Raw genomic sequence first — 56857 nt, 5'->3', positions numbered from 1 at the left:
TACCTCGTGCCATCTTGCTCTCCTCATTCCAGTGTGTCTCTTAGTCACTGGTACAAAGCAAGCCGGGCAGACCAAGACCTTATGCACAAATTATTCATGAAACTGTCTTGATACCTCCTACGTCTCTGCCAGTAGGAATCCTCGACGGCTCGTTGTTCGCAGATTTTCGAGTTCCGGACGTATACGATTGCCGCATCACTCAGGGGTAATAGAGTCGGCTGAGATGAAATCGAGAGACCAGATTTCAGACAGCTTCCGAGTGAAGACCGGGAACAAGCTGCGCGCAGGCGGAGGCATTCTCCTGCTGGCATGTGTTGCGCTGGCGCCAATAGTGCTTTCGCAGGCGCTCGCAGCCCCTGTGTCGACTCACGATCAGCCAAAGCCCAGTGCCTACGCGGGAGACGTAGCCTGTGCCCAGTGTCATCGCAAGCAAGCTGTAACTTACGCGTTCACCCCGCACGCTCGCGACTCCGCTCCTGCATCGGCTGGGCACATCCTCGGCAGCTTTCTTCCTGGGCGCGATCTTCTGCATACCTCGGACCACAACCTTGTCATCAAGATGACCTCCAGCCCCGACGGTTTCTACCAGAACGCCGTGAATCTCTCGGATCCGCAGAACCATCTCAGTGAGCGTTTTGACATAGCCATCGGCTCAGGCCGTCACGGGCAGTCTTACCTTTATTGGAATGACGACCAGCTCTATGAACTGCCGGCCTCTTACTGGGCGCCGGATCATTCATGGATCATCAGTCCCGGTTTCCCGGATGGGCAGGTACATTTTGATCGTCCCGTGGAGCCTCGTTGCCTGGAGTGTCACACCAGCTACTTCAGCTGGATTGCTCCCGACCCCAATCGCTTCGCAAAGACCGGCATTGTCTACGGAATCAACTGCGAGCGCTGCCACGGTCCCGGCGCCGATCACGTCGCTCGCGAGCGCGCCGCCACATCGCGCCAGGGTCCTCGCCTGGCTCCGGCAGACCTTGCCATCGTCAATCCTGCGCATCTCTCCCGCGCGCGGCAGCTCGATCTCTGCTCTCTCTGCCATGCCGGCGCAGTGGATTCACGTCTCCCGCCATTGACTTTCCAGGTCGGGGACCACCTCGAAGACTATCTTGCCATTCAGCCGGCAGCTCCCGGCGATGCAGTGGACGTACATGGCAACCAGGTCGGCGCTTTGGAACTGAGCAAATGTTTCAACTCCAGCAATATGACCTGCTCCACCTGCCACGACGTGCATGAGCGCCCCGCATCGGCGGAATCCTATTCCCGCCGTTGCCTTACCTGCCATCAAATGCAAACTTGTGGAAAATACCCGGTCCTGGGGCAGGCCATTCGCACAAAATGCGTCAGTTGCCACATGCCGCTTGGCGAATCCGACAAAATTGTCTCCAACACCGGCGGGCACACCCTGCGCATGCTCGCCCGCTCACACCAGATCGCTATCTATCCCACCGTTTCCGCGCGCATTGAGCGGAGCCTGGCGGAAAAATAGCCGCAGACCCGGTATTCTTTTCTGCGCGCGTTATTCCGCCGTCGTCGGGTCGATCACCGTTCGCACCTGCGCCACCGAGTTAGCAGGGAAGCCGCCCTGGCTGGCATGTTCCCGCACCGTGGCCTCGTCCGGGGCGATGTAGATGCAGTAAATCTTGTTGTCGGTCACGTAGCTCTGCACCCATTGAATCTGCGGGCCCATGTTCTTCAGCACTCCGCATGATTTCTGAGAAACCGCCTGCAGTGTCTCCGGCGTCATCTGCCCAGCCCCGGGAATCTCCCTCTCGATCACGAACTTCGGCACAGTACTCTCCTCGCGGTCTCAAAACCGCCATGTAATTGGTTGTGCAGCGAGGATAGTCCTGCGTTTCATTCGCGGCAACAAAAATCCCTCTGCAATCACATCTGTTACTTTCTGCAACGCCGCTCCGGCATTCGCGTCTAATCAACCGAAGCCATGCAATCCCCGCACGCTATGCATTCCAGAATTGCTCTCCCGCTTCTTGTCCTGGCGCTTGTCTCCATCTCCAGTGGCGCGCTCTCGCCCTCACTCTGTTCAGCCCAGCAGAACACCCCTCCGGCTGGTTCTTCGGCCACACTCCACATCCAGTCACGCGAAGTCATTCTCCCTGTCACCGTCCGCGACAAGCACGGGGTGCTGGTGACGACACTGCAGAAGACCGACTTCACGCTCACCGAAGACAGCCGTCCACAGGTCATCAAGGGCTTCTCTCACGAGACCAATCTGCCCTTTCGCATCGGCCTGCTGGTAGATACAAGCCGCAGCATGAGCAACGTGATACAGCAGGTACGCACCTCCACGGGAAAGTTCATCGACCTGATGCTGCCCGCACCGCCTCCCGAGAGCAAGGATCAGGCATTCCTCCTCCACTTTGACCGCGAAGTCGAGTTGCTCCAGGACTTTACCAACTCCCGTGAGAAGCTGCACCGTGAACTGGATGACATGAGCGCATCGCGACAGGAGCGCTATGAAGGCACGGACTCCGGTACTAACAACGGTGGCGGCAATGGCAGCAGCAATGGCGGTAGCAACGAAGACCGCCCCCAGCGTAGCCGTGGCGGAACCCAGCTCTATGACGCAATTTACCTGGCATCAGACGAGCTGATGAAGTCCAAGGATGGCCGCAAAGCCCTGGTTGTCTTCTCAGACGGAGGTGACCGCGGCAGCAAAGTCACTTTGAATGAAGCCGTGGACGCCGCCGACAAGGCGAACCTCGCCATCTACACCATCTTTTTCAAAGGTGAGCAGCAGGGCAATTCGAACGGCTTTCCCGGTGGCCATCGCGGCGGCGGCGGCTACCCTGGCGGAGGTGGCGGCTATCCCGGCGGCGGAGGAGGGTATCCCGGCGGTAATGGTGGCGGCCGCCGCGGCTCTGAGCCAACCAGCGGAAACGGCGTGGACGGCAAAAAGATCATGCAGCAGATCGCCGACCGCACCGGCGGCCATGCCTTTGAGGCCAAAAAGAAAGACGACCTCGACAACATCTATAAGTTGATAGAAGAGGAGCTTCGCAACCAGTACCTGCTCACCTACACACCGGACAAAGTGGATACCGAAGGCGGCTTCCACAAAATTCTGCTCAAGGCGAATAAGGACGATCTGGTCGTTTCCACGCGCGAAGGCTACTTTGCGCCGGAAGGGAAGTAAAGTAGCCTGTTACGCGGCTGTTTGCGCCAGCGTGCCGCGGACTGGAGAGTTCCAGTCCGCCGTGCATTCCACAAGAATGTGCTCCAGTCCCACCAGCGCCAGCACTTCCGATACATGTTTCCGCACGTCGCATAAGCGGAAGCTGTGTCCCGTGCTGCGCGCAGTCCCGTACAGCGCAATCAGCGCCGCAATGCCCGCCGCGTCTACGCGCTCAATCGCTGAGAAGTCCAACATGACATCCTGTGAGCGAACCAGCGGTTCCACATACCCCACAAGACGCAGATCGCTGCCTCGCACCAACTCTGTTATCCCGCTCGGAACCGCTACAATCGTCTGATTTTTTCTTTCCATTACCGTATTCATCGCAAACTCCCCTCCAGCGCGTCGTCCAGCCGGGTCCATCCCGATGCCTGCGCGCGCCGTTGTACTTCTTATTTGCACATAGCCTGCCAAAGCCGAAAGTGCTGAAATATGCTCAAATCAAAAGGAATAGTGGTGTTTCGGCCCTGTCCGTTTCAGCTCTGTTCTGTTCGTCTGCGTTCAGGCCGTCCGCTATCGGACATATGTGAGCCTCTACGCAAAGGGAAGGGAGGCGGTTCCAATCAAGCTGCAAAACTCCGGCCCCAGAACCGGTCAGGAATCAAGTGTGGAACCCACTCCGCAGGCGGATCCGCCTCGTTTGAGCCGCGATGTCGCTCGTTCTCTGGCTCTTAAGGCTGGATTCACCGAGGCCGGCGTCGTTTCTCTGCCGCATGAGAAGGAAGAACGGGATGCCAGCCGTTTTCAGCAGTGGCTCAAAGAAGGTCGCGCCGGAACCATGAGTTATCTCGAGCGCACCGACGACGCTGGTGCGCCCGTTCGCTCCCGCCTCCGCATTCCATTTCCATGGGCCCAATCCGCCATTCTCTGCTCAGCCAGCTATAACGGCTCGCAGCCGCTTTCCACGGATCACGCCCCGTCCGATGCCGGATGGATTGCCCGTTACGCACAATCCGGCCGCACAGATCCTGATGGTCAGCGCCGTCCCAGCGACTATCACAAAATTTTGCTCAAGCGACTTCACGCGCTTGAGGCGCACCTGCACCAGGAATACGGTGCATTTGAATCACGCGCTTACGTCGATACCGGCCCGGTAGTCGAGCGCTCACTAGCCGTCGCGGCAGGCCTCGGCTGGCAGGCGAAAAACACCTGCCTCATCCATCCAAAGCATGGTTCGTTCACCTTTCTGGCCGTTTTACTCACATCACTGCCAGTCCAAAGAGTAGAAGCGCCCACGGCGCCGCCTGCCGCGCAGGCTCCCGCGCCCATTCCAGACCGCTGCGGAAGCTGCCGTCGCTGCATCGAAGCCTGCCCAACGAACGCGCTCATCGCGCCCTACAAAATGGACGCCCGGCTCTGCATCTCGTATCTCACCATCGAGCATCGTGGTCCCATAGAGCCCGCGCTGATGGAGCAGATGGGCCGCCAGGTCTTTGGCTGCGACATTTGCCAGGATGTCTGCCCTTGGAATCTCAAGCTGTCACATAGCCCGGCCCCCGCGCCAGACCCAGGCCTCACGCCGCGTCCGGAGCTGGTCAACCCAACGCTGGACTGGCTTTCTTCCTTGACGGAGCAGGAGTTTGAGCAGTCGTTCAACGGCTCGCCTGTCCGCCGCGCAGGCTTCCTCGGGCTGCGGCGCAACATTGCCATCGCCATGGGAAACAGCGGCCAGCGTCGTTTCATCGCACAACTCCGCGCCTGGCTCCGGGCTCCAGTTTCGGAAACAGGAGCTCATGAAACTGGCGCAGGACTCCATGCCGCCGCGGAGTGGGCGTTAAAAAAACTGGAAGATCGCTCGTCAGAAAATCAATCTGAGATTCGATCTGAAGAAGAAAAGTGAAACCCCGCTGAATTTCTAAACGGCCCGCAGTACGTTTGCCGCGCTCAGCCCCTTGGGGCCCTGCTGGCATTCGAACTCAACCGAGTCGCCTTCGTTCAGCGTTTTATAGCCTTTTTCCTGGATAGCAGAGAAGTGCACAAATACGTCTTCACCGGTGGAGCGTTGAATAAAGCCATAGCCCTTAGCGCCGTTGAACCATTTCACAACACCTTGTTCCTTCATTCGCTTCTCCTCGTAAGTAGGTACATCGCTGTGCCGCCTCATCCGCCACGCATGTACGCACGGTCGGTGAGAGGGCTACAAGGGGGAAAGAGACACGCCTGCTGACCATCGATAGATGCTTGATTGGAGGGTTTTACGGGTGCGCTCGTGCTCCAGTTATGGCAGGATTTTGCATCAGATGCAAGCAGAAAATGCGTCGGAGCGCTTCCATACCCGCGAATGACAGCATTCGCACCACTCCGAAGTATTCTGAAATCAGAGAGTCTTGCGCGTAAAAATTCATACTCACGCTGTCCTGATGTCCATCCCGCGGCTAAGCCTCAAAATAGAACCAGAAGCTTAAAGTCAGGAACCATAAATGCCCGATCTCTCAAATTCCGATGTATCTTCCACGTCAGAAAACGTAGCCGCCTGCGAAGCGCCTGCCATCGTCACCCAGTCCACTGTGACGGAAACGCCGCCACGGCTTTCGAAATGGTACCTGCTGCGCAAAAGCGGTGCGGAGTTGGCGCAGTACCTCCTCGACAGCGAGGTGCACACCTTCGCCTTTTCCGTGGCTGCCAACTCCATTCTCTCGTTCATCCCCTTTGTGGCGTTGCTCTACACGCTCTGCTTCACCGTCTTTCATTCGCACGCCATGGCCGACGTCGTTAACGATCTTGTGGGCGACTACTTCCCCTCAACAGCCTCGGCCGGTTTCTGGGCGCAACTGAGGCTGGTCGTTCCCAGGCACCTGCAGATCGTCTCACTGATCCTGATTCTGATCTCCTGCACCGGCATTTTTCTTCCGCTGGAAGTGGCGCTCAATCAGGCATGGGGCGTCCCCAAGAGCCGCAACTATCTCATGAACCAGCTCGTCGCCTTCGGCCTCGCCATCTGGATGGTCATTCTGGGCATGGCGACCATTGCCCTCGGAGCCGGACAAAAGGCCGTGCTCGCATTCCTCATGTTCCACAAGGCCGACAACTGGTTTTACAACGCCGTGAACAATGTGTGGCTGGCCGCATGCAGCGGCGCAGCCTGTATCCTCTTCTTCTTTTCCATTTATTGGGTGCTGCCCAACTGCAAGGTGCCGTGGAAGCCAGTACTTCGCACCTCCATCCTTACGGGCCTCATCTGGCTAGCGGCAAAGTACATTTTTGCGCTCGTCCTGCCGCACATGGACCTGCACTCGCTCTATGGCCCGTTCTTCGTCTCAGTGGGATTACTCTTCTGGGGTTACATCTCAGGACTGATTCTCTTCGCCGGCGCACAATACAGCGTCTCGCGGTGGGGCAACAGCAAAAAGTAACAATTAACTCACTGTTCGATGACAATTTTCTTCGCGGATTCAATGCACGCCGCCTGCATCGCTTCGGGCTTCTCAGGCTCCAGCGGGCAAACTTCAAAGTCCGCATAAATTGTATTAAGCCAGACCGGGCCAGCTTTAAGCCGCATGCTTTTTTCCACGTTTGTGGGTAACTGCGGCGCTTCATTATCCAGGCTGCGGTATCGATCTATAGATGGGCCACTATAAATGCCCAATACGCGATTTGTTCCAATCTTCCAAAGTCGAAAAGACGGAGTGCCATTGCCCATTCTTAAGCGCCCGTGCGTCCAATAGCAGGACGATGCGATTGCTGGAGTCTTGCATGGGATTATCCGTTTAGAATCGCTCTCGGTCGCGTTTCCTGCTGTCCAAAGCATGAGCATCAATAGAAGCGGCAGAAGACGTATGGTTGGTTTCATGCTCGAAAGAGTAGCGCGAATCAACTGCCGCTGCAATCATCGCATCTTTGTCGCGGGCAATGTCAGCCCCGCCGGAGTTGCCGAGATTGAAAATGCCAGAGACATCCGGCTTCCGTTTGGGGTTGGCCATATGCTGCCGATCGGTCAGGATTGCAGGATATCATCTGCTGAATTTACTTCACGTTGAATCCCTTCACCGCAATCGCATTCGGCCCACGCCCCGCCGGCAGCAGCGCAAACAATGACCGCGTAGAAGTCCGGATTACCGACACATCACCAGTGCCCGTATCGACCACAAACAGCAGATGGCCCGCCTTTGAAAACGCCATCGCGGAAGGTCCATCACCCACATGCACCGATCCCGCCCGTTTGCCGTCGTCAATCGAGTAAAGCGTCACATACTGCGAGTGCGCATTCGCCACATAGAGCATCGAATTGTCGCTCGTCACCGCGCCACTCGCGGGGCCATTGCCGATCAGGTACGTCGAGCCCACCTCGTCCGTCGTGTTGTAAACCTCTGATACTGAGTTCGAGAGCGAATTCAGCACAAACGTCTCGCCGCCGTCAGGTTTCAGCGCCATATGCTCCGGCGCGTGCCCCACATCCAGCATCGCTTCGAGCTTGTCCGGCAGCGCTGTGCGTCCCGGCTGATCCGGCAACGCGAGCGCAATCGCCATCACCTGGTGCCCGCCCGCACAGCTTACAAGCGCTTTGGAAGAGTCCGGCAGAATCACCACATCGCTCGCGCCCGGACAGCCACTAAAAGTCGTCCGCACCCGCTGCGATGCCGCATCCACCACAGTCACCGAGTCCCCGCCACTGTTGGCAACCACCAGCGTCTTGCCATCTGCGGAGATCCGCGCAGCCTTCGGCTTCTCCCCCACGCCAATCGTCACAATCTCCCGCCGTGCCGCCACGTCAATCACTGAAACCATGTTCGAGCCGTAATCAGCCACATACGCCAGCTTCCCGTCATGGTCAATATCGATGGAAACCGGCTGCCTGTGTACAGGAATCGTCGCGCTGATAGCATTCTTCGTGGCATCAATCACGGAAATTGAGCCCTGTCCGCCCATCGGTCCGGAGTTCACCACGTAAACTTCGTTCTTCGTCGGACTCGCCGCCACAGCCACCGGATTCTGTCCCACAGAAATCTCGCGGTCCAGCCCCACATTCACTACATCGAAGATCGAAACCGTGCCACTCGCGCCGTTGGTTACATACGCATACTCGCGATAGTTCGCTGGGAACTGCGGAAAATCATGCGGGCGGCAGCCGGCCAACGCTACGCACGCCATGCCAATCGCCGCAAAACGGCTCAACAGGTTGACGGCTCCAGAGTGCATCAAATCCTTACCGGCTCCGGTTCTCATGCGTTTTCGCCGCACGCTTCTCCGCACGCCACTTCAGCGCCAGCCGCAGCAGGTACGCAAGCTGAATGGTCCACGTCGCCACATAGGCCGCAACCAGAAACTGATGATCGAGAATCGCCCTTGCGTCCATTGTCTTCCTTATCGCGCTCTAAGCGCGGCCTTCCAGCGCATCCAGCGCTTCGTACTCAGCATTCTTCTGCCGCCGGCGCTCCACCGCATAGCGCAGCCCCAGAATCAGCACGCCCCACGCAAACCACGCCAGCATATTCCATAGAAACGGCCCAATCATCGACTTGTCCATGCCCGATCCCTCTGCGCCCCCAAAAACCGGAGCCGGATGCTGCGTCCTCCACCAACGGTTCGACATGTACACAATCGGCACGTCCATCGCGCCAAAGATGCCCAGCACCGCGGCCAGCGTCTGCACCTGCGGCCCGGCGGCAAAGCGCCTCAGCAGCAGGTAGCTCACATAAATCAGCCAAAGCACCAGCGTCGTCGTCAGCCGCGCATCCCATGTCCACCAGATGCCCCACGCACGCCGTCCCCAGATAGGCCCGGTCACCAGCACCACGGTGCAAAACACCACGCCAACCTCGGCTCCGGCCAGCGCCCAGGCATCGCCCATCTGCGCCAGGTCCGGCTTGCTGCGCCGCCACGTCAGGTAACCAATCGATCCCAGCAGGCTCACCGCAAAAAAGCAAAACGCCACCGAGGCCGATGGCACATGGTAATAAATGATGCGGAAGATCACGCCCTGCATCGCGTCATCCGGCGCAACATAGATGGCCTGATAAAAGCCCCAGATCATCAGCGCAATCACCGCGACCGCATAACCGCCAATGGCAATCTTTTTCATTCGTAACCCCAGTTTACTTTGCGGTTTTGCTTTCAGTCTCCATCTTGTGATCGATTGGTGATCGGCATCACGCGGCCTTCGCGCGAGGCTTTACCTTCTGCAGCGATCTGCTCTTCGACGCAATCCACAGATCATGACCGCTCTGCAGACCGATCCAGAACTGCGCGGAGTTGCCGAAGTACCGGCTTAGCCGCAACGCCGTATCCGCCGTGATTCCGCGTTTGCCGCGCACTAGGTCATTGACCCGCGGAATGGAGATATGCAGTTCCTTGGCCAGCCGGTAGGCCGTCAGACTCAGCGGCTCCATAAATTCGGTCAGAAGAATCTCGCCGGGATGAATAGAAAACGCAAAGGGAATGGTCTCCATGTTTTGCTCCTAGTGATAATCCACAATTTCTACATCGTGCGCATCTCCGCTACGCCACACAAAACAGAGTCTGTATTGATCGTTGATGCGAATGCTGTGCTGCCCCTTGCGGTCTCCCGTCAGCGCCTCCAGACGATTGCCGGGCGGCACGGACAGATCGATCAATTGCGTTGCCCAGTACAGAATCGCCAGCTTCTTGAGAGCCGATGTGCGAATACTTGCTGGAATACGCCGGCTCTTGCCTGTCTCCCAGAGCAATTGCGTGTCGGCGTCGCTGAAATTTTCAATCAATCTCGATAATAACGATGATCGTTATGAACGTCAATCGTTATGCTCCTTTATTCCGCGTGCAGCACCACATCAAACAGCAGCAAACACACCGTCGTAAAAATAATGTCATACCCAAACAGCAGCTTGATCCACAACCCAGGATCGCTCTCACCCGTCAAAATCGCGGTGATCGAAAGCACCATCGCCAGCAGCGCCGGAATAAAAATAGGAAACAGAATCAACGGCAGCAGCATCTCGCGGTTCCTGCTGCGAATCGACAGCGCCGCAAAGAACGTCCCATTCGCCACCAGCGCCCATGTCCCCAGCGGCAGCACCAGCAGCAGCTTCCACGCCTCGCCTTCCACGCGCAGGTTGTACATCACCAGGAACACCGGCGCCAGCAGCAGCTGCACAATTTCTACGAAGAGAAAATTAGCCAATGCCTTGGCCAGAAACAACGCCGCGCCCGAAGCAGGAGCCATCCTCTGCGCATCCAGCACCTGGTGGCGAATCTCCCGCGCCCACGCCTGGTTCAGCGCGCTTGCCGAAGCAAACAATGTCGCCACCGAAAGCACCCCGCCCGCAATCTCCCGCGCAAACGAGCCCCGAGGATCAAACGCCAGCGAGAACAGCACCACCACCAGCAGCGCAAAAAACAGCATCGAGTTGATGGCCTCTTTCGATCGCCACTCGATGCGCAGATCCTTCTTCAAATGAGTCCAAACGACGCTCATCATGCCGCCGGACCTCCAGCAGCAGCTTTCGTCAGGTCCACAGTCTCGACCGCTACCTCCAGCGCCGCCGCCGCCCGCAAATAATCCTCCGGCGAAAGAATCAACTGCGTCCCACGCGCCCCCGCAGAAACACTGATCTTGTCGAACAGCACCACAGTCTCATCCACATACACCGGAAACACCTTCTTCGCGCCAAAGATCGTCACGCCGCCGCGAATGTAACCCGTCAGCGGCTGCACATCTTTAAGCGTTACCATCTCCGCCTTGCGAATCCCCGCCGCCCTCGCCAGCTTCTTGAAGTCCAGCTCCGCATCGCCCGGAACCACGGCAAAAATATGCTGTCCCTCACCCACCGTCAGCAGCGTCTTGAACACCTGCTCCGGCGGCATCCCGATCTTCTTCGCCACCGTAATCGCGGAAAGGTCCTCAGGATCCACCTCGTACTCACGCAGCTCAAACGCAATCCCCAGGCTCTCGAGATACCGCGCGCCATTGGTCTTCATAGCGTCGGACTCCCCGGCGCCAAGCTCTCCACGCGCCCCGCCTTCAGCGTCAGCACATAATCGGCAATCGGCGCGGCGTGATCGCGCTGGTGCGTTGTAATCACAATCGTGCGGTTCGCCTGTCGAAACCGCGCCAGCAGATCCACCATCTGCCGCACACTCTCCACATCCATGTTTGAGAATGGCTCATCGAGAAGAAGTAATTCCGGTTGCGCCAGCAGCACTCGCGCCAGCGAAGCCCTCTGCCGCATCCCCTGCGAATACTGCCCCACTGGCCGCTTCAGCTCCGGGTCCAGCCCCACCTGCCGCAGCGCATCGGCAGGCGATAAGCACTCCCGCCCCGCATACAAGCTCGCAAAGTAACGCAAATTCTCTTCGCCCGTGAACTCGTCGTAAAGCATAGCCGCGTGGCTCATATAGCCAATGCGCTCGCGCACCTCGTGCGGCTCACCCTCGCCAAACACGCGCACGCTCCCATGCGAAGGCCTCAGCAGCCCCGCCAGAATTCGCAGCAATGTCGATTTACCCGCGCCGTTTTCGCCCACCAGCACGTAACACTTGCCCGGCTCCAGCTCTGCGCTCACCTGGCGCAGAGCCGCAAAAGACCCAAAAAGCTTCGAGACATTCTCAATCCGCGCGCAGCTCACCGAACTTGCCGCACTCGTCATGCGTTAGTTTGCCGACCCCGCCGTTGAAGGCACAGCCACAGCCGCTCGTGGACTTGCCTGTGCGGGCGCGGCGCTCGGCTGCGAACCCGGAGCAACCCCAGGCTGCGGTGCATACTTGCTCGCGCACTTCGCCTGCAGCATATTCGCGTGGAAAACCCCATCGCGACCAAACGTACCCGCCGCCAGCGCCTGCGAGTTGTCCTTGAAGGTATCCGGCGGAGGCTCTGATCCCTTGTAGTCCACTTTCAGCAGCTTGCCGCCCGCGGCCTTCGCCGAATGGCTCTCAAACTCATTCAGCAGAAAGACCACATGCGTTCCGCTCTGCTCAATCGAGCCCGGCTGCACAAAGCCCTCCACGCGCAGGTTGCTCGAATAGGCCTTATCGCCCATACCGCCCAGCTCCGCAATCGTCACGTAATAGCTTTTACTAGCCCCATAGCCGGACCACGCCAGCCAGCCGATGGTGCCCACAATGACGGCCACTGCTAGGCCGATTCGAACGCTGCTTGAGGAGAGTTTCATAGAATTCCGCCATCTCTAACGATACGGGCCGCAGCAGGCAGGGTCAACCATCCCAGAGTGACCCTCATCACAACGGTTGAGGGCTCGTTATGGATTAGATCTGCATATCTCAAGGATAGCCTCTCCAAACTTCTCCGCCTTTGCAGGCCCAATCCCGTCCACGTCAAGCAATTGCCGTAGATTAACCGGCCGCGCCGCCGCCACAGCATTCAGTGCGCGATCGTGGCAGACAATAAAGGGAGGAACGCGCAGACGTTTAGCTTCTGACGTGCGCCATTCCTTCAGTTTTGCGGCCAGCGCTACACTCACGCCGGACAATTCTACCGGCGCCGCTGTCCCGCCGCCGGAAGTTTTTCCGCTGGAAGTCCCAGCATTCGATCCCGTCTTGCGCTTGCGACTTCCCGATGAACTCGCCGGAGCAAATTCCTCCGCAATGCCATCCGAAAGCAGCAGCGCAATTGCCGTTGTCGCCCGTGTTTCAAGCCCCGCACCCGTGAGACTGATCTTGCGATACGGAATAACGCGTCCATCCTTCTCAAACACAGCCTCTTCGCTCGCCAGCAGCCCGGCACGCTGCATCGCAGCCAGCAGCTTCTCAAAATCATCCCGTCCCACGCGCTCAGCCCATGACAGATCACTCATCAATTGCTTGATCGTTTTATAGGTGGCAGTACGCAGCGATTCAATCACATCCTGCGCCTGCGTGCGCTCTACCGGCGTCGCCCTGCGGAAAAGACAAAGCACCGCACCAGCCGGATCGCAGGCATCGCACACGCCACAGGGCTGCGCCGCATCTTCTACGTCTCCAAAGTGCCGCACCAGCGCCGACATGCGGCATCCATGACCCTCCACATAACGCACCACAAGCTCAAGCTGCTCGCGCCGGTAATCGGCCTGCACCCCGTACGTCTTCTTCCACCCCGGACCACCCACAGTCGCATTACCGTTGAAGTCCACCCGCGCCCCACCGTGAATGTGCAGCTTTTCAATCGCCTTTTCGAAGGCCTCATCGCTCAGCTTGGATTCATACCGCAGCTCATCCAGCTCGCGCGGTTCCTCGCGCAGCAGGCGGTATACGCGATCCAGATCCGCAACCGGCGGATAATCCCGTCCAAGCAGAAAATCATGCGTCCGCCGGTCGGCATAGCTATGCATCAGGATCGTGCGGCTCGCCTGCCCATCGCGCCCCGCCCGCCCAATCTCCTGGTAATAGCCCTCCACAGTCGCAGGCAGCCCGGCGTGAATCACCGTGCGGATATCGGCCTTGTCAATGCCCATGCCAAATGCAATGGTCGCAACTACAACATCGATCTCGCTCTGCTGAAAACTGCGCTGCACGCTTTCGCGTATCGCCGAATCAAGCCCGGCATGGTACGCCGAAGCACGAACGACGTGCGATAGCTCCTCCGCCAGTAATTCGGCCTGCTTGCGCGACTGCGCATAGACAATCGCGGGCCGTCGCGAAGCATCTTTCAGAAATTTGCAAATAACGGCAGCCCGCATAGGCACGGGCACTTCCACAACTTCAATCGCAAGGTTGTCTCGTCGAAAGCCATGAATAAACTTCGCCGGCGCAGGCATCCCGAGCTGCGCCACAATGTCGGCTTGCACGGTAGGCGTAGCCGTTGCCGTCAGCGCCAGCACCGGAGCAGCCTGCCCCTCGCCATTGCCTCTCCGCAACTCCGGCAATCGCTCGCCCAGCATGCGGTAATCCGGCCGGAAATCATGGCCCCACTGCGAAATACAATGCGCCTCATCAATCGCAATCAGCGAAAGCGAGCGCTTCGCCAGCATCTCCGCAAAGCCGGGAACCCGCAGCCTCTCCGGCGCAATGAAAAAGAACTGAAGATCTCCATTGAGATAGTCCGCGCAGGCCTGGCGCGAAGCCGCGCGATCCATGCCGGAGTGAATGCGCGCCACTTTAAGTCCCAGCGCAATAAGCTTCGAGGCCTGGTCCTCCATCAATGCAATCAGCGGCGAAATCACCAGCGCTGTTCCCCCGCGAGCAAGCGCCGGAAGCTGATAGCAGAGGCTCTTGCCCGCCCCGGTCGGCATCACCAGCAGCAAATCGCGCCCTGCGACCGCAGCAACGCAAACTTCTTCCTGATTAGCGCGGAAAGCCGGAAACCCAAAAGTAGTGCGCAGTAGTTCTCGAAGGTCAGACGGATTGGCAGCAGCGCTCAAGGGGAAGGAAGAAAGCAATCTCTCTCCACATTACCGCATCCCACGCAAGCTAGCAGGTTGCGATGCGGATCGACACATCAGTTACCCATATCTGTGACAGAAAGCCGTAAGTATGACCATGGGGAAGAAAATATCAATTCGCATTTTGAAATGGATTACGAAGCAGCAGCTTCACCTGCAGCACGTTCGACTTTCGTTGCACCGTCAGTTCAACCGACCTTCCAGCTTCGCCGAAAATCTTCGCCATTTCCCAGAGAGGCAGCCCCTTCGTGCCATCGATCGCGATGATCTGGTCCCCAGGGGACAAGCCAGCCAATGCAGCAGGCGAGCCGGGAAGCACGCTGCCAACCACGCTTGTTTCATAGCTCGGACCGGAAGAAACTAGATGCAATCCACTTGAGTCCGTCTCAAAAGGGTCTTTGAGGGCATTGTTTGGCGCAAGAAACATCTGCTTGCGAGCATAATCCCACGTAATAGTGAAGCGTCTAAAAAAACCGGCCCCTATGGTCCCAGCAATCGAATCATTGGAGAGAATGCCGACACTCGCGTCAGGCACATTCGCAATCACTTTTGAGAATACAAATGGACCGACTCCAACCTCTTGTATCTGAATACGCTGGGCGTGGATTTCGCCACCGATTGCCGTAACGGTAGGAGCATTCGCAAAATGAGTCTTATCGATCAAGCGGGGATGAGCTTCCAGAAATTTCTTGCTTAAGATCATAGCTCCTGCGGTTCCGCTATCTGCGACAAATCGGCCAGAGACCTTTTCGCCATCATCACCCTGAATTGTCACCTCGACAAAGGGAACATTGCCAAATATCTCGATAGGAATTGCCGTACCGGAGGGTCTTGTTTCAGAATCGGTTGAAGTAAAGGTTGCACGCTGTTGTTGATAATCGACTGCGATCGTATAGTTCAGGAAAAGATTACTTCCAAAGATTGCATCCGTACGTTTGCCCACTTGTTCTGAGATGTAATGAATGGGCAACATCGCGCCCTTCTGGTGAAGAAGCTGAAGCGGATTCGTTGGATTACCCCATTGGAGCTCAGAATCCTCAAAAAGATGAACTGTCTGGCTCGCTCCTTTTCCCATCCCTGCAGCTTCTACAGACTGGGAAGAAGTCAGACCTGCCGTTTGTGCCAGCGAGGGATCAACGATACTGAATGACGAGCCTGTATCCAGAACCACGTTCAGCGGGCCAGATTGGTTGACCTGACCCTGCATATAGACAAGTCCCGAAGTAACTTCAACTGGGATTGTTACGGGTGCGCTTTGTTGAGCCTCGCAACGGCCGAACACAAGTATCAGCCCGCATGCAAGAATCGCAGGAAATCGATTAGCGATGATCACGCTTGAGATTATAGCCGTGTGATCGGATACAAAATTCGGATCAAGGCGCAAGCCAGCGTGGTGCAATATCCCAGGTCTGCAAAGCTGCCAGACCCGGAATATCTCGTCTCAGCCCTGCTTACTCCGCACCATTCAGCGCAGCCGTAGCCTTATCAAGCGCCTCAATCAGCACCTTGGCCTGTTCCTTCGCCAGAGGTGCATCCTTGGCCTCGATCGCCTCATTCACGCCGGGAATCACCACCGCCGCATAGCCCGTAAATTCCCCCGGCGCGTAAATCGTGTGCTTGAACCACGGCCGACGCGGTAATCCCGCCTGCGAAATAAACGCCGCCTCCGCCTCGCGCAGTCCGTGGTTGAGTTTGCCCAGCTTCGCCGCATCGCTGCCCGACGCACTCTGTGCGGCCCGCACCTTCTTCGCCGCCTCCGCAAACCGCTGCGCCGCAGCTGCCACCGGAGCCAGGTCCACGCCGCTCAACTTCTCGTCCGCCGCCTTGCGCTTCGCCCCATCCACATACGACACAATCTCCTTCGCATACGCCGGATAGTCATACGGCAGCACATCCACATCCGCCATCCGTATCGCTTCCAGCCCAAATACCCGCGCCATCTCCTGCAGATACACAAAGTGCGGATCGGCATTCATCGTGAACCATGCATAGTTATCAAACACAGAGTGGTACACGCCGTAAGGCCCGCCCGATCCCACATCCGTCGAAGGCACGCCAACATGCTGCAGAAACGGCGTAAAGTCCGACCCCGATCCCAGATCGCCCACATGTACATCGCCGTCGGAAGGCGCATTCGAAGCCCTGTGCTCATTCTCGCCCGTGTGCGAGTTCTTCCACACCTCGTACACCGTGCCGCCCGCAGGAGAAGGAACGACCTTCGTCACCTCGCGCACAAACTGTTTCAACGATGGCACCGCCGCCGCCGAAAAGTTCGGCCCCGATACGGCCACATCCATGTTGAAGTAAGCCACGGCATGTTCAAGCATCTTGTCGTGCTCTTCCACCCACTCGGTCGAGCCAATCAGCCCTTCTTCTTCTGCATCCCAGCTGCAAAAAATCATCGTGCGCTTCGGCTTCCAGCCCTGCTTCAGCAGCACGCCCACTCCATGCACCGCCTCCAGCATCGACGCCGTGCCGCTGTTCGGGTCCACCGCGCCATATACCCACGCATCGCGATGATTCCCAGCCACCACCAGCTCATCCGGCAGCTCCGATCCCTTTACCTTGCCAATCACGTCCCAGATAATCCGCCGCTGATAATCCTGGATCGCAACCATGTGAACCTTCACGCCGCTTCCGCCCACGTGATAGCGAAACGGCAGCGCGCCCTGCCATCCCTGCGACACACTCGCGCCCTTCAGCGCCTGCAGAATCGGTGCTGCATCGTGATAGCTGATCGGAATCGAAGGAATCTTCGGCTCATTGCCCTCCGGCGACTTGCGCGCCGAGTCCGGCAGGTCCAGCGTCGAAGCCACTCCCGGCGTCTCAGAATCACCCGGATACATCGAGAGGAACTGCACCGAGCCGCGCTGCACGCCGCTATCCGGCCGCCACGGACCATTCGGATAAGCATCGCCCTTGAAGTACCCATCATCCTGCGGATCGCTATAAATCAGCACGCCCGCCGCGCCTCTCCGCTGCGCAATCATCACCTTCACGCCGCGAAAGTTCGCGCCATACCGCGTAATCACAATCTTGCCGTGCAGGTCCACATGCTGCGCCGCAAGCTCGTCAAAGTCCTCCAGCCGCCCGTAGTTGGCATACACCACGTCGCCCGTCACATCGCCAGAGCCAGACGAGCCATTAAATGGCATCACCACGCGCGGATCGTTCTCAAACGGATCGCCGCCCACATGCTCTCGCTCCGGCCCCTTCATCAGCAGTTTGCCGTCAGGCCCAAAGGCCTCAATGCGAATCTCCTTCGGCTGATTCAGTCGCACCCGATAAGGAACAATCTCCGTCTCCAGACCAGCTGCCTTGAACTTCTCCGCCACATATTCCGCGGTCTTATGATCCTCAGGCGTCGATGCCAGGTGCGGCTCGGCAGTCAGGATCTTCAGCTCCTCGCCGGCCAGCTTGGCATCCGGAATAGCCAGAAACGAAGCCTCAGTCTTGGCTTCCTTGCTGAAGTCCACATAACCAAACGGCGTTGCCTGTTGGGGAGCTTGCGCCGGCATGGTGCCGGAAACGAAAGAACATGCGACTGCAAATGCAAATATCTTGCGAATCATCGTGAGAGGAGCCTTTATGGTGGGATTTCGGGAACCTTGCGCGTTGTCAACCAGTGTAATCCCACAAAATCACTCGGAGGAAGCAAGGGTCTTTAGACCTCTGAATTGCCAAATCGTGCGGGGGAACAGGGGTCTTCAGGCAGTGTTTGGGGAACCGGCTTCAGTCATGCCGAAAAAGAGCACAAATACCTCTGGGCTTTAGCCTCCGTGGGAATTTCACGTTGAACGCAACAAAAAGGCCGCCGCACTCCGCGCCGGCCTCATTCCAGAAAAATTGTGCCAGAAAACCTACACCACCGGCTGCGCACAATGCGCGCAACGCTTGGCAGCCAGCGGAATATCGCTCAGGCATTCCGGGCAGGGCTTCGTGGTGGGAGCCTCAACCAGCTCCGGCTTCTTGATCCTGGCCAGCAGCGTGTTCAGCGGAAGAACGATGAAGAAATACACCACCGTTGCAACAATGAGGAACGAGATGACCTCATTCAGGAAGTTTCCAACCTTGACCACGCCGGAACCGGCATGGATCACTACATAGCTGAAGTCCGGCTTGCCAATCACTGCCGCAATCAGCGGGTTCAATACATCGCCCACCAGGGACGAAACAATCTTGCTGAACGCTGCCCCGATAATGACCGCAACAGCCAGATCGACTACATTACCGCGAAGAATAAAATCCCGGAAACCCTTAAGCATCCTGCCTCCATACAAATGAAACTGTTTTTGGGATACGCTTTTGGCCGGGCGCAGATCGGGGAAAAAGCAGCCGGCAAAGATCAGACCTCGAAACTTGCGATGAATTGCTTGAGGTAAGATGCGAAAAATGGTCTTCGAGTGGTCAACCGCCGCCGGATAAAAATTTAAAGGAAACACACGGATAGGAAGCCAGAGGAAACTACGGATAAATCGCCAGGAAAATAATCATCGTCAGAATCAGCAGTTCTGCATAGAGCAGAATCAGCACACCGGCATGGTAAAGGCTCCACTTTCGCTTCAGGCATCGCGCCGTCTCCGCCAGCCCCAACAGTGCCGCGGCCAGCACCGCAATCTGCCAATTGGATCGATGCAGAAGCTCAATATGCGGAAAGCCCGCCAGCCGCAGGCTTACGGCAAAGGCCCCCAATGACAGCACGACTCCCCGCACCAGAGAAGGCCGCCGAAACCGCAGGACCGATACCACCCAACCTGCCATCCCACGATTATCGCAAGCTGTTTCCAAACCATCTGTTCAGACCTGGAATAACACAACACGCCACCCATGCCATGCCTATCATCCGAAACGGAGGGAGCCGAGGCCTTCAGGCTCCGGAACAGCACAGCCGGATACATAGGGCCTTCAGGCCCGGAGAAACAACGTTTTGAACGGTGCGACATGCAGCGCCCGGCAGGATTTTTTCTCCCTGTTGGTAGCGATTCCGATCCGCCGTGATACATACTTAGAAAACTCGCTTTGCATTCCAGCCACGGTCATATCGCCGCATCCCGCGCGAAAGGCAAAGCTTGATCGCTGTTCCAACATGGCCCGGCTTTTGAATCGCGAATGAACTCATGCATCTCCATCCACGGAGGCTGAATCGCTCATGTTTTGTCCACATTGCGGCGCCAATAATGACAACGCAGCGCGCCATTGCAACCAGTGCGGCGCAGGTCTCGTCGGGCCGGCACAACCTGTTTCGTCGCCGGTACAGCAGCCCTTTGTTCCGCTTCCACCGCCGCCTCCGGCCTATGGCGTTCCAGTCATAGCTCCAGGCGTGCCGCTGCCCGCCGGCACTGTTCCCAACTACATGGTGCAGTCCATCCTCGTCACGCTCTGCTGCTGCCTGCCCCTCGGCATCGTCGGCATCGTCAAAGCAGGTGAGGTCAATAACCGCCTGGCAGTGGGAGACCTTGAAGGCGCTCTGAGGGCATCTCGCACCGTCAAAACCTGCCTCTGGATCGGCGTCGCGCTCACCCTCGGCGGCTCCATCATCTATGTCATTCTCATTGCCATCGGCGCAGTCGCCAACAGCGGCGGATTCCGTTGATAAAGCTCCCTTCAGACAGAGTGTTGATCGCGGCTTCCACCGCCGCGCTCCTCTTTCTCATCATCGGAGTGTGCTTCTTTGAGCCCGGCTCCACGGCCTTGTTGCCGCCCTGTCCCTTCCACGCACTCACCGGCCTTTACTGTCCCGGCTGCGGCAGCACGCGCATGCTGTATTTCCTCGTACACGGCCAGTTCGCAGCCGCCTGGCGAGAAAACGCGCTCTCCATGCTCATCCTGCCCATCATCATTTATGGACTGGCTCGCCAGTGGACCCCTTCCGGCGCAGCCGTCTTCACCCGCATCCCAGCCCGTTGGATCACAACCTTCGCAGCCGTTCTGGTGCTCTTCACCGTCGCCCGCAATCTCCCCTGGGAACCCTTCCGTCATCTCGCGCCAGTCGAAATCACCAACGGCCAGCCCCAGCCCAACGCCACAATTCCACGCGAATCGCTCCCCCGCTCCCGCTGACCCCTAAGCAGCACCGCACCCATAACGGATGATTTATTAGCAAAGATTGGCAAACATTGCTAATCGGAATAAACTTGCATTCAGCAGGGAGGCATTCATGCCCACACGCAACGTCAACCTCACGCCGGAGCTAGACCGCTTCGTTCTCTCCCGCGTCGAATCCGGCCGCTACGAGAACGCCAGCGAAGTAGTTCGTGCCGCTCTCCGTTCCATGGAACGCGAAGAGCAAATCTACGAGCAAAAGTTAGCTGCCCTCCGCGCCGCCATCGACGAAGGCGATGCCAGTGGTATTGCGGAAGGCGACGTATTCGGGAGAGTTCTGACCAAGGTGCGCAAAGCAGCAAGAGAGCGTGAGAGGGCAAGCTGATCGTGAGTGTATTGCGCTACTCCCCTCAGGCGGAAAATGATCTACTCGAAATCTCGCTCTATACCTTGTTTACCTGGAGTGAGAATCAGGCAGAAAAATATCTAAGCGATATACACGAGTGCGTACGGATGCTCGCCGGCAATCCCAGGCTTGGCCGCTCGTGCGAAGACATACGCACGGGGCTTCGCCGTTTTGAAAAAGGCCGCCACGTAATCTTTTACCGGCGCAATCCAAGCGGCATTCTCGTTGTCCGTATCTTGCATCAGTCAATGCTGCCGGAGCCACATTTTTTTGAAGAGGCCGAAGAGAACTAACCCACCAGCTCCATCTCCCTCAACGACTCCGCATAAGGCGCCCTCAACACGCCCTTCTCCGTAATAATCGCCGTCACATACTTCGCCGGAGTCACATCAAACGCCGGATTGCAGATCCCCACTCCATGCGGCGTAAGCTGCTTGCCCCCATGGTGCGTCACTTCCTTCGCGCTGCGCTCCTCAATCGGAATCGCATCCCCATCCGGCGTCGCCGTATCAATCGTGCTCCACGGCGCGGCGCAGTAAAACGGAATCCCGTGCTCCTTCGCCAGGATCGCCACGTTATACGTGCCGATCTTGTTCGCAAAATCGCCATTCGCCGCAATGCGGTCCGCGCCCACCACCACGGCCTGGATCCTGCCCGCCTTCATCAGGCTCGCCGCCATGTTGTCGCAGATCACCGTCGTCGGAATCCCATCTTCCATCAGCTCCCACGCCGTCAGCCGCGCGCCCTGCAAAAACGGCCGCGTCTCATCCGCATACACATGAATCTTCTTGCCCATCTCCACCGCCGAGCGAATCACACCCAGCGCCGTCCCATACCCCGCCGTCGCCAGCGCGCCCGCATTGCAATGCGTCAACACGCCACCCTCATCCGGCAGCAACTCGCCGCCCAGCGCGCCCATTGCCTTGCACGAAGCAATGTCTTCGTCGTACATTGCATGAGCCTCAGCCAGAAATCTCTCTCGTACTTCGTCCATCGAAGCACCACCCGCCCGAAGCGAAGCAAACAGAACCTTCATCCGGTCAATCGCCCAGAAAAGATTCACCGCCGTAGGCCGAGTCCCCGCCAGCCGCGCACAAATCCGCTCAAACTCCGGCGCAAAGCTCTCAGAGCTCTCAGCGGTCGAGCGAATCGCCCCCAACGCCACGCCATAAGCAGCAGAAACACCAATCGCCGGCGCCCCGCGCACCACCATGGTCTCAATCACCACGGCCACATCTTCATACGTGGCCGCAATCACGTAGCTCTCATCCAGCGGCAACTTCGTCTGATCAATAAATCGAACACCCTCAGGGGTCCAAGCAAGCGTAGGAATCATACCCTTCTAGTTTACCCGCTACTCTCGTGGGAATCGTGTCTCGCTGTTCTGTTCGCTGATTTCAAGGATCTTCTTCGCGTCATGGCACCCGCGCAAAGAGGTGAAGCAGTCCAGGCGAAAGTTGAATGATTCCGCAAATTGTGCAGGCGACGCCCGCTCGTCAAGAGTCACATACGTACGGCTGATCCAGGATGAGCCAATCTGCTTTCCGTTCGCATCAATCATGGCTTCTTCGTAGGGAGAGACATGGAAGCCCGTGAAGTCGTCAGGCAGTTCTGGTGCGCCTTTCTCCGTATTCGTGGAAAACACCCTCACAATCGCAGCGTAAGGGTGAGGATCCCCCTTGTGGTCTTGCCACTCACGAAACTCAAGCAGAACAAGTTCACTATTCTCAAATCGAGGAGATACAGAAAAATTTGTGTACGGAAGAAACCAAATGTGTTCGTTTACCCAGAAAGGAAGATGGGACGCAGCCCAGCCCGTCCAATGTGGATAGCTGGAAATCTCATAGCTATCCCGCATAATACGCGTATGGCCTGACATCCACTGCTGCCCATGGGAAAGATACCTGTCAAACTGAGACAAGGCCTTACGGGTCTCAGCTTCTGTTGCGCCGGGGCGAAGAAATCTCGCGGAAGTCAGAAGCCGGGAAGCTTCCCAGCGGCTATACCAGCTAGTCACAAGGATGCTGAAGAGTGGAACAACTGTAAGAATTATGAGAATAGCTGCGAAAGTTCCAACTATCCAACGTACCTTGTGGCGCATGCGTGCAGAATAGAAAAAAAGCCGCATCGCTGCAACAGAGATATATGATCGACGATCAGAAATCGACGCATCCATTTTTGTAAACGTTTGCATTTTCCCCTTGCCCGCCCCACCCCGCCCTGCGTACAGTAATCTCCGATACAGGTCAGAAATTCCCGCCGCGTCGCGCTTTATTTCGATGTGGTTTCGTAACAGGGCACGGCTTCAGCCGTGCCGAAAGATGGCATAAAGACATCCGGGCTCTAGCCCCTGAGGTTTTTAAGCCGCCGCACCAAAGGAGCAACCGCACTTGGAACTCAAATCAGTCGACTGGCTCATCATGCTGTTGTACTTCGCCTTCGTGATAGGCATTGGTTTTGCCCTCAAGCGATACATGAAGACCAGCAAGGATTTCTTCCAGGCAGGCCGCGCCCTGCCCGCATGGATCTGCGGCCTCGCCTTCATCTCCGCCAACCTCGGCGCGCAGGAAGTCCTCGGCATGGGAGCCTCCGGAGCCAAGTATGGCCTTGAAACCGCGCACTTCTACGGCATCGGCGCCATCCCCGCCATGATCTTCGTCGGCATCTTCATGATGCCGTTTTACTATGGCTCCAAAGCCCGCTCAGTCCCCGAATTTCTCCGCCTGAGATTCGACGAAAAGACCCGCGCCTTCAACGCCTGCACCTTCGCCGTCATGACGGTCTTCTCCTCCGGAATCTCCATGTACGCCATGGCCCGGCTCATCCAGTTGCTGCACGTCTTTGACAGCATGTTCCGCTCCCTCAACTGGCCGCAGTCAGGCATCTTCACCTTCTCCATCGTCCTCTCAGCCATCATCGTTCTCGTCTATATCTTCCTCGGCGGCCTCACCAGCGCCATCTACAACGAAGTCTTGCAATTCGCCATCATCGTCGCCGGTTTCTTCCCGCTCGTCTTCCTCGGACTCAAAAACATCGGCGGCTGGCAGGGCCTCAAAGCCAGCCTGCCTGACGCCTACATGCACGCCTGGCACGGCCTCGGCCACGCCTCCACCAATCCCATGGGCGTCGACGCCATCGGCATGGGCGTGGGCCTCGGCTTCGTCCTCGGCGCGGGCTACTGGTGTACTGACTTCCTCGTCATCCAGCGCGCCATGGCCACGCCAGACATGGATTCCGCCCGCCGCGTCCCACTCATCGCAGCCATCCCCAAAATGTTCTTCCCATTTTTGGTGATTATCCCCGGCCTCATCGCCATCGCGCTGCCCACCCCGCACACCACGGAGACCGTCATCCACGGTGCTGACGGAGCCATCATCCACAACATCCAGGTCGTCCCGCAGCAGATCGAGCAGGGGAAGGGAATCGTCCCCGCTAAAATGAATCCCGTCACCGGCAAGCCTATGCTCACCGCCTCAGGCCAGCCGCTCCTCGATTACGACATGGCCACGCCCAACATGCTCCTGCACTATTTCCCCACCGGCCTGCTCGGCCTCGGCCTCACCGCGCTTCTGGCCAGCTTCATGTCCGGCATGGCCGGCAACGTCACCGCCTTCAACACCGTCTTCACCTACGACATCTACCAGTCCTACCTCAACAAGCGCGCCTCGGATCATCACTACCTCGTCATCGGCCGTTGGGCCACCGTCGTCGGCATCCTGCTCTCCATCGGAACCGCCTACGCCGCCATCGCCTTCAACAACATCATGGACACGCTGCAGCTCGTCTTCAGCTTCGTCAACGCCCCGCTCTTCGCCACCTTCCTCCTCGGAATGTTCTGGAAGCGCACCACCGGCCACGGAGCCTTCGCCGGCCTCATCGCCGGCACCAGCGCAGCCATGCTCCACCACGGCCTAACGCTACCCATTGAGGCCACTCCCGGCATCCACGGCGGCTGGCTTACGGTTGTCCATCACTACCCCAGTGACATGGCGCAAAACTTCTGGGGAGCTATCTTCGCCTTCTCCGCCAACTTCATCGTCACAGTCATCGTCAGCCTCATCACCAAACCCAAACCAGACTCAGAACTCGTAGGCCTCGTCCACTCCCTAACCCCCAAACCCGAAACCGGCCATCTAACCTGGTGGAAGCGCCCCGAAGCCCTGGCCGTAGCCATTCTCGTAGTCTTCGTAGCTTTAAGCATCTTCTTCGCCTGAGACTTTTTTCTGATCTCTAATCTCTGACCACTGATCTCTGAGGTAACTATGAATCTCGACCTCCGCATCCCCATGGGCCTCATGTTCTCTTTCGTCGGCATCATCCTCGCCGCCTTCGGCCTGGCCACCCGCTCCACGCCCGCACTCTACGAAAAAAGCCTGGGCATCAACGTCAACCTCTGGTGGGGAATCGTCCTGCTCATCTTCGGCCAGATCATGTTCCACATGGGCCGCCGCACCAGCAAGCAGCTCCAAAAGCTCCCACCAACATCTTTGGACTCTAATCCCCGGCGCAACCACTGAAGCTCGGTCTCCCCCCAACGACCGTCATCCTGAACGTAGTCGTTTTTCAGACAGAGTGAAGGACCTGCTTTTGTTTTTCCGCTAACTTGCTACGCGTAGCGCTAACTTGCTGCCTCCGCTCATTTCCATCACTTACGTCACTACCATTTCCACCGCCGTCATTTCCCCGGCGCAACTTTTGCGCGTCGTCCATCGCTTCTCCCTCATCCAAAACCCACCATGAGCAAAGTTCTCGTCACCGGCGGCTCCGGCTTCATCGCGGCCCACACCATCCTCCAGCTTCTTGAAGCTGGCCACGAGGTCCGCACCACAGTCCGCAACCTCAAGCGCGAGCCGGACGTCCGCGCCATGCTCAAGCAGGGCGGCCTCGACGTCAATGTAGCCGACAGCAAGCGCCTCACGTTCGCCGCCGCCGATCTGCTCGACGACATCGGCTGGCCGGAAGCCGTAGCCGGCTGCGAGTTCGTCCACCACATCGCCTCGCCCTTCCCATCCACCGTGCCCACGGACGAAAACGAGCTCATCAAGCCCGCGCGTGAAGGCGCAGTCCGCGTCCTCCGCGCCGCCCGCAACGCAGGAGTGAAACGCGTCGTCCTCACCTCGTCCTTCGCCGCCATTGGCTACGGCCACACCGAGGCCAAGGCAACCTACACGGAGGAAGACTGGTCAGACCCCAACGGCCCCGGCATCCAGGCATATCCGAAATCGAAGACCCTCGCCGAACGCGCCGCCTGGGACTTCATCGCCAAAGAAGGAAATGGTCTCGAGCTCGCCGTAGTCAACCCCGTAGGCGTCTTCGGTCCCGCCCTAGGGCCGGATTATTCAACCTCCATCCTCATCGTCAAGATGCTCATGGAGCGCGCACTTCCCGGCCTGCCGCGCATTCACTTCGGCGTCGTCGATGTCCGTGACGTAGCCGACATGCATCTCCGCGCCATGACTCACCCGGCAGCAGCGGGCCAGCGCTTCCTCGCTGTCTCCGGCAACTTTGCCTCCATGCAGCAGATCGCGCTCATGCTCAAGCAGGGCCTCGGCGAGCGCGCAGCAAAGGTGCCCACCATGCAGCTTCCTGATTGGCTCCTGCGCGTCTCATCCCTTATGGATCCCCGCGTCAAAGGCGTCCTGCCCGAGCTCGGCAAGCACAAGAACGCCACCAGCGCCAAGGCGCAGGGAATGCTCGGTTGGAAACCCCGCTCCCGCGAAGAAGCAGTAGTCACAACAGCCTTGAGCCTGATCGAACTGAATCTTCTAAAAAAGTAAGCAGAAACTGGGTGCCCCACTCTCGCGGCGTCTTTGTTCTTGCCGCTAGGGTGGGATATTTACAGCCTTTGTCTTTTATCTATAACCCTTGTCCCTAATCCCTAATCCCTATTCCCTGCATTTCACGCCGGATACCCGCCCGTCACATAGCCTTCCAGCTCCTGAATAGCGCGGTCCTGCTGCGAGATCACCCATTTCACCAGGTCGCCAATCGACACCACGCCCATGACACCGCCACGGCCCACCACCGGCAAATGCCGGAACCGGTGCCGCGTCATCATCTCCAGGCACTCATCCACCGTGTGCTCCGGACTTACAAACATCACCGGGCTGGACATCATCTGGCTCACCCGTGTCTCCCGCGAAGGATGCCCCAGCAGCACGCCCTTGCGCGCATAATCCCGCTCGGAAAGAATGCCGGAAAGCTCGCCATCGGACAGCACCAGCAGCGCTCCCACATCGTGCTCAGCCATCAGCTTCAGCGCATCGTAGACCGTGTCATCCGGCCCAATCGAAAGGACTGTATCTATGTTCTTATTCTTCAAAACCTGCGCAATCGTATCGTGTATCTTCATCGCTTTCTCCCATCTGTACTTCGATGGTCAGCGACTATAGCGCAAACGAAAGACAAAAGGGAAGGGGATAAAGCAGGGAGCAGGAACTGGGAAGAGGATGTTTTCGTCCCCCGTCCTTCGTCATTCATCCTTACTCCCTGTTTTTCACCCGAAACCGCATCGTCCGGTAATCGAAGGTATAGCTCCCAAGCTGGTCCAGCCAGTCCACACCCAGCACGCCATACACATCGTCAATCGCCGACTGCCCCAGCGGCACGGTGAGCACCTGCAGAAAATGCGCATCCACCCGCGTTCCGCCCACGGCCAGCGGAAGCGTCTCCGCCGTATACGCCGGCTGCGGAGGCAGCTTCTCAGCCCCCGGCACCGTAAACAGCTCCGGTTTGCCGCCAAAGCTCTTCGCGTGTTCGCTGTAATACCGCGAAGTCAGATAGCTCTGCTGTCCGCCCGCATCCACGGCAAACATACGCTCTCCGCCCGTTGGTCCCACCGCCACAATCACCCGGTCGCCATCCAGAAAGAATCGCGCCCCACCCGCATTCTTAGCCTCAGCATCAAGGTCCTTCCCCGGATGCACTTCAATGGTCGCGTTACCCGTAATCGTCAAACTCCCCAGCGCCGAAACCGCAGGAAAGCCCAGCACGCCCTGCGCATCAAAGTAGTCCTTGTCCTCAAAGACAAAAGCCGTCAGATTCCTCAGCGTCAGCCTGCCGCCAATCGTGATCCGCGGAATCAGCGTCGCATGAACCGTCATCGGTTTCCCCGTCAGCGTATGAACCGTCGCACTCGCGTCGCTGATCTTCAGCCCCACCTCGCGCGCCACCGAGCGCGAAATCAGATTGAACGGCGCTGTCGGGTCCAGCATCCACCGGTGCGGATGCGCGTCCACAAATACCGGCACGTCCGTCAGCCCCAGCGCATTCTTGCTCACCTGCATCGAGAACGGCTCGCAAGGCTCCACAGTCATCACGGGATTGTCAACCGCCAGCGGCAGCAGCCTCAGCGGCAGCTCCATCTCATCCTGTTCAGACTCCGTCAGCTTGCCCCAGAACCGACCACTGAAAACCTCATACGCCTTCGCCGCCTTCAGCAGATCGCCCTCACGCGCATAATCCTCAGCCAGCGTCTTGCGCAGCAGCTTTTCCTGCTCTCTATCGCCACTCGCAGAAACCTTCTCGATCAGCGGCTCCAGCAACTCAATCGACGTCTTCGGATCGTTGTCGCGATTGGCCAGTATCCCGCGGTAAAGCCGTGCCTGCTCCGGCGGAAGTTGATCCAGCTCGTCTGCAATCTTGAAATACTCATGATCCGCCAGCAAACTCCGCATCCGCGTACTCACATCGATGCCACTAGCATGCCCCGTATGCACCTGCGCACCCTGCCCGGGCAGCGCATTCGGATCTGTCTGCGGAACAGGCACCGTCTGCTGCGCCTGCAAGCAAACCGCAATCGCAAGCCCAGTAGCACTCAACGTCATTCGCCAAAAACAGCGCAAATCATTTGCCCAATTTGAAACAGCTATCATTTTCAGTTTTCACGTTACCAGATTTCCACCGCGCATCCCGCACTCTGCGTCACCACCGCATCCATGCGATTGCAGACCTTACACTTGAAGCAGGCCCACAAGGAAAAAACGGACACCATGAAGAAACGGACCATAGAACAGTACGAGATCGTCCGTCGCCTCGGCGCAGGCGGCAGTGGCGTCGTCTATCTGGCCAACGACTCGTTACTGCAGCGCCCCGTCGTCCTCAAAATTCTCCGCACCGGCCTGCTCACCGCCGAGCAGATGCGCAGCACCGTCCTCCGCGAAGCCCGCATGGCCTCCGCCATCGAACATCCCAATGTCTGCGCCATCTATGAAGTCGGCGAAAGCGGCGATGAAGCCTACATCGTCATGCAGTACGTGCCCGGCCAGTCGCTCGATCACCTCATCGCCCGCGGCCCCGCCAGCCTCCAGCTCATCCTCTCCGTCGGCATCCAGGTCGCAGACGGCCTCCAGGCCGCGCACTCCATTGGCATCTTCCATCGCGATCTCAAGCCGCAGAACGTCATGCTCACCGACGGCGGCCTCGCCAAAATCCTCGACTTCGGCCTCGCCCGCCGCCTGCGCCCGGAAGACACCGCATTCGACCCCGGCAAACCCGCCCTCGCCAGGGATGCATCGCTCGCCGCCACCTACACCGCGCGCGGCGGCACCATCCGTTACATGGCCCCGGAGCAGTTCGTCACCGGCCAGTCCAGCGTGCAGTCCGATGTATGGGCCCTCGGCGTCATCCTCTATGAGCTAGCCTCAGGCCGCCATCCCTTTTCGCGTCCAGACGCCGAAGACTTCCACGCCATCCGCGCCATTCAATTCTCCAATCCGCCGGACCTCAGCGAAATCGCCCCCGGCATCTTGCCTGAGCTCAAGTCCGTCATCACCTGCTGCCTTGAGAAGAATCCCGCCTCGCGCTACGCCTCCGCCGCGGAGGTCCGTGAAGCCCTCAAGACCATCATGAAGGCCGCGCAGATTGAAACCGGCAGCATCCCCGGAGAAGCCGCAGCCAATCTCCCCACCACCGGCATTGAAGCAGAAAAGCGCGCCACCGGCTTCCTCTCCATGCTCGCCGAGCGTTTCCGCGAGTCCTCAAACGACGGCCCGCAGCAAAACTCTCTCGTCGTTCTGCCGTTCACCAATCTCGGCGCCACAGAGGTCGCTCCGCTCTACGGCTATGCCCTTGCGGACGCCATCGCAGCCCGTCTCGCGCGCATTCCGGCTCTCATCGTGCGTCCCTCCAGCACGCTCATGACGCTGCCCATCTCCCAGATGGACCCACTTCAAGTAGGCCAGCGCCTGCTCGTCTCCTTCGTCCTCGCCGGCAGCTTCCTCCGCTCTGAGCAGGGCCCCGAGCACGGTTTCGATCTCAACTGGCAGCTCCTCGATATCGCCTCGCAATCTGTGCGCTCCGGCGGAGCCATTCGCGTCGCCTCTCTCGATCTCATTGCCGTGCAGACCGAAATCTCCAATGAAGTCTTCGCCTCGCTGCATGGCGTCGGCTCCGCCGATATGGAATCCGCTCCCGCTCTCGCATCCAGTGAAGCCTCGCTACCCGGTGCGGTCAGTGAAGAGTACCTGCAAGCCCGCGCCGTGCTAAGCTCCTTCATGGTGCGTACCGGCGCGCGCGCCGATCTCGATCGTGCCCACGCACTCTTCACCTCCGTCACATCTCGCGATCCCGAATTCGCTCAAGGCTGGAGCGGTCTCGGCATCGCGGAGCTGCAGTACGTTCGTCACGGCTTCGGCGGCCAGATTCACGTCATGCACTCCCGACGCGCCTTCGATGAAGCGCTCCGCCTCGATCCCTCCGCCGTCGAACCGAATCTCTATCGCATCTACATGCTGCTCTCGCGCGGTGAAAAAGAATCCGCCCGCCACGGAACCGCCAACCTGCTCACCACCGCACGCAATGACTGGAACGTCCACATGGTCGCGGGCCTCGCCCTGCGCGGCGACGGCATGTATGACGAAGCCCTCGCCGAGTTCAACCGCGCCCTCAAGCTCAACCCGGCCAACGCCGCCATCCTCTATAACCATCGCGCCCGCGTCTATCACTATCAGAACCAGCTTGAGCTGGCCGGCGACGAGCTCGAAAAGGGTCTCGCCCTTGAGCCGCGCCATCCGCTGCTCCGCACCTCCGCCGGCTATCAGCAGATGCGCCTCGGCAACGTCGACTCAGCCATCGAAATCCTCGAAAGCGTCGTCCGGGATGACGGCCTTCTCCGCATCGCCGTGCCCACGCTCGCCATGTGTTACGTCATGGCCGGCGAACGCACCCACGCCGCCGCTCTCCTTAAAGACGACACCCTCGCCGCCGCCGAAGCCGACAGCGAGATGGCCTATCGCCTCGCCAGCTACTTCGCAGTAGAAGGCGACTCCACCGAAGCCCTTCACTGGCTGCGCCGCGCCATCTATCTCGGCAATGAAAACTACCCGTGGTTCCAGAAAAACCCCGCCTGGAACAACCTCCGCACCAACTCCGACTTCGACCGCATCCTCGACGACCTGAAGAAAGCCTTCCGCCGCAACCAGAAAACCTGGAAGCGCCTCCTCGACCAGATCCCCCCCGACACCGACTAGTCCCCGCTTCTGCCTTTCGCCAGTCCCACCACAAAGAATGGGTGCCCCATTCATGCGCAGCCTTTTCGCGCATGAGTGGGATAGCAACCAGCTAACCTTGAGCTTCGTAACAGGGCACGGCTTCAGTCGTGCCGCAAAAGCCGTAAATAAACGACGGGGCTTTAGCCCCTGCGGGATGTTTTTTACGCCACCCGCTCCGCCAAGATACAGTGAATATGCTTCGCCATCCGCTGATAATCCGGAGTCTTCTTCATGCGCCTTGTATTCGCAGCAGCAATCCTCGCAACCTTCGCCTGCAACGCAATCAGCGCGCAACAAGCCACACCGCCTCCAACGTATCTCGGCGTAACAAACAGCGCCGCGCCCACCCAGCCCAGGCCAACCCCCGAGCAACAAGCCGCAGCAGCCCGCATGCCCTTCCGCAACCCATCCCTCCCCATCTCCACCCGCGTAGATGACCTCGTCTCCCGCCTCACCCTCGAAGAAAAAGTCAGTCAAACCATCGACCGCGCGGCAGCCATCCCACGCCTCGACATCCCCGCCTACAACTGGTGGAACGAGGGCCTCCACGGCATCGCCCGCTCCGGCTTCGCCACCATGTTCCCGCAGGCCATCGGCAACGCCGCCACATGGGACGCGCCTTTCGTCGAGCAGATCGGCACAGTCGTCTCCACTGAAGCCCGCGCCAAATACAACGACGCACTCGCCCACGACAACCACGACCGCTACTACGGCCTCACCATCTGGTCGCCCAACATCAACATCTTCCGCGATCCCCGCTGGGGCCGCGGCCAGGAGACCTACGGCGAAGACCCATTCCTCACCGCCCGTCTCGGCACCGCCTTCGTCAAAGGCATCCAGGGCGACGATCCCAAATACTTCCGAGCCATCGCCACGCCCAAGCACTATGCAGTCCACTCCGGTCCCGAGTCCACGCGCCACGAAGCCAACGTCGATCCCAGCGAGCACGATCTCTGGGACACCTACCTGCCCGCCTTCCGGGCAACAATCACTGAAGGCAAAGCCGACTCCATCATGTGCGCTTATAACCGCGTCGATAAAGACCCCGCCTGCGCCAGCAAAATGCTCCTTGGCGATATACTCCGCGGCGACTGGGGCTTTCAAGGCTACGTCACCTCCGACTGCGACGCCATCGACGACTTCAGCCAGCCCCACGGCCATCACTACTCCGCAGACAACGAAGCAGGCTCCGCCGCCGGCATCCTCGCCGGAACCGACCTCGACTGCGGCAGCGCCTACAAATCGCTCACCGCCGCCGTCCGTAACCACCGCATCACAGAAGCCCAGCTCGACATCACCCTCAAGCGCCTCTTCACCGCGCGCATAGAGCTAGGCATGTTCGATCCACCCGCACAAGTCCGGTTTTCATCCATCCCATTCTCCATCGTCAACTCACCGGAGAACGCAGCCCTCGCCCTCCGCGCGGCCCGCGAATCCATAGTCTTGCTCAAGAACGACGCGCACACTCTTCCACTCAAACCCGGCACAAAAACCATAGCCGTCATCGGTCCACTCGCCGCATCGCTCATCGGTCTTGAAGGCAACTACAACGCCATCCCCGTCCATCCCATCCTGCCCATTGACGGCATCGCATCCGAGTTCGGCGCGGACCACATCGTGTACGCCCAGGGCTCGCCCTATGTTGCAGGCGGCGAAATGCCCATCCCGCGCACCCTGCTCCGCACCACATCGAACGCCGAAGGCCTCACCGCCGAATACTTCGCCCACCCCGGCTTCGACGGTGCTCCCGCCTTCACCCGCCCTGTCTTTACCCGTATTGACAAGGAAATCGACTTCGACTGGAACTCCTCCAACCCCGTCGAACCCACCGACACCACCACCCAGGCCTTTGCCGTCCGCTGGACCGGAACCATCGCCATGCCGCAGCCCGGCACATACAATCTTCAGCTTCGCCTGCCACGCTGCGGAGCCTGCGACGGCAAACTCACCTACGCCTTCTATCTCGACGGAAAAAAGCTCGACCCCACCGCTCCGCCCACAGACGCCATGGGCAAGCTCCCACCCAGCGGCCGCAACTTCGGCGGCATCCAGCGCTTCGCCATTCCATTCGCCGACACCGCGCCCCACGCCATCAAAATCGAGTATTCGCAGACCGGCAAAATCCAGGGCAGCATGATCGCCTTCGAGTGGGAGCCCTCGCAGCAACTGCTCCAGAGCCAAGCCATTGCCGCCGCAAACAAAGCCGATGTAATAGTAGCCTTCGTCGGCCTAACCCCGCGCCTCGAAGGCGAAGAGATGCGCGTCAACGCCAAGGGCTTCTCCGGCGGCGACCGCACCGACCTCGAACTCCCCGACGTCCAGCAGCAGCTTCTGGAAGCCGTCGCCAAAACCGGCAAGCCTATCGTTGTCGTGCTACTCAACGGCAGCGCACTCGCCGTCAACTGGGCACAGCAGAACGCCCGCGCCATTGTTGACGCGTGGTATCCCGGTCAGTCCGGCGGCCAGGCCATCGCGGAAACCCTCAGCGGCAAAAACAACCCCTCAGGCCGCCTGCCCGTTACCTTCTACACCGGCGTCGATCAGCTCCCGCCCTTCGACAACTACTCCATGGCCAACCGCACCTACCGTTACTTCACCGGCAAGCCCCTCTATGCCTTCGGCGACGGCCTCAGCTACACCACCTTCACCTACACGCATCTTGGCCTGTCCAATGCATCCCTTCATGCAGCAGACACACTCACCGTCGAAGCCGACGTGACTAACTCGGGTGCATCCGCCGGCGATGAAGTAGCCGAGCTCTACCTCGCCCCACCCAAAACCGATCTCTCACCGCGTCACGCATTGGCAGGCTTCCAGCGCATCCATCTCACCCCCGGCGAAACAAGACACCTCACCTTCCACCTCGACCCCCGCACCCTCTCACAAGTCGATGCAACGGGCAATCGCGCCGTCTCACCCGGCGAATACAAAATCTACCTCGGCAGCAGCCAACCGGATGGCGACGCAGCGCAAAGCGTCCTCTTAAAAGAGTTCAAAATCACTGGAACACAAGCCGTCCCTCGCTAGACAGCTTCTGATGAATCGGAGATTGTTTTCCGGAGAGAGCCGGGGCCTTCAGGCCCCGGATTACGGGCTCAATTTTAAGAGGCTTTAGCCTCGGGTTCTTTCCCGGATTGCGAGCCCAAAAAATTCCATCAGAAAGTTTGCGTAGAATTAACCCCGTTTGTGCTTTACTCATAATCAGCAGAGAAAACGGCCCGATTCCGCCACAGGAATCGGGCCGTTTTCTTTCTGCACAGATCACGCGGGCGCAGAAAAGGCGAACACACCGGGGCACACCAAAAAATGCTCGTAAGGCAATACAAATAAATGCTTTATATGGCCAATGTGCATATTTTTTTTATTTATTTGGTAACCACGTTCCATTATTTAAATGGTAAATACCTTAAGCCGTTGGCAACTACAATAATCAATCACTTATATTCTTACTGAACCGCTTCCATCAAGTGCGCTTTCGCCCGCACGCCCCTATCCCGCAACCACAAAAACGGCCGCTCCACGCACAGGTGCAGCGCCCCCGCAGTAATCAGGCAGAAAGCCGCATACACCGCCAGTCGTCCCCACATGCTCGCCTCATGCAGGTGTGGAAAACACAAATCCACAACATGAATCAGCGCCTTGCTGGTCAGATAAACCGTGAAGGCCAGAGTAGCAATCAGCCGCGCGCCAGGAATCTTCCACCGGCCCAGCAGCCCGTTCTCACTGATCGATGAAGCAACAAGGCACGCAAGGCCAAGCGCAAGAATCGGAAATCCGACAATATCTCCAACCGCTGCCACTCCAGTCGCTGAAGCATAGCGGTCATGCGTCAACCACAAGGCAAGAGCCACAAGCCCCACAGCCGCCAATGTTAGTGCATGACCATGCCGCGCAATCCTCTGCCACCACTCAGGCCGAAAAATCTTTACCGCGGCCAGCACCACTCCCATCAGCAGCCCATCCAGCCGGCTGTAAGTCGGGTAATAGATGTGCGCCATGTACAGCCTGCCCCACGATTCGCCTACACGATCCGCCGGCTGCAGCACATGAAAGAGAAAGTAGCTTCGAACAGCAATGCCAAACAGCAGCACGCCCGCAGTCACCACCGCAGTCTTGCGCAAAGAAGGTTTCTTCATCAGCACCAGCACAATCAGTGGTAGCAGCAGGTAAAAATGCTCTTCAACACACAAGCTCCACACATGCGAGAAGACCCATGCTTTGGAATTAGGCAAAGATAGGTTGAAGGTAAAGGTCAGGTACCTCCACGGCGAAGCCATGCCATCGAACTCAGGCCACTTCGGCACCCAGTAATACGCCGCCAGCACCAGCAGATACGCCGGCAGAATCCTGAAGAGCCGATTGCGATAGAACTCCCACAATCCCGGCCGCTCGCCCTTCGCATAGGGCTTCAGCAACTGCGACCCAATCAGGTACCCGCTCAGCACAAAAAACAGGTCCACGCCAATCCAACCATACTGGGCAATCGGCTCAAGCCACGCAGGCAAGGTATTATCGCCACCGAAATCCAGCAGATGGAAAATAATGACAGCAAAAATCGCCATGCTTCGCAGCGTATCGAGGCCATGAAAGCGGGGACCTGAAAGACGTGCGCCAGGCACGTAGGAAGAAGCGGAGTTGTTCAAGGAAGTGCGCCTCAGAGGAGTGAAATCAAATTCAGCCTAGCGCATATCTGATCTTGAAATAATCTCATCCAAAACAAAGAAAAAAACCCGTACCTGCCAAGCCAACATCGCTCCGCAGATACGGGTTCTTTTCGTCCAGCAATCTACTGCAGGCTGACAGTCTTCTTCTCCGGCAGCTTATCGCTCGATCCACCCACCAGGAAGGTGTATTTCCCCGGAACCAGCGACCACGCATCCTTCGACTCATCCCAGATCGAAAGATACTTGCGATCAATCTCCACCGTGACAGTCTTCTTCTCCTTCGATCCCAGCTTCACCTTCGTAAAGCCCACCAGCCGCTTCGGAGGCTCCTGTGCGCTGTCCGGCAGCTCGGCATAAATCTCCGCAATCTCCGCGCCATCACGCTTTCCTTTGTTTTCCAGCTTGAAGGTCACCGTCACCGTATCGCCCGTCTTCACATCCAGATCGGAGTAGCCATAGGTCGTATACGAGAGCCCATAGCCAAACGGAAACAGCACCGGCTTCTTCTCTGCGTCATACCACTTGTAGCCCACCTTCAGCCCTTCGTCATAGTTGATGGGGAATGGCGGCAATCCCTTGGCCCACATCTCAGGAGTCGACGCGCCGTCAAAGTGTATCTTCTCTGGCTTTGAGATCGTCGGATGCGGCAGGTCCGCATCGCTCTTCGGGAAGGTATTCGGCAGCTTGCCGCTCGGGTTCACTGAGCCGAACAAGATATTGCCCAACGCACTCGCGCCATCGCTTCCGCTGTACCACGCCTCCACAATCGCTTCCGGCGCATCCACCCAGGGCATGGTCACCGGGCTGCCCGTCTCCAGCACCACCACAACATGGGAATTCGCCTTCGCCACCGCGTCAATGATCGCGTCCTGATCCACTTCCTTATCGCCGCTCTTGTACTTCGGCAGCGCCAGCGAAGGCAGATCCATTCCCTCGCTCTCCCACTGGTAAGCAAAGACCACCACCACATCCGCGCCCTTCGCAGCCGCCGCGGCAGCGGCCGGATCTACACCCGGATCAAACGTCACATTCGCATTCGGGGCACGGCTCTTGATCGCCTTCAGCGGCGAGCTCGGAAACCATATCTGCTGCTGCCAGTGCGTCGCGCCCTGTCCCGGAGGCAGAATCGCGCTGCCGCCAATCGGGTCCACCTGTGCAGATCCGCCGCCGGAGATCATGCCCACATCGGAGTGCGCGCCAATCACCGCAATCGACTTCACCTTCGCGCCTTCAATCGGCAATATGTCTTTGTTGTTCTTGAGCAGCACAATGCCGCCCTCTTCAATCTTCCGCGAAGTCTCAAAGCCCGCAAACGGGTCCACCACTGCGCGCTGCCGCGGATAATCAATCACGCCCGCCGCAAACATCGACCGCAGAATCCGGTGAATATGATCATCCAGCTCCGCCATCGGAATCCGGCCCGCGTCTACAGCCGCCTTGTACTTGTCGCTATAGAAGAACTTGCCCGGCTGCTCGTTATCGAGCCCAGCGGCAGAGGCCTTCTCAGTCGAATGCGTCCCACCCCAGTCCGACACCACAAAGCCCGGAAACTGCCAGTTCTTTTTCAGCACATCCTTCAGAAGCCACTCGTTCTCGCAAGCAAAGTCGCCGTTCACGCGGTTGTAGCTGCACATCACCGCCGCCGGATGGCCCTTAGTCACGCCAATCTCAAACGCCAGCAGGTCAGACTCATGTCCCGCACGCTTGTCAATCGATACATTCCCGGAATTGCGTCCGCTTTCCTGGTCGTTAAACGCATAGTGCTTTATGTCGCCAATCACATGCGCCGACTGTGTGCCCTCAATCAGCCTGGCAATCAATGTACCGGCCAGAATCGGATCCTCGCCCAGGTACTCAAACGTACGTCCGTTGCGCGGCTCGCGCGTAAGGTTGGTGCCGCCGCCCAGGGTCATGTTGTATCCCTGCGCGCGCAACTCGCGGCCAATCAGCGCGCCATACTCATACGCCGCATCCGCGTCCCAGCTTGCCGCCGCCGCCACGTTCGCCGGCAAGGCCGTTGCATACCGTCCATTCGCCTGGCTCGACCGCACGCCATACGCCGCATCGCTCATGTCAATGCCTGGAATCCCCAGCCTCGGCACGCCCACCGCATAGCCCACGCCGCGGTTCGATGGCGCATTCTCCGGCGTCACCGGATCGTCCGTCGGCATGCCCACCCCGTGCAGCAGCGCAATCTTCTCATCCAGCGTCATCTCCTTCAACACCATGTCGGCGCGCTCATCCGGAGAAAGGCTCGTATTCATCCACGGCCCCTTCGGCGGAGCCGGGCGCTGCGGACGCTGCGCGTATAGCAGGATCGAGCCTGCTGAGGCAAGGGCCACGGCAACTACAGCCAGCCGGGCAGGGAAGCGAGACGGTTTCATAAAATCCCCTTACTGAAACGTTTGTTTTGACCGCTCAATACTACCAATGCCCGCCGCTTACCCGGCAAGAACCATCTGACACCGTTTACAAAACTTAAGGCAGATTTGCCATTTACGATAGAGAAGAAGAATCATTCCTAGAGGGATAACAGAACCAATGGCAGCACTGATCGACGCAATCGACGTAAAGCGCAAAATGTACTTCGAGTTCGAAAACGCACCCTTCCTGTGCCTCGATTTCGAAATCTCTACGCCCACAGCCCGCGGCGGCCAGACGCTCGTGCGTCTCAAAATGCGTAACCTGCTCACCCGCGCCGTCTTCGACAAGACCTTCAAGGCCGGTGAAAAGTTCAAGGTGCCGGACCTCGAAACCGTCGAAGCCTCCTATCTCTACAGCGATACCGACGGCTCCTACTTCCTTGACCAGACCACCTTCGAGACCATTTCGCTCTCCGCAGACAAGCTCGGCGACGCGCTCGGCTTCCTTCTCGAAGGCGTCATCGTGCAGCTCGACAAGTTCAACGGCAATCCCATCGGCATTCAACTACCCCAGCAGGTCGAGCTCAAGGTGCAGTACACCGAGCCCGGAGTGCGCGGCAACACCGCCAGCGGAGCCGTTACCAAGTCGGCTAAGCTCGAAACCGGAATCGAGATTCAAGTGCCCTTCTTCGTCAAAGAAGGCGAATCCATCAAGGTCAACACCGAAACGCGCGAATTCGCGGGCCGCGCTTAAGCCACAGCCCGCTCAAACGTAATCAGAAGCACCTCCGGCGCAGTCCCAATCCGCATCGGAGGCCCCCACGTTCCCACCCCGACTGAAGTTAGTACCTGCAGGTCGCCAAACGCATGCAGCCCAAATGTGAATCGACCAAATGCCCGCTGCGTGATCCACGTAAACGGAAAAATCTGCCCCCCATGCGTATGCCCTGAGAGCTGCAGATGGAACCCCGCCTGCTCCACCAGCGGAAGCCGGTTTGGCACATGGTTCAGCAGAATCGCCGCGCGCCCGCGATCCACCTTCATCTTCTCCAGTATTCCGCGCAACCGCTGCGGATACGTCGTGTCCGCATAGCGCACGCCCGCCACCTGCACCCCATCCACATCCGTCAGCTCATTGTGCAGCACGTGAAAGCCGACCCCGCGAAGTGCCGTTTCGTACGCGGTCTCATCGCCAAACTCCTCGTGATTCCCGGCACAAAAATAAATCCCCAGACGCGGCTTCATCTCAGCGAGTGGCCCAGCCAGCTTTGCAGGATCTACCTTCGAGCCATCATAAAGATCGCCCGCAACAAAAATCACCTCTGGGTTCAGCCTCCGGGCAATACCGGCAATGCGCCGCGCAAAGCCCGCGCCATTCACATGCCCAAGATGCAGATCGCTTAGCATCAGCGCCTTCCGGCCGCGCCATGCATCGGGCAGATTCGGCAGCTCAATCGTCAGCTTCCGCTCGCGAATCCGTCGCGCATTCACAAAGCCATACAGACTAGCCGTCAGCGCCAGCGCCAAAAGCACATCTGCAATCCACGCGCGCGCCTGTGCCTCATTGACCGCATCCATCCAGTGAATCGGCAGCGCCATCAGCCAGCATAAGCACGCCGCCCAAACCAGAAAATTCAGCATACCCATCCAGCCGGAAGCCAGCGTATAGCAAACCTTCACCAACAAATTCGTCCAGCGAAAGCTTGGCAGCGTAGCCGCCACAAAGCTGAAGGAAAGCACCGCCAGCGCAAGGGCAAGCACATACCGCGTTTCAATTCCAAGTGGCCAGAAGCTTACCGCCGTCACATAAAGCAACCAGTGACCAAGGCAGAGAAGGGCCTGAATAAGAACAATGCCGAGTGCCGGCCAAACCTTCAATCCGATCTCCTTGAGGGGCTGCCGATGTCAAAAGGCCCTCTTTCCATGATGCCGGAAAGAAAATAGGTAAGCCATGAATTCTTGCATTCTGTTGACTCACCGGATTCCATGCGCCGCTTGCTCTCCATGAAACAATAACAACGTATGCCTCAACCGCCGCACAACGCGCTCGGCGTCTACATCTCGATCCCGTTCTGCCGCTCGAAATGCACCTACTGCAATTTCGCATCTGGCGTCTATCCAGCCAGCGAGCACACCCGCTACGTCGATCGCCTCATCGAAGACATGCGCCGATCGCATGCCTGGGCCGCGCAGATGGGTGTCGATCTTCCGCGCACCGTCGATACCGTCTACCTCGGCGGTGGCACGCCCTCGCTGCTTGAGCCACACCTCATCGAGCGCCTTTTCGCAGCTCTCCGCGTTGAATTCAACCTCACGGCCGATGCTGAAGTCACCGTAGAGTGTGCTCCCGCGCAGATAGCTGATGCCACACTGGTCGCGCTCGTTGAATCCGGCGTCAATCGCGTCAGCCTCGGCGTGCAATCCTTCATCGATCGCGAAGCGCATTCGAGCGGCCGCCTGCACAACCGCGCCGCAGTCCTCAGCGATCTTGAGCGTCTTCGTTCCGCTGGCATCACCAATCTCAACATCGACCTCATCGCCGGCCTCGCCGGCCAGACCTTCGCCTCATGGGATGAATCGCTCGCTGTTCTCCTCGACACCGGCATCCCCCACGCCAGCATCTACATGCTGGAAGTCGATGAAGATTCGCGACTGGGCCGCGAGATGCTTGCCGGAGGCGCGCGTTATCACGCGGAACTCGTCCCCTCCGACGACGCCATCGCCCGCATGTATGAAACCGCTCTCGATCGCCTAACCGCCTCCGGCCCAGGAGCGAGTCTGGCCCAATATGAAATCTCCAACTTCAGCCGCCCCGGCCTCGCCTCGCTCCACAATCTCCGCTACTGGCAGCGCCGCCCATATCTCGGCCTTGGCCTTGATGCCTCTTCCATGCTCCTCGATTCCGAGTCCGCCTATGCGTTGCGTTCCAAAACCGCAGACGATCTCAAGGCATACCTCGAAGACACCGAATCCCCTGAAACCGCCTGGCTCTCGCCAGACCGCCGCCATGAAGAAGCCTGGTTCCTCGGTCTCCGCATGAACTCCGGCGTTGATGCCGCGGCATTAGCAGCCGAATTCGGCCGCACTCGCGTAGCCCCGGCTCTTGAAGTCGCAAATCGCCTCGCGCACGATGGCCTACTCGTCAAAGACGAAGGCCACATCCGCCTCACGCCTCGCGGGCGGCTACTCTCCAACGATGTTTTTCAGGAATTTCTCTCGCTAGAGGCGGACGAAAGCGAAGCACGGCCCCCCGTTTTCGAATCAGCTCTCGAATCACGCAACTAACCACCCCAACCTACCAGGCCAGTAAGTCCTCGCCTGATGTAGGCGAAAGAAACGTCACTGGCCTCGCCAGCGCCTCCATGTCATTTCCAGCGCAGCGAATATTCTCCGGGCCCTCTTCTTTCGCCAGCCGCAAAGCCTCTTCCGCTTCGCGCAACACAATCACCGGAGACCGTCCCGCACTCGCCGCCACGCCAAAGCATGCCGAGAGCCGCACCACATGCCCCGCCGCATGAAATGGCGCAGAGAAGACCTCCGCGCGAATCCTCTCCGCCAGCAGCACCGCATTCACCGTACTGCACCCCGGAAGTCCGGCCAGAAACTCATCTTTCCCCGTTCTACCAAACAGATCGTACGTACGCAGCAGCCGCGTCGTGCGCTGCGCCACTTCCACCAGCAGCCGGTCGCAAGCCTCTAAGCCCAACCGTAGATTCCAGTGCCCAAAATCATCCACATCCAGCAGAATCAGGCTCAGCGGCGTATTCATGCGTTGTGCGCGATCCGTCTCGCGAAACAAAGAAGCCAACACCGCCGCGCGGTTCTGCGCGCCTGTCAGTGGGTCTATTTCCGCTGAAAGCGCAACCGTCTCGCGCAACTGCTCCAACTCCCGCTTCTGCTGGAACCATCGCAGTGCCCGTTCCACGCGCAGCCGCAGAAAATCCGGCCCGCAGCCAAAAGGAATCACATCGTCAATCACGCCGTCGGCAAGCCGTTCGGTCCAGGCGGGCGTAACGCTGTCCGTATACAGCACAATCGGAAACGGCATCCCCATCGTTCCCGTGTGCGCCGCAGCCAGCAATTGGTCCGTAGGTGCGCCAGGCAGCCGGGGGTCCAGCAGCAGCAGATCCAGAACGGGGCAGAGGGGTGCTGGGGCGGCCACGCGTGCCAGAACATCCTCGCTGCTTAGCGCAATCTCCACGCGTGCGCCGCCCACGCGCAACGCTGCTTCAGCCGTCTTCAGCAAATCCGGCTCTTGCGAAGCAAGAAGAAAGACAGGTTGGTGTTCTTCAGCCATCGTGCTCATCCTCAACAATGGCTGCATCGGCTGAGATTGGAAATGGTTGAGAATTTCAGGCCGGAAAAGCAGGTCAACAGCGGTAACGAACGGGGCATGATTCTCCCACATTAGTCACCTTTAATTTTTGGAGGGAGCAGCCTTCAGGCCTCTGAAAACAAGCGGAAAGGTAAATAGGGCTTTAGCCCTGGGCTTTTATGAAGCACGCAAGCCGTCTTACTTGCCGATGCCTCATCCCCACGTAAAGGAAATCGGCAGCGCCACATCCGGATGCAGGCTCTTATGCACCGGGCAGGCATGCGCAGCGCGCTCCAGCTTCAGCCGGTTCTCTTCGCTCACCCCGTGCGGCATATGAATCTTCACCGCCAGCTGCTGAATCTTTCTCGGCGGAGCGCTGGTCATTTCCTTTTCAACGATCGCGGTGGCTCCGGCAATATCGATCTTCAGCGTCCGCGCCAGAATGCCCATGGTGGTCAGTATGCAGGTTCCCAGCGCCGTCGCCACCAGGTCAGTCGGGGAGAAGCTCTCGCCGCGCCCCTGGTTGTCCTTCGGAGCATCGGTGTTCAACACGGTCTCTGACGGGCCATGCACTACGCTGCAATGCAAATCACCCTGGTACTCCATCTGGATCGAAACCATATCTGCCCTCTTAATCCACAAAGTCCACTTGCGGTTTCACCGTGATCACGCCGCGCTCGTATCCCAGCTCCAGAAGCTTTTTGATCGCCTCGCGTCCATCCGCTCCATAGTCCAGCGTGCGCTCATTCACATACATGCTCACAAAGCGGCTGGCCAGCGTTGTGTCCAGGTCGCGTGCAAACTGCATCGCATACTCCAGCGCCTGCTCTCTGTGGTCCAGCCCGTGCTGAATGCTATCGCGCAGCGCCTGCGAGCAGATTTTGTGGACATCCGCGCCCAGTGACCGGCGAATCGCATTGCCGCCCAGCGGCAGCACCAGCCCGGTCGTCTCGCGCCACCACACGCCCAGGTCAATCACCTTGGACAGGCCGCTCGTCGCATACGTAAGCTGCCCTTCGTGAATAATCAGCCCCGCATCATACTTGCCCGCTTGAATTGCAGGAATGATCTGATCGAACGGCACAACCTCGGTCTCAAGCTCAGGATTGAAAACCTTCAGCGCAAGAAACGCAGTCGTCAGCGTCCCCGGCACAGCAATCTTGATCTTGCCCAGGTCCTCCGTCGCAAGCTTGCGGCTTGCCACAATCATCGGCCCGTAGCCTTCGCCCACGCTGCCGCCGCAGCCCATCAGAGTGTAGTTTTCCTGCACGTAAGGATAGGCATGAAAGCTGATCGCGGAGATGTCGTAGAACGCCTCGTTCTGCGCCCGCTGGTTCAGCGTCTCAATGTCCGTCAGCGTGTGCGTAAAGCGGTAGCCCGGCACGCGAATCTTGTTCGTGGCCAGACCGTAGAACATGAATGCGTCATCGGAGTCAGGGCTGTGGGCAATCGAGATAGTGCGAATCTCAGGGGACGAAGCAACGGAATCAGACTGCGAAGAACTCACGAAACAATACTTCCTTTCAAAGGAAACTAAAGCGCAGGGAATAAACTCCCTGCGTTCAAGTCTGTGCTTAGTTTGCGCGGCGAATGCGGGATGCACCCGCTCCGATACCCGCGGCGGCAGCAATCTTCAGAGCCTCGCCCGGCAGAAACGGCAGCACTGCCTGCGTAAAGACAACAGATGCGGAGCCATGCGTCCACAGTGCCAGCCAAACAGCACCCGTAGCCAGAATCAGTGCGTCGCCAGCAGCAGCGGAAACCAACCCCCATCCAAAATTACGGTTGCTGCGCCGCCACATAACTGCAATCAATGCCGCAGCCGCGGGATACGCCATCAGGTAGCCGCCCGTTGGTCCAAAAAGGTGAGCCAGCCCGGAAAGTCCCGTCGGCCCGGGCGCAAAGACCGGCAATCCCATCGCGCCCTCGGCCAGGTAGGCCGTTAGCGTCGCAAAAGCCATCCGCGGCCCCAGCAGCAGGCCCAGCACCAGCACCGCAAAAGGCTGCAGTGTCAGTGGCACCGGAGTGAAGAACAGCGGAATCGAAACATGCGCGCACGCAGCCACAAAGAGCGTCCCGGCCAGCACAATTCCACCGGCACGAAGCGCCGCGATTCCGGGCGTTTCCTGCGCATTCAAAGCCCACTGCATCGGTGCGGGTTTGTTCATTTGCCTTCCTCCGTATGAATCTCTTCTTCTGCCGAATGTGGCTCCTGCGTCTGCTCTGCTTGCTTATGTCTGCGCCATACATGGCGTGCCACGCCCGCTGACGCAATGAGCAGCGCCGCTACCGAGGCGAAGAGTGCAATCATGAGCCATCGCATGAGGCAATACGCGGTCTTTCTTTTCTATTTGCCGTCCTGCGGCGCAGCTGCAAAAGCAAGCGCAATTGTAATAAACAAATCAGGTTCGGCAGCATTCCGCTGTTGCCAAGAATACCAGACCAAGCCGTCGAAATCCGGCCCTCCACAGGCTGCGATTACTCCGCCACGCGCCCGCTCAGCACGCTCTGCATCCAGTTCAGATACCCTGTGCTTCCAGCCTCCACCGGCAACACAAGAAACTCCGGAGTCTCGTAGCTGTGCAGTGTAATCAGCCGCGCTTCTAATGCAGGAATCCGCTCCGCATCCGTCTTCAGCAGCATCAGCGTCTCCGTGGCCAGCTCCGTCTTCCCCTCCCACTCGTAGATCGACTCCACGGAAGGAATCACCGTTGCGCACGCCACCAACCGCTCAGTCACCAGTATGCGTCCAATGCGAGACGCCTCGCCGGCACTCGCCACGGTGGTAAGGACAATCCGTGCAGTTGTTGGAGATTCAGCCATGCCTAGCCTCAGCGGGAGTATACGTCGTTACCATTGCTGGCGCGTTACTTGCCCTACCCCACCCCAGAAAGGCAGTATGTTCATGCAGGCCCCGCTGCGGCGGATGGAAAGGAAACGCATTCATGAGCGTCATTAAATTCGGCACTTCCGGCTGGCGTTCTATCGTTGCCGGCGACTTTACCTTCGCCAACATCCGCCTCGCCGTCGCTGGCATCGCATCCTACGTCAAATCGCAGCCCGCGCCGCACCGCGTGCTCGTCGGTCGCGACCCGCGCTTCCTGGGCGAAACCTTCGTCGATGAGGCCGCCCATGTTCTCGCCGGTGCCGGTGTCACGCCCATCGTCATCTCGGATGCCGCTCCCACGCCCGCCATCGCGTATGCCGTCCGCACGCTCAAGACCTCCGGCGCCATCAACTTCACCGCCTCGCACAATCCGCCGGAATACAACGGCATCAAGTTCAACACCCATGACGGCGCGCCCGCCCTGCCTGAAGTTACAAAGCAGATGGAAGCCGACATCGCCCAGCTCGAATCCACCGGCGCTTCCATCCCCAAGGCAGACCCACCATCCGGCGGCTTCGAAACCGTCGATATCAAGCCCGCTTTCGTAAAGCGCCTCACAGAACTCGTCGATCTCAAAGCCATCGCCAAATCCGGCATCAAGATCGTCTACGATCCCTTCTGGGGCGCAGGCCGCGGCTACACTTCCGACATCCTCCGCGACGCCGGAGTCGCCGTCGAAACCGTCCACGATTACCGCGACGTCCTCTTCGGCGGCCACGCGCCTGAACCCGACGATCATCTCCTCGGCGACGCCAAACAGAAAGCCAAAGAGATCGGCGCATCGCTCATCGTCGCCACCGACGGTGACGCAGACCGCTTCGGCATTGCGGATGGCGACGGCACTTTCATTCAGCCCAACTACATCATCGCCCTGCTCTTCGATTACCTCGTCGAGACCCGCGGCTGGCGCAACGGCGTTGCAAAATCTGTCGCTACTACCAATCTCATCAACGCCATCGCCGAGCACCACAAGGTTCAGCTCTACGAAACCCCGGTCGGCTTCAAGTACATCGGCGAACTCATCCTCCAGGACAAGATCGCCATTGGAGGCGAAGAGTCCGCCGGCCTCACCATCCGCGGCCACGTGCCGGAAAAAGACGGCATCATCGCCGATCTCCTCGTGGCTGAAATGGTCGCCACCCGCGGCAAGTCGCTCGGCGTCCAATTACGTGAGTTATTTGGCAAAGTTGGTTCCTTCTATCCGGTTCGGGAGAACTTCCACTTGACCGACGACCAGAAAGCCCGCTTCACTGAGAAGTTGAAGGCAGATCCAACCGAGCTCAGCGGGCGCAAGGTGGCCAGCGTGGTTCGCACAGATGGCCTCAAGTTGATTCTCGACGACGGCTCCTGGGTTTGCTACAGGCTTTCCGGCACAGAACCCGTCGTACGCGCATACACTGAGGCCCGCAGCGAGTCCGATATGGAAGCGCTCAAGTCCGCAGCCGAAAAATTCGTCTTGTCGTAAACGGAACCCGATGCCTCACATGCCTGAACAAGCCGATATGTACCCGCCCATCGCCGAGCCGCTCGCTCGCGCCTCGGAGCCGCTGCCGCGCCGTGTCCTCAATTGGGCCATGCGCGCATGGCGTCCGGCCGGCTCGGTGATGGCAGTATGTCTCGCGCTGCTCCTCGGCTGGCATGTGGTCAACGGCAAGCACGGCCTCACCACGTGGAATCAGAAGCGCGTCGAAGACAAGCAATTGCAGAAAGAGATCGACGATCTCCAGCAGGAGAACGCGCGCCTTCACACCCGCGTCGACCGCCTCAAGTCCAACCCGGACGAAATCGAGCACGAAGCCCGCGAAAAGCTCCACTACGCCAAGCCGGGCGAGGTGATCTACGCGCTACCGGAGGCATCCGCCTCGCAATCCCAGCCGGCAACTCAGAACCGCTAATGCATTTCAAGCGGTGCCGCATCCCGAAGCCGAAAGCCACGTTACTTTAGTCCACTGTACTTTTGTACCGAAATCCCATTCGAATAGTTTGCACAAAATTATCCTCATTTGTGCCATGCTTATCTTGAAGTCAAAAAAGGCCCGGTCTTCAGCGACCGGGCCTTCGCATTTCCTATCGCGAATGATCCTGCCGGAAGATTGCCTCCGCAGAAAAGGAGCACAAAAAGTGGGAATTAACCCAGCTTTGGCCGCTATTTCGCACCCTTTTTCAAGCGGAAATACGCCTTCATCTATTTGAAAATAAACGCCTTATTTAAGAAATAAATCAGAAAAAGCAGATTTTCACACCCCGCAGAATCTGTGATTTCAGTAAATCTGTGGGCCCGTAAAAATCTTATATCACTGAAAATAAACCGGATATGTTCATCGAACATCTATTTTCCCCCACAGATTCTGTGGGGTGTAGTTCACGGTTTCAAAAATCCACATGCGCCCGCGCCGATCCCACCCACGCCGGCCCGCGATCCCGGTTATATCCGGGATTGTTGATGTGCTGCACATCCACGGAATAGAACAGCCCTCTCCAGAGGTGCCACGTGTAGTAGCTTTCGACAATCGTCTCTCGCCCGTAATTCAGGCTTCCATCTCCCAGCAGAAATCCCAATCCGCCGTAATGCAGATAATTCTGATGGTCCTTTTTAATCGCATTGGAAACAAGTGCCACGCCTAGCTTGTCATTCGCTCGATGCCACTGTTTGCCCGCATAATCAGCGCCTGCTTCCACCGTCTGGTCCACTTCGGTGTAGGCATAAGACTCATGCTGGCCCTCGTTCCATCCGAAACGTCCGAAGAATCGCAGATTCTCCGTAATCTCCTGCAGCGTGTTGTATCCAAACCCGTACTTCAGCGCGCCAAAATGCTCATGCGCCGTAATCTTCGGCGTCGGGTCGATTCCGTCCAGATACGCCTGCACAGCCTCACGATACGTGCCCATACGCGCCCGGTTCGCAAAGAACAAAATCCGCGTCGTTCCTTTGCGTCCCTTCAAAAGGCTCTGCCGCAGCTCAAATTCGCTGTTCTGCCCATGCGCCCGGCTGAAGGCCCAGTCTAGATCAATGCCATTGGCCACCGTGGGCATCGCAAATATGCCATATCGCAAGCTCCAGTTCTTATCGTCGTACTCGGCCATACCGCCCACGGTGTATCCGCGCGTGTCCGCCGCATAGTCCCAGGCGCCGTTGTTGTCCACCGTCCAGTTCATAAACTGCAGATGGCTGTCCGACCCCGCATCGTTGATGTCAAAAAAATCCGGCAGCGTCATCTTGCCAATACGAAATTCAATTCGCCGCTCCGGAACCTCAGTAGCCAACGCAAAAAAATTCGCATCCTGGCTCGTGGTCTTGTCGGTCAGCCCAAACACCTGGTGAATCTCATACCGCGCGATATAAGGAGTGCTGCCCAGATTCGGATTTCGCACCACATCCAGGTTCGTAAATCCCGCCAGCCCCAGCGCCTCGCTCAGCCCGCGCCCGCCGGCCGACTCCATATCGAAGATCAGGTCGGTGTTGTATCGCACAGAGTGTGTCGGCCGTACCGCCCCATACAGTGTGCCAACCATCGATGTCTTGTATTCCGCGGAATTGCGAAAGCTGTTCGGCCCCTCGTACAGCGAGTGAAACGGAAGTCTCCCCTGCAGAATGATGTTCGCCTGCCCGGAAAGCCACCACCGTGCCGCCTCCGGATGCGGAAACATCGTCACCACTGCATCATCTCCGCCAGCGGGCTCGCCTGCAGATTGCTTACCCTCTTCCGCTTGTTGCCACGGCAGCAGAAAGTTAAACAGCACCGTCGAATGGCCTGCAGCCACCTGGGACGCAACCTGCGGATCAGGCGCTGAAGGCAGCGCCGCATCCTGCTGCGCACACGCCGCCGCAGCCATCCCGGCTGCCAGGCACAGCGTCAATGTCGATCGGACGTACATCGAGGACATCCAGGAGCCTTTCAAGCCAATGAATTTGCTCTGCAATAGCAGACAGAAGGGGTAGGATGAGGACGAAGCAACTATACCCCCATCCCGTACATACTATACCCCGGGAGGGTATCGTCAAGAGGGAAATATTCATGTCTCAGGAACGGGAAACCATCAAGATGGTCCAGCGGGTGCGCAAGCTCCGCGGACAGATGGACGCCATCGAGCGCTCGCTCACCTCCGCCGGTGACTGTGGTGACCAGCTTATGCTTCTGGCCGCCGTCCGTGGCGGCGTAAACAGCCTCATGGGAGAAGTGCTCGAAAACCATATCCGCTTCCACCTCGCCGACGGCGCAAAGGAGCAAATTGCGCCCGAACTGGCTGAAGATCTCATTGACCTCGTCCGCGCTTATCTTAAATAAGCGTGTATCTGTCTCGGCAATCCAGCTGTGCCCTCATGGTAGATGCCGAGATGTTTTGGAATTGTTAAAGCCGTGTTGAATCGCGCAGGCGTGGCCCAGATGAACCCGGACGAGCCCAGTTTGGCACAGTCGCCTCAAGCCGTAGCGGGCGTGCGCATTGCTTCTAAAGCTTCCGTTAGTTCGGCTGCCAGGGTCTGCTGTGTCTCTTCGGCAAGCTTAGCGCCGTTCTGCGTCAGGTAGAAGACGTCAATTGCCGTCTCTCCTTCCGTATCGATCAGCGCGGCCTCAATATTGCACTGGTGCTTGCTCAGCGTAAGCGCAATCTGACGCAGCAGTCCCGGACCATCCTGAGCCACTACTTGAAGCAAAGTCGAGTGTGTGGAAGACACCGAGTCGAACTGCAGTCGTGTCGGCACCTCTACTTTGATACCCGCCGAGTGATTCTGACGCCGCCCGCGCAGCATCTGCTCCACTTCTACCTTCTGCGCCACCACGTCGTGAACATTCAGCAGAAAGCGGCTCTTCTCACTCGGGTTCAGCTCAAGTGTGCGAAACACATCCGAGAATTGAAAGCTGTCTACCACCACGCCTGCATCGTTTGAGAACGCGCCGGCCTTCACAATGTTCATGCCCCAGGCAGCCAGCGCTCCGGCTACATCCGCGAACAGCCTCGACCGGTCCCGCGAAACCACCGTCAGGTCAAACAACTGTCGCAGTGGCCGCAGATCCAATTGCACCGGATCCGTATTCAGGTTCAGAGATAGCTGGAAGTGGTTGCGAATATACTCCGGCAGCCTCGTCTGCAGGTACCGCTGCGGAAGCCCTTCGAGAAACTGTCCCAGTGCAGCGTACTGTGCCGGCTGAACCATCGATCGCAAGCGGTTCTGCAAGGTCGGGTCGACCGCCGCGTGGTATCGCGTCTCATCCACACTGCGGTCCATAAAGTTGGCCGTTGTCATGTAGAGCTGCCACAGGTTCTCAGCCTTCCATGGCGTTAGCGCCTCCGGATTCACAGCCTTGATGTCCGCGTATGTCAGCAGCGTCATCATCTTCAGCAGCGTGGGGCTGCCCATCTTCTCTGCGAATGCCCGTACATTCTCCGTGTCGAAAATATCGCGCCGCAGCGCGTTCGACATCTCCAGATGCTGTCCGATGAGCTTGAGTACGGTCTCGCGCTCTTCGTTATCAAAATCCAGCCTCGCGAGAAAGCTGTCCGCTAGTTCCACGCTCTGCATCGTGTGCTCGCCCGTACGCCGCCCCTTGCCGGTGTCATGTAGCAACAGCGCCAGCAGGAACAGATCAAGCCGGTCAATCTCAGGCAGCAGTTGACCCAGCCGCTGCTCGTAATCATGCGCCGGCTGCCGCAGTCCGTGAACATTATTGATTGTCAGGAAGGTATGTTCATCCACCGTGTAGCGGTGATAGCTGTCGCGGATCACCAGCGCATCAATGCCATGAAACTCCGGAATCAGCATCTCCAGGATGCCCAGCGCATGCATCGTTCGTAGCGTGTGTGCCGCGTGTGGTCCCAACAGCACCTCCCGCAGCGCATTCCACAGATATGGCCCCTCTGGAATGTGAATCGCCAGCGCCGGAAGTGAGTCCGTGATGCAGTCTTCTGACGCCTGCGAAAGCGTGTATCCATGTGTGGCCATCAGGGAGAAGATGCGGAGGATCGAAGCTGCGTCCTTGAACTGCGCGCCGGGAAGAATATCGATGCGTCCCTGGTCGAGAATGAACTCTGTTCCCGCAATCGGGCTGCGTCGCCTGCGGAACTGTTTGTAGAAGCTCACTGGCGCCGGCAGGTTTTCCATCAGCAGCGCCGCACGGCGGTAAATCACCCGCGCATGACGATAGTAAGTTCGCATCCAGTATGCCGGGTCGGCTGTTCCGCGAGTCTCCAGGCCAATCGATTGTGCTGCAGCCTCATCCTGCGATTGCCAGTCCAGCGCATTGTTGTCACGTCCATGACGGAAATGCAGAAAACATCGGGCAGCGGCCAGAAAATCAAACGCCGCCTCAGCATCGCCGCGCGCGCTCTGGAAGACTCCCCCGCGCTGCTTGGGCCACTCTCGCGTCTCTTTCAGGTGAAACAGCAGCGCAAACCAGACTGCCAGGTGATAATCCCGCAATCCGCCTGGACAATCCTTCACATTCGGCTCCAGGTGAAAGATCGTGTTCCCGAACTTGGCATGGCGCGCGCGCGCAATCTCACCCAGCTTCTGCGTAATCTGGTTCCACTCGCTCAGCACCAGTCCGGGCAGCACCGTCTGGTGCAACTGTTGGTAAAGAGGGAACTGCCCGGCCAGAAATCTCCGGTCCAGTGTCGCCAGCGTGAACTCCAGGTTGTCAGGATCGAACCGCCCGGCCTCTTTCAACGTCCGCGACGCGGGACTGGCGCGCAAACCAATGTCCCACATCCCCTGGATAATTGCCCGTACCGCATCCCTGGCCTGCTCCTCGGTCTTTTCGTCCGCATAGGCAAACAGCACATCGATGTCAGAGAAAGGAAACAGGTCCTTGCGCCCATATCCGCCCAGCGCCAGCAGAGAAACGTTGTACCCTGGATTGCCCGCAAAGGCCCTCCGCCACATCTCGATCAGAATGCGGTCCACAATCGCCGAACGCCGCCGGATCGCCGCAGTCCCGTCCCCGGTGCGCTCCCACGTCTGCCGCACCAGCGCCATCTCGCGCAGATACAACTCCCGTAGATCGTCCACCGTAAGTGCGACAGGGTCCATATGCTCTGAAAGTTGGTCTTCCGAAGGTTTTTGCCGAAGCAAAAGGTTGTCCTAACAGGATAAGCGAAAATGGAAGGCAACAGAGCAGGGAAGCAGGCCCTGAAAGCGAGAATGGATCAACAATCTCAAGAAATATAAAAAGGGCGCATTCCTGCCGCGCCCTCTCCTCAGCGATAAAACTACTTTCTGATAGCTACAGCGCCGACTCGCCCCGCTCATCATTGCGAATACGGATTGCGTCGTCGATCTTGCTGCAGAAAATCTTGCCGTCGCCGATGCGCCCTGTCCGAGCTGCGCCCACAATCGCCTCAATGGCCTTGTCCTTCAGGACATCCGCCACCACCATCTCGATCTTCACCTTCGGCAACAAATCAACCGTGTACTCGCGGCCGCGATAAAACTCCGTGTGACCCTTTTGCCGCCCATGCCCACGGGCTTCCAGAATCGTCATTCCCTCGATGCCTGCTTCCAGCAGCGCATCCTTTACTGCATCCAGCTTGGAAGGCTGGAGAATCGCTTCAATCTTCACCATGTGTGCAATGCCTCAGTTCTAGAACTGCTCCGGCTCCTTAGCCTATCAGGCCGGGCGGTGTACGCGTCCGCCCGGCGTACCTCTTCAGTGAACCCCGCTTCTATTTCACGAAGTGAAGTCATAACCCTCTTCACCGTGTTGCGAGAGATCCAGCCCCTCATTCTCATCGTCTGCGGAAACCCGCAGCCCGATTGTCTTATCGACAACAAACAGCAGAATCGGAGTTCCAATCAGCGAAATCAGCCACGCAATTCCTGCACCGGCTGCCTGGTTGCCCAGCTGAGACCAGTGCCCGTCAAGAACGCCGAGCGCCAGCGGCTTGCCTGAGGCATCGTTGCCAAACGCCGGGTTGATCACGGCCACTGCAAACACACCCGTCAGCAGCGCGCCCAGCGTTCCGCCCATGCCATGCACGCCAAAAGCGTCCAGCGAGTCGTCATATCCCAGCTTGCCCTTGATGATCAACACCATGAAGGAGCAGAAGAATCCCGCGATCAGGCCGATTGCCAGCGCAGACATCGGCTGTACATAGCCGGAGGCCGGCGTAATCGCCACCAACCCCGCCACCGCGCCTGAAATTGCGCCCAGGGCCGTCGGTTTGCCGTTGTGGAACCATTCGAAGACGCTCCAGCCCAGCGCCGCCGCCGCCGCCGCAAAATGCGTATTGATAAACGCGCTCGTCGCCAGCGAACCCGCATTCGTTGCCGAACCCGCGTTAAATCCAAACCAGCCCACCCACAGCAGGCACGCGCCAATAAAGCTCAGCACCAGCGAGTGTGGAGGCATCGCGGTCTTTGGATACCCGATGCGCTTGCCCAGGTACAGCGCCGTAATCAGAGCGGATACGCCCGAAGTAATATGCACCACCGTCCCGCCCGCAAAATCCAGGCTCGGAATCCTACCTCCGTTCGCATTCAGCAGCCCGCCCGCGCCCCAAACCATGTGCGCCATCGGGCAATACACCACCAGCGACCACAGCGAGAGAAACACCGCCATGCCGCTGAACTTCATCCTCTCCGCAAACGCGCCCGTAATCAGCGCCGGCGTGATAATGGCAAACATCAGCTGGTACACCATGTATGTCTGCTCTGGAATCGTCTGCGGATACACCTTCTCAAGCGAAGGCGTCAGCGGAACATTGTTCAGAAACAGGTGCTCAAAGCCGCCCACAAACCAGTTCCCATGCCCAAAGGCCAGCGAGTAGCCCACAACCGCCCACAGGATTGTCACCAGCCCCATCATGGCGAAGCTCTGCATCATCGTGCCGAGAATGTTCTTCTTCCGCACCAGCCCGCCGTAGAACAGCGCCAGTCCGGGCCCGGTCATCATCAGCACCAGTGCCGCTGAGGTGAGCATCCAGGCGTTATCACCCGCGCTCTGCGCGTTGGCAACCGCCGTATTCAGTGCGTTGATTTGAGCCTGTGTGGATTGCGCTCCGCCTGAGCCGGCCGCCTGAGCCAGACCAAGCGCAGGCAATCCCAGAAAGACAAGCAGTGCGAGAAATCTACGCCAACAATGCATGGTTATCTGTTTCCTGTATATGAGAATGAAGAAACTGAAAAGGTTTGGAACTGATCATAGCGCACAGCGAAAGGATGGCAGGCGCTCATCTTTGTGGAACTGATTCAAGCTTGCCGGATAAGGCATAAGAATAGAACAAGGATTTGTCAGATTGGGCGAAAGAAGGATTCACCAGGGAGCATGATCAACGCAATCCTACATGTACGGCGAATCGCGTCCATCGTCTCCGCCTGCCTATCTGCATTCCTGCTCTCCGGGCTGGCATCGCCTCCGGTTCAGGCGCTTCCCACAGCCTGCTCTAAAATCACCATCCAGGGCGAAGTTTCTTCCGGACAGGCGTGGTCCGCGCCGCTGGGTCAGGGCTGGGTCTTGCGTTTGGTTCCCGTTCAGCCCGGCGACAAATACTCCGGCTGGGACATCGTCCTGAATCGAACCCCAGGGGACCGCATCGAACCCGCCGGTTTTCCGGATGCGGTCTTCCTTGCCACGCCACCTTACGGCTCGCTCAACGAACGCGAAATCGCTACTACCTACGGCCTTCGCGCCCAGGACGCCATCGGCTGGAACCCCCGAACCTTCCGCTTCCTCCTGGATCCTCTGGCCTTTCATGCCGGGCAGCAGTTGTATCTTTCATCGCATGGCGCTGCTGATCCAAAGACCTCAGCAAGCCTGCTCGATCTCATCCATTCCGCCTCGCAGGGCGAGTTGCGCATCGTTGACGCTCGTGCGGTCCCCGGTATTGCTGACCCCGCCTCCTACGCGCAGAACTGGGCAATTGCCGCTGCGCGCACTCCGTATCAAGCGGTGGCTCCGATCGGTGGCCAGCCAACCCCGCGAGGCGCGCTTCTCTGGATGCGCTTCACTCTGGCACTATGGCCGCCGCCGGGCTGGCGCGCCCCCGCCGGGTGGACCGCAGTTTCCGCACCCTGCCCGCTCACTTCGCCGGCGCATTAAATTTACTGTCCGTATCCGGTCTCGAACTGCACGGATACATCCCCTTCCACTTCTCCAGCATCGTAGGATTTGGGGTTCTAACCGCTCGGCTTCGCTCAACTTAGCGCTGGCTCTGGGTAAATAACAAAGGTATATTGGAAGCATGACGGCATCTCTGGAGCGCGATCGCTACCTCTTCGGCAGTTTGGAAAGTAGCGCGCTAAACCGCGCCAAGCTTCGCGAAGTGAATTATGGCTTTGAGCAGCCCGAGGGCGTGTTTTTCACCACTCTCGATTTCGCCGTGAATTGGGTTCGCAAAAGTTCAGTCTGGCCCATGACCTTCGGTCTTGCCTGCTGCGCCATTGAAATGATGTCCATGGGCGCTTCACGCTTTGATATTGCGCGTTTCGGCGCAGAGGTATTTCGCCCGTCGCCTCGTCAGTCTGATCTCATGGTCATCGCCGGCCGCGTCTCGCAGAAGATGGCCCCGGTCATTCGGCGCCTGTACGACCAGATGCCCGAGCCCAAGTGGGTTATTTCCATGGGCGCTTGTGCCACTTCAGGGGGTGTATTCAATAATTACGCGCTTGTCCAGGGCGTGAATCAGATCATCCCCGTAGATGTTTATGTTCCCGGCTGTCCGCCCCGGCCTGAGCAGTTGATGTATGCCATCACCTTGCTGCAGGAGAAGATTCAGCGGGAGCCGCACAGTTTGCGCAAGACGCTTAACCTTCAGTGATTGTCTGGCGCTGGAGCAAAGTATTTCAACAGCAATCTCGGCAGAACCGAATCAAGTAACCGAAGTACCGTCCAGGGCATGATTCGGGGATGATCAGGATGATTCATAGCGGTGGGGCATGTGCCGCATCGTTGAAAAAATGTGCTTTAGCGGTGCAGTATTGTGATACCGTACGTGTGACGGTTTACTGGCCGTTTCAGGCGAATGATCGTGTGAGGGTAACTTCGGCGGTGTCGCATTACGAGTAGCTTGGGCACTTGACCCGGGTCTGAAACACAAATAAAAAAAGCAGTTGAGTTTGATTGCGGAGGAAAAACGGATGCACTCACAAATGAAGAGGACAGTAAGCCGAGTTTTGGCGCTGGCGGTGCTATCTCTAGCGCCGTATGCGTTGAACGGACAGGGAGCGGCGAAGGCGCCGTCGTATGGGGATTCGCCGTCGCGGTGGGAT

General features: G+C 58.4%; 55 protein-coding genes. 20 read left to right on the top strand and 35 right to left on the bottom strand.

Features of this window, described 5'->3' with window-relative positions; all coding sequences use genetic code 11:
• Positions 1-223 precede the first annotated feature (223 nt).
• Positions 224-1492, top strand: a complete 1269-nt coding sequence (locus VO84_RS04925; RefSeq protein ID WP_082661721.1) for a multiheme c-type cytochrome — start codon at positions 224-226, stop codon at positions 1490-1492.
• A gap of 30 nt (positions 1493-1522) precedes the next feature.
• Here the strand turns inward: VO84_RS04925 and VO84_RS04920 are convergent, their stop codons facing one another.
• Entirely contained in the window at positions 1523-1795 is a 273-nt protein-coding gene (locus tag VO84_RS04920; protein WP_058186178.1) for a DUF4242 domain-containing protein, read from the bottom strand.
• Positions 1796-1966: 171 nt separating this feature from the next.
• On the opposite strand from VO84_RS04920, the gene VO84_RS04915 reads away from it, so the two are divergent.
• Positions 1967-3160, top strand: coding sequence for a VWA domain-containing protein (locus VO84_RS04915; protein WP_058186177.1), 1194 nt, complete (start codon positions 1967-1969; stop codon positions 3158-3160).
• A 9-nt stretch (positions 3161-3169) separates the two neighbouring features.
• Here the strand turns inward: VO84_RS04915 and VO84_RS04910 are convergent, their stop codons facing one another.
• Positions 3170-3523, bottom strand: coding sequence for an STAS domain-containing protein (locus VO84_RS04910; protein WP_058186176.1), 354 nt, complete (start codon positions 3521-3523; stop codon positions 3170-3172).
• 283 nt (positions 3524-3806) lie between these two features.
• Here VO84_RS04910 and queG point away from each other — a divergent pair, with 283 nt between their 5' ends.
• Positions 3807-5039 carry a tRNA epoxyqueuosine(34) reductase QueG gene (gene queG / locus VO84_RS04905; RefSeq protein WP_058186175.1) on the top strand — a complete coding sequence of 411 codons (1233 nt, stop codon included), beginning with the start codon at positions 3807-3809 and terminating at the stop codon, positions 5037-5039.
• Positions 5040-5054: 15 nt separating this feature from the next.
• On the opposite strand, the gene VO84_RS04900 is transcribed toward queG, so the two are convergent.
• Positions 5055-5261, bottom strand: coding sequence for a cold-shock protein (locus VO84_RS04900; protein WP_058186174.1), 207 nt, complete (start codon positions 5259-5261; stop codon positions 5055-5057).
• A 358-nt stretch (positions 5262-5619) separates the two neighbouring features.
• Between VO84_RS04900 and VO84_RS04895 the strand changes: the two genes are divergently transcribed.
• Positions 5620-6552: a YihY/virulence factor BrkB family protein gene (locus VO84_RS04895; protein ID WP_058186173.1), complete on the top strand. Its 933-nt coding sequence runs from the start codon at positions 5620-5622 to the stop codon at positions 6550-6552.
• A gap of 8 nt (positions 6553-6560) precedes the next feature.
• Here the strand turns inward: VO84_RS04895 and VO84_RS22405 are convergent, their stop codons facing one another.
• The 15 genes from VO84_RS22405 to VO84_RS04825 all read right to left on the bottom strand — a co-directional run bounded on the left by VO84_RS22405 (position 6561) and on the right by VO84_RS04825 (position 19248).
• Complete coding sequence (locus VO84_RS22405; protein WP_197413897.1) at positions 6561-6989, bottom strand: hypothetical protein; 429 nt, start codon at positions 6987-6989, stop codon at positions 6561-6563.
• 173 nt (positions 6990-7162) lie between these two features.
• Entirely contained in the window at positions 7163-8362 is a 1200-nt protein-coding gene (locus VO84_RS04885) for a YncE family protein (protein ID WP_231737784.1), read from the bottom strand.
• Positions 8343-8492, bottom strand: coding sequence for a hypothetical protein (locus tag VO84_RS22400; RefSeq protein ID WP_157439728.1), 150 nt, complete (start codon positions 8490-8492; stop codon positions 8343-8345). Before VO84_RS22400 ends, VO84_RS04885 begins: the two co-directional genes overlap by 20 nt.
• An 18-nt stretch (positions 8493-8510) precedes the next feature.
• On the bottom strand, positions 8511-9218 hold the full coding sequence (ccsA, locus tag VO84_RS04880) for a cytochrome c biogenesis protein CcsA (RefSeq protein ID WP_058186171.1): 708 nt from the start codon (positions 9216-9218) through the stop codon (positions 8511-8513).
• Between the two features lie 67 nt (positions 9219-9285).
• Entirely contained in the window at positions 9286-9585 is a 300-nt protein-coding gene (locus VO84_RS04875; RefSeq protein ID WP_058186170.1) for a HigA family addiction module antitoxin, read from the bottom strand.
• A 9-nt stretch (positions 9586-9594) separates the two neighbouring features.
• Positions 9595-9876 carry a type II toxin-antitoxin system RelE/ParE family toxin gene (locus VO84_RS04870; protein WP_058186169.1) on the bottom strand — a complete coding sequence of 94 codons (282 nt, stop codon included), beginning with the start codon at positions 9874-9876 and terminating at the stop codon, positions 9595-9597.
• A gap of 47 nt (positions 9877-9923) precedes the next feature.
• The gene (locus tag VO84_RS04865; protein ID WP_058186168.1) at positions 9924-10592 is read right to left on the bottom strand and encodes a heme exporter protein CcmB; all 669 of its coding nucleotides are present in this window, start codon (positions 10590-10592) and stop codon (positions 9924-9926) included.
• Positions 10589-11092 (bottom strand): Cys-tRNA(Pro) deacylase, encoded by a 504-nt coding sequence (ybaK, locus tag VO84_RS04860; RefSeq protein ID WP_058186167.1) that lies wholly within the window; start codon positions 11090-11092, stop codon positions 10589-10591. The genes VO84_RS04865 and ybaK overlap by 4 nt, the downstream gene beginning before the upstream one ends.
• Positions 11089-11760, bottom strand: a complete 672-nt coding sequence (ccmA, locus tag VO84_RS04855) for a heme ABC exporter ATP-binding protein CcmA (RefSeq protein ID WP_058186166.1) — start codon at positions 11758-11760, stop codon at positions 11089-11091. Before ccmA ends, ybaK begins: the two co-directional genes overlap by 4 nt.
• 3 nt (positions 11761-11763) lie before the next feature.
• Positions 11764-12282 carry a cytochrome c maturation protein CcmE gene (locus VO84_RS04850; RefSeq protein WP_058186165.1) on the bottom strand — a complete coding sequence of 173 codons (519 nt, stop codon included), beginning with the start codon at positions 12280-12282 and terminating at the stop codon, positions 11764-11766.
• An 87-nt stretch (positions 12283-12369) separates the two neighbouring features.
• On the bottom strand, positions 12370-14484 hold the full coding sequence (locus VO84_RS04845; RefSeq protein ID WP_058186164.1) for a RecQ family ATP-dependent DNA helicase: 2115 nt from the start codon (positions 14482-14484) through the stop codon (positions 12370-12372).
• Between the two features lie 115 nt (positions 14485-14599).
• Positions 14600-15820: an aspartyl protease family protein gene (locus VO84_RS04840; RefSeq protein WP_157439727.1), complete on the bottom strand. Its 1221-nt coding sequence runs from the start codon at positions 15818-15820 to the stop codon at positions 14600-14602.
• Positions 15821-15938: 118 nt separating this feature from the next.
• Positions 15939-18059 (bottom strand): M28 family metallopeptidase, encoded by a 2121-nt coding sequence (locus VO84_RS04835; protein WP_058186162.1) that lies wholly within the window; start codon positions 18057-18059, stop codon positions 15939-15941.
• Positions 18060-18347: 288 nt separating this feature from the next.
• Positions 18348-18752 (bottom strand): large conductance mechanosensitive channel protein MscL, encoded by a 405-nt coding sequence (mscL, locus tag VO84_RS04830; RefSeq protein ID WP_058186185.1) that lies wholly within the window; start codon positions 18750-18752, stop codon positions 18348-18350.
• Between the two features lie 199 nt (positions 18753-18951).
• On the bottom strand, positions 18952-19248 hold the full coding sequence (locus VO84_RS04825; protein WP_082661718.1) for a hypothetical protein: 297 nt from the start codon (positions 19246-19248) through the stop codon (positions 18952-18954).
• A 388-nt stretch (positions 19249-19636) separates the two neighbouring features.
• Here VO84_RS04825 and VO84_RS22745 point away from each other — a divergent pair, with 388 nt between their 5' ends.
• The 4 genes from VO84_RS22745 (at position 19637) to VO84_RS04800 (ending at position 21228) form a co-directional block, all read left to right on the top strand.
• Positions 19637-20080 (top strand): CD225/dispanin family protein, encoded by a 444-nt coding sequence (locus VO84_RS22745; protein WP_197413896.1) that lies wholly within the window; start codon positions 19637-19639, stop codon positions 20078-20080.
• 20 nt (positions 20081-20100) lie between these two features.
• Entirely contained in the window at positions 20101-20547 is a 447-nt protein-coding gene (locus VO84_RS04810; RefSeq protein WP_197413895.1) for a DUF2752 domain-containing protein, read from the top strand.
• Positions 20548-20644: 97 nt separating this feature from the next.
• Complete coding sequence (locus VO84_RS04805) at positions 20645-20914, top strand: type II toxin-antitoxin system ParD family antitoxin (RefSeq protein WP_058186159.1); 270 nt, start codon at positions 20645-20647, stop codon at positions 20912-20914.
• Positions 20915-20916: 2 nt separating this feature from the next.
• A complete protein-coding gene (locus VO84_RS04800) occupies positions 20917-21228 on the top strand; it encodes a type II toxin-antitoxin system RelE/ParE family toxin (RefSeq protein WP_058186158.1) in 312 nt (103 codons plus the stop codon).
• On the opposite strand, the gene mtnA is transcribed toward VO84_RS04800, so the two are convergent.
• Both mtnA and VO84_RS04790 read right to left on the bottom strand, forming a co-directional pair.
• Complete coding sequence (mtnA, locus tag VO84_RS04795; protein ID WP_058186157.1) at positions 21225-22271, bottom strand: S-methyl-5-thioribose-1-phosphate isomerase; 1047 nt, start codon at positions 22269-22271, stop codon at positions 21225-21227. The genes VO84_RS04800 and mtnA overlap by 4 nt on opposite strands.
• Before the next feature lie 18 nt (positions 22272-22289).
• Positions 22290-23129: a hypothetical protein gene (locus VO84_RS04790; RefSeq protein WP_157439724.1), complete on the bottom strand. Its 840-nt coding sequence runs from the start codon at positions 23127-23129 to the stop codon at positions 22290-22292.
• Positions 23130-23325: 196 nt separating this feature from the next.
• On the opposite strand from VO84_RS04790, the gene VO84_RS04785 reads away from it, so the two are divergent.
• The 3 genes from VO84_RS04785 (at position 23326) to VO84_RS04775 (ending at position 26712) form a co-directional block, all read left to right on the top strand.
• Positions 23326-25149 (top strand): sodium:solute symporter family protein, encoded by a 1824-nt coding sequence (locus VO84_RS04785; RefSeq protein ID WP_058186155.1) that lies wholly within the window; start codon positions 23326-23328, stop codon positions 25147-25149.
• Positions 25150-25197: 48 nt separating this feature from the next.
• Positions 25198-25452 carry a hypothetical protein gene (locus tag VO84_RS04780; protein ID WP_058186154.1) on the top strand — a complete coding sequence of 85 codons (255 nt, stop codon included), beginning with the start codon at positions 25198-25200 and terminating at the stop codon, positions 25450-25452.
• Positions 25453-25671: 219 nt separating this feature from the next.
• The gene (locus VO84_RS04775) at positions 25672-26712 is read left to right on the top strand and encodes an SDR family oxidoreductase (protein WP_058186153.1); all 1041 of its coding nucleotides are present in this window, start codon (positions 25672-25674) and stop codon (positions 26710-26712) included.
• Between the two features lie 122 nt (positions 26713-26834).
• Here the strand turns inward: VO84_RS04775 and VO84_RS04770 are convergent, their stop codons facing one another.
• Both VO84_RS04770 and VO84_RS04765 read right to left on the bottom strand, forming a co-directional pair.
• Positions 26835-27287 carry a CBS domain-containing protein gene (locus tag VO84_RS04770; protein ID WP_058186152.1) on the bottom strand — a complete coding sequence of 151 codons (453 nt, stop codon included), beginning with the start codon at positions 27285-27287 and terminating at the stop codon, positions 26835-26837.
• A gap of 130 nt (positions 27288-27417) precedes the next feature.
• Complete coding sequence (locus VO84_RS04765) at positions 27418-28761, bottom strand: retropepsin-like aspartic protease (RefSeq protein ID WP_058186151.1); 1344 nt, start codon at positions 28759-28761, stop codon at positions 27418-27420.
• A gap of 165 nt (positions 28762-28926) precedes the next feature.
• On the opposite strand from VO84_RS04765, the gene VO84_RS04760 reads away from it, so the two are divergent.
• Together VO84_RS04760 and VO84_RS04755 are read left to right on the top strand one after the other, a co-directional pair.
• Positions 28927-31404, top strand: a complete 2478-nt coding sequence (locus VO84_RS04760) for a serine/threonine-protein kinase (protein ID WP_058186182.1) — start codon at positions 28927-28929, stop codon at positions 31402-31404.
• Positions 31405-31656: 252 nt separating this feature from the next.
• The gene (locus VO84_RS04755) at positions 31657-34452 is read left to right on the top strand and encodes a glycoside hydrolase family 3 C-terminal domain-containing protein (RefSeq protein WP_058186150.1); all 2796 of its coding nucleotides are present in this window, start codon (positions 31657-31659) and stop codon (positions 34450-34452) included.
• 419 nt (positions 34453-34871) lie between these two features.
• On the opposite strand, the gene VO84_RS04750 is transcribed toward VO84_RS04755, so the two are convergent.
• Both VO84_RS04750 and VO84_RS04745 read right to left on the bottom strand, forming a co-directional pair.
• A complete protein-coding gene (locus tag VO84_RS04750) occupies positions 34872-36044 on the bottom strand; it encodes an acyltransferase family protein (RefSeq protein WP_269431403.1) in 1173 nt (390 codons plus the stop codon).
• 167 nt (positions 36045-36211) lie between these two features.
• Positions 36212-38473, bottom strand: coding sequence for a beta-glucosidase (locus VO84_RS04745; protein ID WP_058186148.1), 2262 nt, complete (start codon positions 38471-38473; stop codon positions 36212-36214).
• Between the two features lie 157 nt (positions 38474-38630).
• Between VO84_RS04745 and efp the strand changes: the two genes are divergently transcribed.
• Complete coding sequence (gene efp, locus VO84_RS04740) at positions 38631-39206, top strand: elongation factor P (protein WP_058186147.1); 576 nt, start codon at positions 38631-38633, stop codon at positions 39204-39206.
• Here efp and VO84_RS04735 read toward each other — a convergent pair.
• Positions 39203-40330 carry a metallophosphoesterase gene (locus VO84_RS04735; protein ID WP_058186146.1) on the bottom strand — a complete coding sequence of 376 codons (1128 nt, stop codon included), beginning with the start codon at positions 40328-40330 and terminating at the stop codon, positions 39203-39205. The genes efp and VO84_RS04735 overlap by 4 nt on opposite strands.
• 144 nt (positions 40331-40474) lie before the next feature.
• Here VO84_RS04735 and hemW point away from each other — a divergent pair, with 144 nt between their 5' ends.
• A complete protein-coding gene (gene hemW / locus VO84_RS04730; protein WP_058186145.1) occupies positions 40475-41737 on the top strand; it encodes a radical SAM family heme chaperone HemW in 1263 nt (420 codons plus the stop codon).
• A gap of 10 nt (positions 41738-41747) precedes the next feature.
• Here hemW and VO84_RS04725 read toward each other — a convergent pair whose 3' ends face one another.
• The 6 genes from VO84_RS04725 to cutA form a co-directional block, all read right to left on the bottom strand.
• Positions 41748-42749 carry a GGDEF domain-containing protein gene (locus tag VO84_RS04725; protein ID WP_197413893.1) on the bottom strand — a complete coding sequence of 334 codons (1002 nt, stop codon included), beginning with the start codon at positions 42747-42749 and terminating at the stop codon, positions 41748-41750.
• Between the two features lie 231 nt (positions 42750-42980).
• Positions 42981-43388 carry an OsmC family protein gene (locus tag VO84_RS04720; protein ID WP_058186143.1) on the bottom strand — a complete coding sequence of 136 codons (408 nt, stop codon included), beginning with the start codon at positions 43386-43388 and terminating at the stop codon, positions 42981-42983.
• 10 nt (positions 43389-43398) lie between these two features.
• Complete coding sequence (locus VO84_RS04715) at positions 43399-44274, bottom strand: MqnA/MqnD/SBP family protein (protein ID WP_058186142.1); 876 nt, start codon at positions 44272-44274, stop codon at positions 43399-43401.
• A 67-nt stretch (positions 44275-44341) separates the two neighbouring features.
• Positions 44342-44935, bottom strand: a complete 594-nt coding sequence (locus VO84_RS04710) for a biotin transporter BioY (RefSeq protein WP_058186141.1) — start codon at positions 44933-44935, stop codon at positions 44342-44344.
• Positions 44932-45078, bottom strand: a complete 147-nt coding sequence (locus VO84_RS22395) for a hypothetical protein (RefSeq protein ID WP_157439723.1) — start codon at positions 45076-45078, stop codon at positions 44932-44934. Before VO84_RS22395 ends, VO84_RS04710 begins: the two co-directional genes overlap by 4 nt.
• Positions 45079-45245: 167 nt before the next feature.
• Positions 45246-45590, bottom strand: coding sequence for a divalent-cation tolerance protein CutA (gene cutA / locus VO84_RS04705; protein WP_058186140.1), 345 nt, complete (start codon positions 45588-45590; stop codon positions 45246-45248).
• A 122-nt stretch (positions 45591-45712) separates the two neighbouring features.
• Here cutA and VO84_RS04700 point away from each other — a divergent pair, with 122 nt between their 5' ends.
• Positions 45713-47119, top strand: coding sequence for a phosphoglucomutase/phosphomannomutase family protein (locus VO84_RS04700; protein ID WP_058186139.1), 1407 nt, complete (start codon positions 45713-45715; stop codon positions 47117-47119).
• 19 nt (positions 47120-47138) lie between these two features.
• Positions 47139-47549, top strand: a complete 411-nt coding sequence (locus tag VO84_RS04695) for an FtsB family cell division protein (RefSeq protein WP_231737783.1) — start codon at positions 47139-47141, stop codon at positions 47547-47549.
• Positions 47550-48024: 475 nt separating this feature from the next.
• Here the strand turns inward: VO84_RS04695 and VO84_RS04690 are convergent, their stop codons facing one another.
• Entirely contained in the window at positions 48025-49530 is a 1506-nt protein-coding gene (locus tag VO84_RS04690; RefSeq protein ID WP_058186180.1) for a carbohydrate porin, read from the bottom strand.
• A 140-nt stretch (positions 49531-49670) separates the two neighbouring features.
• On the opposite strand from VO84_RS04690, the gene VO84_RS04685 reads away from it, so the two are divergent.
• Positions 49671-49940 (top strand): metal/formaldehyde-sensitive transcriptional repressor, encoded by a 270-nt coding sequence (locus VO84_RS04685; protein ID WP_058186138.1) that lies wholly within the window; start codon positions 49671-49673, stop codon positions 49938-49940.
• 134 nt (positions 49941-50074) lie between these two features.
• Here VO84_RS04685 and VO84_RS04680 read toward each other — a convergent pair whose 3' ends face one another.
• The 3 genes from VO84_RS04680 to VO84_RS04670 form a co-directional block, all read right to left on the bottom strand.
• Positions 50075-52681, bottom strand: a complete 2607-nt coding sequence (locus tag VO84_RS04680) for a [protein-PII] uridylyltransferase family protein (RefSeq protein WP_058186137.1) — start codon at positions 52679-52681, stop codon at positions 50075-50077.
• Between the two features lie 193 nt (positions 52682-52874).
• Positions 52875-53213 (bottom strand): P-II family nitrogen regulator, encoded by a 339-nt coding sequence (locus VO84_RS04675; RefSeq protein WP_058186136.1) that lies wholly within the window; start codon positions 53211-53213, stop codon positions 52875-52877.
• A 105-nt stretch (positions 53214-53318) separates the two neighbouring features.
• Complete coding sequence (locus VO84_RS04670; RefSeq protein WP_058186135.1) at positions 53319-54734, bottom strand: ammonium transporter; 1416 nt, start codon at positions 54732-54734, stop codon at positions 53319-53321.
• Positions 54735-54914: 180 nt separating this feature from the next.
• On the opposite strand from VO84_RS04670, the gene VO84_RS04665 reads away from it, so the two are divergent.
• Together VO84_RS04665 and VO84_RS04660 are read left to right on the top strand one after the other, a co-directional pair.
• The gene (locus tag VO84_RS04665; protein ID WP_058186134.1) at positions 54915-55688 is read left to right on the top strand and encodes a hypothetical protein; all 774 of its coding nucleotides are present in this window, start codon (positions 54915-54917) and stop codon (positions 55686-55688) included.
• 142 nt (positions 55689-55830) lie between these two features.
• Complete coding sequence (locus VO84_RS04660) at positions 55831-56406, top strand: NADH-quinone oxidoreductase subunit B (protein WP_058186133.1); 576 nt, start codon at positions 55831-55833, stop codon at positions 56404-56406.
• Positions 56407-56857: the final 451 nt, after the last annotated feature.

Origin of the sequence: Occallatibacter gabretensis (assembly GCF_001449115.1) — a bacterium.
Classification (GTDB): Bacteria; Acidobacteriota; Terriglobia; order Terriglobales; family Acidobacteriaceae; genus Telmatobacter; species Telmatobacter gabretensis.
Note: the sequence above shows the minus strand (reverse complement) of the source record. Positions and strands in the feature narration are given on the sequence as shown.

Excerpts from the sequence above, each read along its gene's own strand:
- VO84_RS04925 (WP_082661721.1), top strand. The coding sequence starts at position 224 with ATGAAATCGAGAGACCAGATTTCAGACAGCTTCCGAGTGAAGACCGGG.
- VO84_RS04915 (WP_058186177.1), top strand. The coding sequence starts at position 1,967 with ATGCATTCCAGAATTGCTCTCCCGCTTCTTGTCCTGGCGCTTGTCTCC.
- VO84_RS04910 (WP_058186176.1), bottom strand. The coding sequence starts at position 3,523 with ATGAATACGGTAATGGAAAGAAAAAATCAGACGATTGTAGCGGTTCCG.
- VO84_RS04900 (WP_058186174.1), bottom strand. The coding sequence starts at position 5,261 with ATGAAGGAACAAGGTGTTGTGAAATGGTTCAACGGCGCTAAGGGCTAT.
- VO84_RS04895 (WP_058186173.1), top strand. The coding sequence starts at position 5,620 with ATGCCCGATCTCTCAAATTCCGATGTATCTTCCACGTCAGAAAACGTA.
- VO84_RS22405 (WP_197413897.1), bottom strand. The coding sequence starts at position 6,989 with ATGAAACCAACCATACGTCTTCTGCCGCTTCTATTGATGCTCATGCTT.
- VO84_RS04885 (WP_231737784.1), bottom strand. The coding sequence starts at position 8,362 with ATGAGAACCGGAGCCGGTAAGGATTTGATGCACTCTGGAGCCGTCAAC.
- VO84_RS22400 (WP_157439728.1), bottom strand. The coding sequence starts at position 8,492 with ATGGACGCAAGGGCGATTCTCGATCATCAGTTTCTGGTTGCGGCCTAT.
- ccsA (WP_058186171.1), bottom strand. The coding sequence starts at position 9,218 with ATGAAAAAGATTGCCATTGGCGGTTATGCGGTCGCGGTGATTGCGCTG.
- VO84_RS04875 (WP_058186170.1), bottom strand. The coding sequence starts at position 9,585 with ATGGAGACCATTCCCTTTGCGTTTTCTATTCATCCCGGCGAGATTCTT.
- VO84_RS04865 (WP_058186168.1), bottom strand. The coding sequence starts at position 10,592 with ATGATGAGCGTCGTTTGGACTCATTTGAAGAAGGATCTGCGCATCGAG.
- ybaK (WP_058186167.1), bottom strand. The coding sequence starts at position 11,092 with ATGAAGACCAATGGCGCGCGGTATCTCGAGAGCCTGGGGATTGCGTTT.
- ccmA (WP_058186166.1), bottom strand. The coding sequence starts at position 11,760 with ATGACGAGTGCGGCAAGTTCGGTGAGCTGCGCGCGGATTGAGAATGTC.
- VO84_RS04850 (WP_058186165.1), bottom strand. The coding sequence starts at position 12,282 with ATGAAACTCTCCTCAAGCAGCGTTCGAATCGGCCTAGCAGTGGCCGTC.
- VO84_RS04835 (WP_058186162.1), bottom strand. The coding sequence starts at position 18,059 with ATGATTCGCAAGATATTTGCATTTGCAGTCGCATGTTCTTTCGTTTCC.
- mscL (WP_058186185.1), bottom strand. The coding sequence starts at position 18,752 with ATGCTTAAGGGTTTCCGGGATTTTATTCTTCGCGGTAATGTAGTCGAT.
- VO84_RS04825 (WP_082661718.1), bottom strand. The coding sequence starts at position 19,248 with ATGGCAGGTTGGGTGGTATCGGTCCTGCGGTTTCGGCGGCCTTCTCTG.
- VO84_RS22745 (WP_197413896.1), top strand. The coding sequence starts at position 19,637 with ATGTTTTGTCCACATTGCGGCGCCAATAATGACAACGCAGCGCGCCAT.
- VO84_RS04805 (WP_058186159.1), top strand. The coding sequence starts at position 20,645 with ATGCCCACACGCAACGTCAACCTCACGCCGGAGCTAGACCGCTTCGTT.
- mtnA (WP_058186157.1), bottom strand. The coding sequence starts at position 22,271 with ATGATTCCTACGCTTGCTTGGACCCCTGAGGGTGTTCGATTTATTGAT.
- VO84_RS04790 (WP_157439724.1), bottom strand. The coding sequence starts at position 23,129 with ATGCAAACGTTTACAAAAATGGATGCGTCGATTTCTGATCGTCGATCA.
- VO84_RS04780 (WP_058186154.1), top strand. The coding sequence starts at position 25,198 with ATGAATCTCGACCTCCGCATCCCCATGGGCCTCATGTTCTCTTTCGTC.
- VO84_RS04775 (WP_058186153.1), top strand. The coding sequence starts at position 25,672 with ATGAGCAAAGTTCTCGTCACCGGCGGCTCCGGCTTCATCGCGGCCCAC.
- VO84_RS04770 (WP_058186152.1), bottom strand. The coding sequence starts at position 27,287 with ATGAAGATACACGATACGATTGCGCAGGTTTTGAAGAATAAGAACATA.
- VO84_RS04765 (WP_058186151.1), bottom strand. The coding sequence starts at position 28,761 with ATGACGTTGAGTGCTACTGGGCTTGCGATTGCGGTTTGCTTGCAGGCG.
- VO84_RS04760 (WP_058186182.1), top strand. The coding sequence starts at position 28,927 with ATGAAGAAACGGACCATAGAACAGTACGAGATCGTCCGTCGCCTCGGC.
- VO84_RS04755 (WP_058186150.1), top strand. The coding sequence starts at position 31,657 with ATGCGCCTTGTATTCGCAGCAGCAATCCTCGCAACCTTCGCCTGCAAC.
- VO84_RS04745 (WP_058186148.1), bottom strand. The coding sequence starts at position 38,473 with ATGAAACCGTCTCGCTTCCCTGCCCGGCTGGCTGTAGTTGCCGTGGCC.
- efp (WP_058186147.1), top strand. The coding sequence starts at position 38,631 with ATGGCAGCACTGATCGACGCAATCGACGTAAAGCGCAAAATGTACTTC.
- hemW (WP_058186145.1), top strand. The coding sequence starts at position 40,475 with ATGCCTCAACCGCCGCACAACGCGCTCGGCGTCTACATCTCGATCCCG.
- VO84_RS04725 (WP_197413893.1), bottom strand. The coding sequence starts at position 42,749 with ATGGCTGAAGAACACCAACCTGTCTTTCTTCTTGCTTCGCAAGAGCCG.
- VO84_RS04720 (WP_058186143.1), bottom strand. The coding sequence starts at position 43,388 with ATGGTTTCGATCCAGATGGAGTACCAGGGTGATTTGCATTGCAGCGTA.
- VO84_RS04710 (WP_058186141.1), bottom strand. The coding sequence starts at position 44,935 with ATGAACAAACCCGCACCGATGCAGTGGGCTTTGAATGCGCAGGAAACG.
- VO84_RS22395 (WP_157439723.1), bottom strand. The coding sequence starts at position 45,078 with ATGATTGCACTCTTCGCCTCGGTAGCGGCGCTGCTCATTGCGTCAGCG.
- cutA (WP_058186140.1), bottom strand. The coding sequence starts at position 45,590 with ATGGCTGAATCTCCAACAACTGCACGGATTGTCCTTACCACCGTGGCG.
- VO84_RS04700 (WP_058186139.1), top strand. The coding sequence starts at position 45,713 with ATGAGCGTCATTAAATTCGGCACTTCCGGCTGGCGTTCTATCGTTGCC.
- VO84_RS04695 (WP_231737783.1), top strand. The coding sequence starts at position 47,139 with ATGCCTGAACAAGCCGATATGTACCCGCCCATCGCCGAGCCGCTCGCT.
- VO84_RS04690 (WP_058186180.1), bottom strand. The coding sequence starts at position 49,530 with ATGTACGTCCGATCGACATTGACGCTGTGCCTGGCAGCCGGGATGGCT.
- VO84_RS04685 (WP_058186138.1), top strand. The coding sequence starts at position 49,671 with ATGTCTCAGGAACGGGAAACCATCAAGATGGTCCAGCGGGTGCGCAAG.
- VO84_RS04680 (WP_058186137.1), bottom strand. The coding sequence starts at position 52,681 with ATGGACCCTGTCGCACTTACGGTGGACGATCTACGGGAGTTGTATCTG.
- VO84_RS04675 (WP_058186136.1), bottom strand. The coding sequence starts at position 53,213 with ATGGTGAAGATTGAAGCGATTCTCCAGCCTTCCAAGCTGGATGCAGTA.
- VO84_RS04670 (WP_058186135.1), bottom strand. The coding sequence starts at position 54,734 with ATGCATTGTTGGCGTAGATTTCTCGCACTGCTTGTCTTTCTGGGATTG.
- VO84_RS04665 (WP_058186134.1), top strand. The coding sequence starts at position 54,915 with ATGATCAACGCAATCCTACATGTACGGCGAATCGCGTCCATCGTCTCC.
- VO84_RS04660 (WP_058186133.1), top strand. The coding sequence starts at position 55,831 with ATGACGGCATCTCTGGAGCGCGATCGCTACCTCTTCGGCAGTTTGGAA.